Annotated in this window: 40 protein-coding genes and 1 other RNA gene (1 of these 41 running past the window's edge); 9 read left to right on the top strand and 32 right to left on the bottom strand. The window is 41.0% G+C overall.

What is annotated here, in order from left to right; all coding sequences use genetic code 11:
* Positions 1–91: 91 nt before the first annotated feature.
* The 12 genes from BY457_RS16630 to recF all read right to left on the bottom strand — a co-directional run bounded on the left by BY457_RS16630 (position 92) and on the right by recF (position 14,305).
* Entirely contained in the window at positions 92–1,150 is a 1,059-nt protein-coding gene (locus BY457_RS16630; RefSeq protein ID WP_106154457.1) for a hypothetical protein, read from the bottom strand.
* Positions 1,147–2,313, bottom strand: coding sequence for a hypothetical protein (locus BY457_RS16635; protein WP_146130998.1), 1,167 nt, complete (start codon positions 2,311–2,313; stop codon positions 1,147–1,149). The genes BY457_RS16630 and BY457_RS16635 overlap by 4 nt, the downstream gene beginning before the upstream one ends.
* 34 nt (positions 2,314–2,347) lie before the next feature.
* Positions 2,348–3,235: a hypothetical protein gene (locus BY457_RS16640; RefSeq protein ID WP_146130999.1), complete on the bottom strand. Its 888-nt coding sequence runs from the start codon at positions 3,233–3,235 to the stop codon at positions 2,348–2,350.
* Positions 3,236–3,330: 95 nt separating this feature from the next.
* Complete coding sequence (locus BY457_RS16645; protein ID WP_106154460.1) at positions 3,331–4,500, bottom strand: hypothetical protein; 1,170 nt, start codon at positions 4,498–4,500, stop codon at positions 3,331–3,333.
* A gap of 2 nt (positions 4,501–4,502) precedes the next feature.
* On the bottom strand, positions 4,503–5,666 hold the full coding sequence (locus BY457_RS16650) for a hypothetical protein (protein WP_106154461.1): 1,164 nt from the start codon (positions 5,664–5,666) through the stop codon (positions 4,503–4,505).
* Positions 5,667–5,682: 16 nt separating this feature from the next.
* Positions 5,683–6,618 carry a hypothetical protein gene (locus tag BY457_RS16655; protein WP_146131000.1) on the bottom strand — a complete coding sequence of 312 codons (936 nt, stop codon included), beginning with the start codon at positions 6,616–6,618 and terminating at the stop codon, positions 5,683–5,685.
* Complete coding sequence (gene ltrA, locus BY457_RS16660) at positions 6,570–8,039, bottom strand: group II intron reverse transcriptase/maturase (RefSeq protein WP_258176776.1); 1,470 nt, start codon at positions 8,037–8,039, stop codon at positions 6,570–6,572. The genes BY457_RS16655 and ltrA overlap by 49 nt, the downstream gene beginning before the upstream one ends.
* A gap of 555 nt (positions 8,040–8,594) precedes the next feature.
* Positions 8,595–9,290 (bottom strand): hypothetical protein, encoded by a 696-nt coding sequence (locus BY457_RS16670; RefSeq protein ID WP_106154465.1) that lies wholly within the window; start codon positions 9,288–9,290, stop codon positions 8,595–8,597.
* 184 nt (positions 9,291–9,474) lie between these two features.
* Positions 9,475–10,374 (bottom strand): hypothetical protein, encoded by a 900-nt coding sequence (locus BY457_RS16675; RefSeq protein ID WP_106154466.1) that lies wholly within the window; start codon positions 10,372–10,374, stop codon positions 9,475–9,477.
* A gap of 6 nt (positions 10,375–10,380) precedes the next feature.
* Complete coding sequence (locus BY457_RS16680) at positions 10,381–11,613, bottom strand: hypothetical protein (protein ID WP_146131001.1); 1,233 nt, start codon at positions 11,611–11,613, stop codon at positions 10,381–10,383.
* Between the two features lie 1,269 nt (positions 11,614–12,882).
* Positions 12,883–13,197, bottom strand: a complete 315-nt coding sequence (locus BY457_RS16690) for a DUF721 domain-containing protein (protein WP_106154469.1) — start codon at positions 13,195–13,197, stop codon at positions 12,883–12,885.
* 7 nt (positions 13,198–13,204) lie between these two features.
* Positions 13,205–14,305, bottom strand: a complete 1,101-nt coding sequence (recF, locus tag BY457_RS16695) for a DNA replication/repair protein RecF (protein ID WP_106154470.1) — start codon at positions 14,303–14,305, stop codon at positions 13,205–13,207.
* Between the two features lie 191 nt (positions 14,306–14,496).
* Here recF and BY457_RS16700 point away from each other — a divergent pair, with 191 nt between their 5' ends.
* The 3 genes from BY457_RS16700 (at position 14,497) to corA (ending at position 16,849) form a co-directional block, all read left to right on the top strand.
* Positions 14,497–15,174 carry a tetratricopeptide repeat protein gene (locus BY457_RS16700; protein ID WP_106154471.1) on the top strand — a complete coding sequence of 226 codons (678 nt, stop codon included), beginning with the start codon at positions 14,497–14,499 and terminating at the stop codon, positions 15,172–15,174.
* Between the two features lie 109 nt (positions 15,175–15,283).
* Complete coding sequence (ribH, locus tag BY457_RS16705; protein ID WP_106154513.1) at positions 15,284–15,781, top strand: 6,7-dimethyl-8-ribityllumazine synthase; 498 nt, start codon at positions 15,284–15,286, stop codon at positions 15,779–15,781.
* A 9-nt stretch (positions 15,782–15,790) separates the two neighbouring features.
* Positions 15,791–16,849 (top strand): magnesium/cobalt transporter CorA, encoded by a 1,059-nt coding sequence (gene corA / locus BY457_RS16710; RefSeq protein WP_106154472.1) that lies wholly within the window; start codon positions 15,791–15,793, stop codon positions 16,847–16,849.
* 151 nt (positions 16,850–17,000) lie between these two features.
* On the opposite strand, the gene BY457_RS16715 is transcribed toward corA, so the two are convergent.
* From BY457_RS16715 to nikR, 6 genes are all read right to left on the bottom strand, one after another.
* The gene (locus tag BY457_RS16715) at positions 17,001–18,464 is read right to left on the bottom strand and encodes a sensor histidine kinase (protein ID WP_106154473.1); all 1,464 of its coding nucleotides are present in this window, start codon (positions 18,462–18,464) and stop codon (positions 17,001–17,003) included.
* A gap of 80 nt (positions 18,465–18,544) precedes the next feature.
* Positions 18,545–19,636: a TrmO family methyltransferase domain-containing protein gene (locus BY457_RS16720; protein WP_258176777.1), complete on the bottom strand. Its 1,092-nt coding sequence runs from the start codon at positions 19,634–19,636 to the stop codon at positions 18,545–18,547.
* A 76-nt stretch (positions 19,637–19,712) separates the two neighbouring features.
* Entirely contained in the window at positions 19,713–20,471 is a 759-nt protein-coding gene (locus BY457_RS16725) for an ABC transporter ATP-binding protein (RefSeq protein ID WP_106154474.1), read from the bottom strand.
* 4 nt (positions 20,472–20,475) lie between these two features.
* On the bottom strand, positions 20,476–21,552 hold the full coding sequence (locus BY457_RS16730; protein WP_258176778.1) for a FecCD family ABC transporter permease: 1,077 nt from the start codon (positions 21,550–21,552) through the stop codon (positions 20,476–20,478).
* Positions 21,530–22,615, bottom strand: coding sequence for an ABC transporter substrate-binding protein (locus tag BY457_RS16735; protein ID WP_106154475.1), 1,086 nt, complete (start codon positions 22,613–22,615; stop codon positions 21,530–21,532). Before BY457_RS16735 ends, BY457_RS16730 begins: the two co-directional genes overlap by 23 nt.
* 33 nt (positions 22,616–22,648) lie before the next feature.
* Positions 22,649–23,050 carry a nickel-responsive transcriptional regulator NikR gene (nikR, locus tag BY457_RS16740; protein ID WP_106154476.1) on the bottom strand — a complete coding sequence of 134 codons (402 nt, stop codon included), beginning with the start codon at positions 23,048–23,050 and terminating at the stop codon, positions 22,649–22,651.
* Positions 23,051–23,338: 288 nt separating this feature from the next.
* On the opposite strand from nikR, the gene BY457_RS16745 reads away from it, so the two are divergent.
* The 4 genes from BY457_RS16745 to BY457_RS16760 all read left to right on the top strand — a co-directional run bounded on the left by BY457_RS16745 (position 23,339) and on the right by BY457_RS16760 (position 28,978).
* Positions 23,339–24,403, top strand: coding sequence for a hypothetical protein (locus BY457_RS16745; protein WP_106154477.1), 1,065 nt, complete (start codon positions 23,339–23,341; stop codon positions 24,401–24,403).
* A 7-nt stretch (positions 24,404–24,410) separates the two neighbouring features.
* Positions 24,411–26,195 (top strand): aminopeptidase P family protein, encoded by a 1,785-nt coding sequence (locus BY457_RS16750; protein ID WP_106154478.1) that lies wholly within the window; start codon positions 24,411–24,413, stop codon positions 26,193–26,195.
* A gap of 102 nt (positions 26,196–26,297) precedes the next feature.
* Positions 26,298–27,719, top strand: a complete 1,422-nt coding sequence (locus tag BY457_RS16755; RefSeq protein ID WP_106154479.1) for a thioredoxin-like domain-containing protein — start codon at positions 26,298–26,300, stop codon at positions 27,717–27,719.
* Positions 27,720–27,964: 245 nt separating this feature from the next.
* Entirely contained in the window at positions 27,965–28,978 is a 1,014-nt protein-coding gene (locus tag BY457_RS16760) for a DUF4465 domain-containing protein (protein WP_106154480.1), read from the top strand.
* A 6-nt stretch (positions 28,979–28,984) separates the two neighbouring features.
* On the opposite strand, the gene BY457_RS16765 is transcribed toward BY457_RS16760, so the two are convergent.
* From BY457_RS16765 to BY457_RS16795, 7 genes are all read right to left on the bottom strand, one after another.
* On the bottom strand, positions 28,985–31,162 hold the full coding sequence (locus tag BY457_RS16765) for a trypsin-like peptidase domain-containing protein (protein WP_106154481.1): 2,178 nt from the start codon (positions 31,160–31,162) through the stop codon (positions 28,985–28,987).
* A 676-nt stretch (positions 31,163–31,838) separates the two neighbouring features.
* Positions 31,839–32,915, bottom strand: a complete 1,077-nt coding sequence (buk, locus tag BY457_RS16770; protein ID WP_106154482.1) for a butyrate kinase — start codon at positions 32,913–32,915, stop codon at positions 31,839–31,841.
* Between the two features lie 206 nt (positions 32,916–33,121).
* On the bottom strand, positions 33,122–34,021 hold the full coding sequence (locus BY457_RS16775) for a bifunctional enoyl-CoA hydratase/phosphate acetyltransferase (RefSeq protein WP_106154483.1): 900 nt from the start codon (positions 34,019–34,021) through the stop codon (positions 33,122–33,124).
* Between the two features lie 67 nt (positions 34,022–34,088).
* Complete coding sequence (locus BY457_RS16780; protein ID WP_106154484.1) at positions 34,089–35,306, bottom strand: acetate/propionate family kinase; 1,218 nt, start codon at positions 35,304–35,306, stop codon at positions 34,089–34,091.
* A 195-nt stretch (positions 35,307–35,501) separates the two neighbouring features.
* Positions 35,502–36,497 (bottom strand): 3-hydroxyacyl-CoA dehydrogenase family protein, encoded by a 996-nt coding sequence (locus BY457_RS16785; RefSeq protein WP_106154485.1) that lies wholly within the window; start codon positions 36,495–36,497, stop codon positions 35,502–35,504.
* 95 nt (positions 36,498–36,592) lie between these two features.
* On the bottom strand, positions 36,593–37,594 hold the full coding sequence (gene pta / locus BY457_RS16790; RefSeq protein WP_106154486.1) for a phosphate acetyltransferase: 1,002 nt from the start codon (positions 37,592–37,594) through the stop codon (positions 36,593–36,595).
* Between the two features lie 138 nt (positions 37,595–37,732).
* Positions 37,733–38,833, bottom strand: a complete 1,101-nt coding sequence (locus BY457_RS16795; RefSeq protein ID WP_106154487.1) for an ISAs1 family transposase — start codon at positions 38,831–38,833, stop codon at positions 37,733–37,735.
* A 264-nt stretch (positions 38,834–39,097) separates the two neighbouring features.
* Here BY457_RS16795 and BY457_RS16800 point away from each other — a divergent pair, with 264 nt between their 5' ends.
* Positions 39,098–40,372 (top strand): replication-associated recombination protein A, encoded by a 1,275-nt coding sequence (locus tag BY457_RS16800; RefSeq protein ID WP_106154488.1) that lies wholly within the window; start codon positions 39,098–39,100, stop codon positions 40,370–40,372.
* 400 nt (positions 40,373–40,772) lie between these two features.
* A complete protein-coding gene (kdsA, locus tag BY457_RS16805) occupies positions 40,773–41,594 on the top strand; it encodes a 3-deoxy-8-phosphooctulonate synthase (protein ID WP_106154489.1) in 822 nt (273 codons plus the stop codon).
* A 398-nt stretch (positions 41,595–41,992) separates the two neighbouring features.
* Here kdsA and BY457_RS16810 read toward each other — a convergent pair whose 3' ends face one another.
* The 7 genes from BY457_RS16810 to BY457_RS16840 form a co-directional block, all read right to left on the bottom strand.
* A complete protein-coding gene (locus BY457_RS16810) occupies positions 41,993–42,799 on the bottom strand; it encodes a M48 family metallopeptidase (protein WP_106154490.1) in 807 nt (268 codons plus the stop codon).
* A 447-nt stretch (positions 42,800–43,246) separates the two neighbouring features.
* Entirely contained in the window at positions 43,247–44,557 is a 1,311-nt protein-coding gene (locus BY457_RS16815) for a YihY/virulence factor BrkB family protein (protein WP_106154491.1), read from the bottom strand.
* 58 nt (positions 44,558–44,615) lie between these two features.
* An RNA gene (rnpB, locus tag BY457_RS16820) (RNase P RNA component class A) lies at positions 44,616–44,982 on the bottom strand.
* A gap of 19 nt (positions 44,983–45,001) precedes the next feature.
* The gene (locus BY457_RS16825) at positions 45,002–45,631 is read right to left on the bottom strand and encodes an SPOR domain-containing protein (protein ID WP_106154492.1); all 630 of its coding nucleotides are present in this window, start codon (positions 45,629–45,631) and stop codon (positions 45,002–45,004) included.
* A gap of 38 nt (positions 45,632–45,669) precedes the next feature.
* The gene (locus BY457_RS16830; protein WP_106154493.1) at positions 45,670–47,751 is read right to left on the bottom strand and encodes an OmpA family protein; all 2,082 of its coding nucleotides are present in this window, start codon (positions 47,749–47,751) and stop codon (positions 45,670–45,672) included.
* Between the two features lie 30 nt (positions 47,752–47,781).
* Positions 47,782–48,711 (bottom strand): PorP/SprF family type IX secretion system membrane protein, encoded by a 930-nt coding sequence (locus BY457_RS16835; protein ID WP_106154494.1) that lies wholly within the window; start codon positions 48,709–48,711, stop codon positions 47,782–47,784.
* Positions 48,712–48,770: 59 nt separating this feature from the next.
* On the bottom strand, positions 48,771–57,671 hold the 3' portion of the coding sequence (locus BY457_RS16840; RefSeq protein WP_106154495.1) for a T9SS type B sorting domain-containing protein. Its footprint extends 1,254 nt past the window's final position; only the last 8,901 of its 10,155 coding nucleotides appear in the window; its start codon lies off the right edge, out of view — the gene reads right to left on this strand; the stop codon is at positions 48,771–48,773.

Raw genomic sequence — 57,671 nt, forward strand, 5'->3', positions numbered from 1 at the left:
GTTGCTTAAATGTTGTTAATGTCATCCTCATTTTTTGCCATCAAAGTAACGGCTGGAGACCGGAGGATGCAATATGTAGGAGGCCGATGGCTTACGTTGTAATCACATTCACCTCCTTTAATTCTTCAATTTCCTGACTCTTTGCTTTCAAATCTTTTTGTTGCTGAATAATGTAAAGGGTCAACTCCTCTATTTTTTGCAATAGGAGCTTGTTCATCTCTGCCAGATTTACACCTGAGGCTTCCATTTCTGGGGCACTTGGGATATTCGGAAGGTGCTTGTATTGTTTAATGAATTCTTCAACCTGATTTAAGTCTTTTAAAGGGTAGTTATCCTCAAAAACGAAATCGGCGGTTTGGGCTTCGACTTTTATTTCTTTTGCACGGATGGTGCCATTTACATCAAGCTCGTGTGAGGGATTCTCTGTTTTAATCCCTACTCTTCCTCCAGGAGTTACCGTAAAACTACTTGTCCAGGCACCGGCATTATTACCAGATGATCCTATAATAAATTTGTCTGTATTGCTTAATCCATCTCCTATGCGAACACGTAACTGGGTAACATCTTTGGAAACAGCATAGCGATACATTTCGGTTGGATCCGTATTACTGTCAGTTCCTCCAAAAATCAGTTTATTACCGGATCCATATTTACCATCAATATCTGATTCTCCAACAGACAAATCTGCTGTTTCCGTATAAGATGTTATTAAAAAACCATCGTTCCGGGAAGGTTCAGCTTTTGTGGGGATCCATTCTCCCGTCTCGTACTCAACCTTCACAAAAGGAGTCCACATATAATCACATTCACGATGAAACTCAGAATCCCACCAAAGGTGAAACCTGTTTTCTTCAGTTTGTTTGTAGAGGAAACGACCACCGATGTTATTATATACTATCTTCATATTGGGGCTACCTATCCCATAATTCTTTCCAATTATTATTATCCAACCTCTGTTATTGGCATGAGTCCCTTGTACATTTGCACTTATCTCATATTTGCCTTTAGCAAATTCACCTATGTAAAACTGCCCGTCATTACAATCTTCTGCATCCAATACATAACTTCTTATTATCGGGGTTACCTCGGTCTGGCTATAGCTTAAAACACTCACCGCCACAAATAAGTATATAAGAAGAGCCTTTTTCATCTTGTCTGATTTTTTAATTGATTAATTATTTCATTCATTTCATCCAATTCTCTTCTTAAATCGCCAATCTGATTGAGTTGCTTCGTTAAATCGCACACCTGTTTGTCTTTCTCTATCAGATACAAAGTCAGCTCCTCAATCTTTTGTAGCAACAACTTATTCATCTCTGCCAGATTCACACCTGATACTTCCATTTCTGCTGCACTGGGAATATCCGGAAGATGCTTGTTTTGTTTGATGAATTCTTCAACCTGATTTAAATTGCGTAAAAGATAATCCTCTTCAAAAACAAAATCTGCAGTATTCCCATTAGAAGCAAGGGTAATATTGTTTGCAGCCAGGGTACCATTTAGGTGCATATCCTCTGTCGATAGTAGTTCGACCTTTACTTCCTCGGCAATCAATGAACCATCAACTTTAACGGTTCCAGAGTTAGGGTCACTCTTAATGGCCAAAACAACACGATCATTGGCACGAGAACCTCCCCCAGCTTCCTTATCAGTATTCCTCAACCGAAACTCTATGGCACTACTAGCTTCATCATTATCATAAACATGGTGAAGTTTGGTATCCTGAACGAAGATTTGATACATTTCATGATCGGAGGCATGTCTTTTGATCTCAAAAGGTCGATTATCCTCAGGCTCCGGGCTATGTTTACTAAATGTATTATTGACCGTCAACCGACCTGTAACATCAACGCCTCCTGCCTTTATTCTGTCAGTCCACAAAGAACCCTTTACCTCAAGTTCTGCATTGGGAGAAGTGGTACCTATTCCCATTCTACCATTTGATAATATTCGGCCATTCGGGAAAGACACATATCCACCATCAGGAACCAGATGAACAGCACCACCATTACTGCTTGAATAAAATACGATTGTCCGCTTACCTGAGGCGTAATCTTCAATAGAGAAATTCTTATGATTTACCTTTGACACGAGAGAAAGGCCTGTATTTGCGCCACTTCCCGCTTGCTTAAAAAACCATTCCCTTTCGGTGTCAAATCTCAGCAATACTTTTCCATCTTGTCGAGAGTGAAGCCTCAATGGATTGTAAAAAGTCCATGAGCCAGAAATAGATTCATCAATTGTAACATCAGCGGTTTGACTTTTCAAATAAGCAGGAAGCACAATAAGGAAACAGAGAATTATCCTTCTCAAGCATAAAACGTTTAAATTCATAGCAGTAGGGCTTTTATTCTTTATTCAGTTTACGTTCGATTTCGCAAAGTCGTTTTTCTTTTTCTTTTAGCGCTTGATTTTGTTGAATCACATACAAAGTCAACTCTTCAATCTTCTGTAGCAATAATTTATTCATCACAGCCAAATCCACATCGGATGCTTCCATTTCATTGGCACTTGGGATATCAGGGAGGTGTTTGTTTTGTTTGATGAATTCTTCGACCTGTTTTAAAGTCCTTAATGAATAGTTTTCTTCAAAAACGAAGTCGGCTGGTTGGGCTACCACTTTAATTTCTGTTGCCCGGATAGTACCGTTGACGTCAAGTAAGTAGTCAGGAGATGCGGTACCAATACCAACGTAACCATTATTAGCAATCCTCACTCGTTCTTCAACCCGGCTCCCATAGTTTGTAAAAAACGAAAAAAAACCTCCTCCCCCCCAATGCGCAAATTTAAAATTATGAGTATTTAAAAGTCCAACTTGTCCAATGGGGGCACCATCTTCCTTTCTTCTAAACCTTAAAAGATGCTCTCCATCTGTATTCCCTATATCGATATCTCCTCCCACGACATGTAGCATTGCTTCTGGCTTATGAATACCTACTCCTAATTTTGAACGAAAATACCCAACTCCATAACCAGATAACGAGAAATTACTATACCACTCTCCATCCTTATAATATCGATATCCAATTTCGAATTCTGAAGTATATTCATCTCCCATTCGCAACCTTAACTTTGCTCTATCGACTAATTCATCGGCCCGAAACAAAGAAACACCATCAGAATTAGTAGTTCCATCAGATTTGGTAATATTTAATTGTTTTACGGTATGAGTATCCTGCCCCCACACCTCAACAACAAAGAATACCATTAGAATTAAAATCACTCCTTTTTTCATTGTAACTTAAATTAATTAGGGTTGAACTATTTCTTGGCTCATTTTCTTCTTTTTAAAGTTTCTCAACAAAATACTTGTGAGAATTTTGGCACATTTTATTTCCGCATTAACAATTGCTCAATATTGAACAACCTCTCCTCTAATACCTCCATTTTTTTTGTTTGTTTTTTATCCTTTTCTTTAAGTTCCAAAACCTCTTTTTCCTTATCAATGGCATACAAGGTCAATTCTTCTATCTTCTGCAAAAGCAACTTATTCATCTCAGCGAGATTTACACCTGATGCTTCCATTTCTAAGGCACTGGGTATATCCGGGAGGTGTTTATTCTCTTTGATGAAAGTTTCAACCTTACTTAGATCTTTTAAGGAATAGTTTTCATCGAATACGAAATCGGCGGTTTGGGCAACAACTTTTATTTCCGTTGCCCGGATTGTCCCGTTAACGTCAAGTTTATAATCGGGAGTGGAAGTTCCAATACCAACTCTCTCATTATCCGTAACTCTTACCACTTCATTCCCTACGTTCGTAATTAATCGAATGGAACCATACTTCGTTTTTAATCCAATATAATCATCACCGGGAGCATTTGAAGAAAACCCAACCAAACCATTTCTCCATGAATCATCTGAAGGTCTGAAAATTATGCTGTATTCCTTATTTGTCGTATTGCCAAATGTAAGATTTCCATCGATCGTGAGTTTGTCTGTAGTTTCTGTGGTTCCAATACCAACATTTCCATTGTCATTTATCAGCATTTGAGTTTCTCCATTGTCATCAATAAACCAATGATTGGAAAACCCTGGCCGTCCTGATTGATAAATTAACCCATGTTTATTTACTTTTCCACCATAGGTGTGACCATAATAATCAAACAAAATTTTTGAGGTTGCCTTAGGATATTCATTAAAGGTATGATCAAACAATATTCCATAACCAGATTGCCCGGTATTCGTTAATCTAATATTTCCTAAAGTATGCAATCTTTCTGTTGGTGTTGAAATGCCAATTCCAACTGACCCATTTTTTGTAATATGAAAACGCTGTTTCCCTCCTGTAAAAAGAGACACCCCAAAATATCCTGAACCGTACAACGTATTGTAATTATTTTCCCCAGGTAACCTGTGAAAACCCACTCCATAATGATACAAGCTTTCCCCTTCAAAAGGAAAATTATGGTTTGGATAAATAACAATCTCACTGTCTTGTCCATAAGATGAGTTCCCCGAAAATAAAAGGAGTATTAGAGAAAAAACATATTTTATCATATTTACTGCATTTTTGAATTCTCAATTTTATCTAATCGCTTGCTTGTTTCTTTCAAAAGAGACATCACATCTTCCATCTTAAACTCAAGATATTCCCGCTTCTTTACTTCTGTGTTGTTTTGAATTTTTAATTCCTGCAGGTCTTTTTCTTTCTCAATCACATACAAAGTCAACTCCTCAATCTTCTGTAGCAATAGCTTGTTCATCTCTGCCAAATTTACGCCTGATGCTTCCATTTCTGCTGCACTCGGAATATCCGGTAAATGCTTGTGTTGTTTGATGAATTTTTCAACCTGATTTAGATCTCTTAAAGAATAGTTGTCTTCAAAAACGAAATCCGCGGTTTGGGCGACGACTTTTATTTCGTTGGCCCGAATGGTGCCAGCTACATCAAGTTTCATAGATGGATCAGCTCCTTTTCCAATACCAACATTACCCCGATAATCAATACAAAACCTTTTCAGGTCTCCCTGGCTAATTCTAAACTCAGGGACATTTGCCCAGATACTAGTCGAAACACTTTCCACAGACCACACTTTTCTATAATAATTTCCATCCTCCTTGCTGTGATGTGTCCCAAGTTCTATTCTGGCACTTCTGTTTTTGGCAGCCTCATTATATGAATATGCTGCTTTGATCACAGCTTCAACGTCACCACCGGAGTAGGTATTGGAGACTAGCAGATTTGGATTTGACCGACCACTTATTTTTAATTGATTTCTTAAGAAAATATCACCCATGACATCAAGCCGGGCATCAGGAGTTGAAGTCCCAATTCCAACATTGCCCAAATAGTTTAAAGAGATACCTTTTTTCCAACTACCAGAAAAGTATTCCATATTCATTGTTATCCCGTTAGCCCAGGTGTTTGACGACTGCCCACCAACTCGATAACCATGAGATCCTTCCCCACGTCCAAAATAAATCCAACTTCCCCGTTTAAATGCATTGGCATTATATGGGACAGATAGATCAATAATATTAACAGAATTAATATTTCCTGAAGTGCTTCTGAATTTAATTTTAGAATTATTCCCTCTTATATCAAGCAGCTCTGTTCCTGGGTTTATTCCAATCCCGACATTCCCCTCAGAAGGAAAGGAATTCTGTCCACAGCAAAGATTTACATTCAATACAAGAAGGGCTAATAGTAAAAAGTTCTTCATTTCTATGCTATTTAAATCAGTGGCCAGAATTTGACAATAAATTTTCTACTCTCTCTAAACGCTTTATCAAATTTTCATTAATATCTTGAAGTTGATCTAACTCTATATTCTGACGTTTCACCTCTGCGCCCATTTCTTTTACAAACTCATTCTTTTTTTCTAAATGTGAGTCCTGCTCAATCACATACAAAGTCAGTTCCTCAATCTTCTGCAACAATAATTTGTTCATCTCAGCCAGATTTACTCCTGCTGCATCCATTTCTGCTGCACTTGGAATATCAGGTAGGTGTTTGTGCTCTTTAATGAATGCTTCAACCTGATTTAGATCTTTTAAGGGATAATTATCATCAAACACAAAGTCAGCAGTATGCCCAATAGTATTCAACGTAATATTATTTGCCGCAAGTGTTCCTTTTAATTGCATATTTGAAGCAGATAGGAGGGCTACTTTTATTTCCTCCGTGCTAATTGTTCCATCAACACTCAAGTTACCCTTTATATTTTGGTCGCCTTTACTATGCAAAACCTGTGTCCAAAGGCCTTCTCCATCTTTTCCTCTGCTCCTGAAATAAAGCCTTGGAGTGGTAGGAGAATTTCTTATTACAATTTGACCTCCATATTTATAATCAGCTCTATTAGAAGTGTGCCCTAAGTTTATTCCCCAAAACCATTGATTAGCATCTGGAGCATTAGCTATATTATATCCCTCAAAAAAACCAGATTGCCATTCTTTATTCCAATCATTAGTAGTATTAGGATCATTCAATAAAAGAGCATTTGCTGTCGGGTAACTCAGGCGGGTTACCCCGCCCTTGTCCCCTAAGAACCGTACTTGATAGTTTCCCATCATACGGCTCAAGCTCTCTAAAGGCGGAATAAACCACCCGACAATATAATAAAAATTCAGGCTAAAACCCTGCGCAACTTTCTCTTTCGAAGATAGCCGTCCCAAACCGGGTCGAACGGATTTGCTGCTCCTGCAATAAGTTTGTGACGCTTGATTCTGAACAGGGCAAACATTCTCAGCAAAATAGTTTTCCCATTAGAGAATTTGCCGAAGAATTGCCATTTTCTGTTACCAATAGTCATAAACAGCAGGGATACAATCTTTGTGTGACTGAGTTTGTTGTGTCTTCTTCGAGCCCAGTTCCAGATGTTACGCCACAAGAACCTGTCCATTGAGTTGAAAATTCTTTTTGAACAGGCATGCTTATGATAGTTCGCCCATCCGGTAATGAGCCAGTTGAGGTTTTTAATTAAAACGGCCGCCTTGGAGCCCCTGTGTTTTACAACTATATCTTTGAGCTTTGCCCTGACCGATTTGATGCTATCTTTGGAAGGTCGCACCAGGAGTTTGTTTTTGGCATACATTCTAATGTTTTGGCCAAGAAAGTCAAATCCTTCGGTAACGTGGGTAATTTTGGTTTTTTCCTGTGACAACTGTAACCCCCTTTTGGTGAGAAATTCCTCGATAAGAGGTTTGACCTTGTTTTCCAGTATCTCCTTAGAATCGGCCGTGACAATGAAATCATCGGCATATCGAATAAGGTGGATTTTATGCTTGTTGTTTTTGCGGCAGCCATCGGCTCTTAAATAAATACCGAAAGCATTGTCAAGCATCTTTTCAAGGCCATCGAGGGTCATGTTGGCGAGGGTGGGGGATATGATTCCCCCTTGCGGAGTACCTTGCTCGGTAGGAAATAATTGCTTATTTTCGACAAACCCGGCTTTAAGCCATTGTTGCAGAATCTTTTTGTCCATGGGGATGTTTTCGATAAGCCATTGGTGGCTGATATTGTCGAAACATCCTTTGATGTCCCCTTCAAGAATCCAAGTGGCACTGTCGGTTCGAGAGAGATGAATGAAACATCTTTCCAAAGCATCGTGGCAGCTCCGGAATAACCGGAATCCATACGAGCCTTTGTCGGCCAGTGTCTCGGAAATCGGTTCAAGGGCCAGAAGGTGTAAAGCCTGAAAAGCCCGGTCTTTCATGGTGGGAATCCCTAACGGTCGTTTCTTACCGTTCTTTTTGAGGATGTAAAGACGGCGAAGCGGCAATGCTTTGTAGCCCTTCCTGACTAAAGATTTGGCAGCCGAAAGTTTGTGACTTGGGGTTTTCCAGCGTATTTTATCTACGCCGGGCGTTCGTTTGCCTTTATTTTCAGTAACCCGTTTCACAGCCCAAAGTTTGGCATGAAACGAGTGGGTAAGAATCCATTGCAGGCTTTTGGCCTTGCCATGTTTTCCTTCCCTTATTGCCTTTGCAATACGACGTTGTAATGACTTAACCGACCGCTCTACTTTCTCCCAATCAATGGTGTTCCAGTTAGAGTAGTTGGCTTTAGGTGCACAGTCCTTAGTGTTGGGCTTCATTTGCATTCCTAAATAAAGTAAGTCTTATTACAATTTTCTTGCAATAGAGAACCAGATGAAAGTCTGCACGGTTTTCACCGGGGGCAAATGCGGAACCCCTATCCACTTCATTACAAGGTGGCCTTCGCTTCATCCATCCTCCCATACCTGCACACCATTGTGACTTCCTCACGGAAATCCTACCATTTGCAACGATGGAGATGTACAGGCTTACCACGTTCCGTCCGTTTAACGGGATGGGTTAGGTGCTGCCTATATACCGGAAGCTCGACATCCATGTGCTCATAAAAAACGTACTTGCAACCTGGCTTCTTACCTTTTGGTCAGAGTGTGTCAGCAACTTTCACTCTTTCGCGCATGACGATACGTCAACGGCAGTTCAATTAATTTCACCATACCATCCAAACCAGCGCCCTTGAAAATGTTGCTAATTCTTGGGTAGCTTTGTCCCGGCAGCTTCACACCCCAGTGTTGCCACTGACGCATGTGCCGGTAGGTTACTCATGATGGAACATGAGGTTAAATCATTCTTGATAATCAAAGAGCGTTTAACAGTTATTCGGACAGCCTCGTGTCGCACTTTATATTGCCAGCTACGTCTAGTTTGGTAGTGGGAATTTTTCCAATCCCAACATCACCACTATTCAAAATCGACATTTTACTACTACCATCTATTTGAAAACCTATACGAGAATTGGTTGCCCCGCCAATGAAATTGAAGTATGAGTTGCCATCCCCACTTGTATGAACTATGGTTTTAACCTGATCATTCAAAGAATAATAAATTGAACCTCTGACTTCAAGTTGTCCATTGGGATTTGTAATTCCAATCCCTACGTTTCCATTAGATGTCAGCACAAGATTATTTCGCCAGTCCCAACCTCCTGAAATATTATATCTTGTCTGGAGATACATTCGTCCTGCTGCATTATAATTGGCAGAATTATCCGGCGTTACCAAAATTCGTCCTTGTTGCCATGAACTTGAACCGTCCGTAGTGGCAGGCACAACGAAACCTAATGCAGCTCCTTGACCAATGGTTCGACTCGTACCGGTTCCTTCAATTATTAAGTTGGCATCTTTATTAATTAATGAAGATTCAGCTATTCCTGCTGACTTTATGTGCAGAGTAGCTTGGGGTTTTGTAGTACCAATACCAACATCTCCAGTCGACTTAATTTTATTCGTATCCTGGCCCCATATCGTCACTCCAATCAGGGCCAGTACAATTAAGAATGTTAGTTTTTTCATTCTTGTATTTTTTAATAAATGATTTTATCATATTGTTTTTACTTCTCAATATCTACCCATCAATCCACCGAAGGGAAGGAATTACATATTGCAGTACTTAACTCTTTTTCAAACTCATTTAACTTTATATTTGGTCAATTTCGAAATTCAATATGCTTGGCCCCTGTACGGGGCTAACTGTGAGCTATTCGTGCAAAAGCAAAGCTTCTATTTTATCTAAGCGCTCTTCTAGCGCCATCCGTGCTTCAGACTCCCTGCTACGTGCTTCTTCCAAACTAATAACTTGTGACTTTAAACTTGATACTTTTCCCTTTTGTCTCTTAGCTTCCTCTTTCTGCTCAATCACATACAACGTCAACTCCTCTATCTTCTGCAACAACAACTTATTCATCTCTGCGAGATTCACACCTGATACTTCCATTTCTGCTGCACTGGGAATATCAGGAAGGTGTTTTTTTTCTTTTATAAAGGCTTCAACCTGATTTAAGTCTCTTAAAGGATAGTTTTCTTCAAAAACGAAATCGGCTGGTTGAGCTACAACTTTAATTTCTGTTGCCCGGATAGTACCGTTGACGTCAAGTTTCGAAACTGGGCTACTGGTTCCTATTCCCACCCTTGACAATTTTGATTGAACAACTAGAATATCTTCAAGCTCAGAAGCATCTGAAAAATCTCCCACATTATTTACATCAAAAGATTTTTCACAATATATACTCAAATGAAAGGTGTTTTTGTAGCTTTTATTTGGAGATAAATTTGTCCATTTAGCAAATAAATATGCCTTAGAATTTGTATTATCAGGCAAATAACCATAAAACCGTAATCGATTGGAAATAGAGCTTTCTCCTCTATATAAAACCTTTGGTAAACTCCCCCAATCGGATACAATATGATAAATTCCTCCATCTTCAGCCCATCCTCCATCTATCTGACATTCAATTCTTACAGCCGACCCAATCGCATATAAACCAAGAGGAATAACCTGATCTCCTGTGGTAGGAACATTAAGATGCTCCTCATGATGTTGGCAAAACAAATTGCTCACACTAAACAAAATAATTAATAAAAAAAGAGGTTTTTTCATTGACTTTTAATTTGATGATTTCGCCAAAACGGATTCCATTAACAATTCAAGTTTCTCCAATCTCTTCTCCTGAACAAACCTTTCATATTCCAAAACTTCAACTCTCTTCTCCTTTTCAATTAAATACAACGTCAACTCTTCAATTTTCTGTAAAAGCAACTTATTCATCTCTGCCAGATCCACACCTGATGCTTCCATATCTGCTGCACTGGGAATATCTGGAAGGTGCTTATTTTCTTTTATGAAGGTTTCGACCTGATTTAAGTCCCTTAAAGGATAGTTTTCTTCAAAAACAAAGTCAGCAGTTTGGGCTACAACTTTAATTTCTGTTGCCCGGATGGTACCAATGACGTCAAGTTTATAATCAGGAGAGGAAGTTCCAATACCAATCTGTCCATTTCTTTTTATTACCATATAATCATCATCTAACGTAGAACCTCTTTTCCCTCTAAACCTCAACGCATCATTTAATCCATCATATTGAATTGCGAACTGAGCGTTTTCACTATTATCCATTTCTGAATTTGTTTCCCAGAATTCAATTCTAGCAGAATTTTCCTGTTGCGCAATGGTTGAAAATATTAATCTTTGAGCCTGACCTTCCAGCTGAAGATTACCTTTTGGATTACTTGTTCCTATTCCGATATTTCCGTTGTTACTAATATATAACCTATCAACCGAGTTAGTTTGAAATCTTATAGGGTCAGCATCGCTGCTATTTCCCAGTATAAGACCGTCTTCATATTTTAAAAACCCGATTGAATAATCTGTGGGATGTTGATTGTTTCGAAATAACCCTATACCTCCATCAATTGATAGCGCCATGTCTGGTTTGATTGTACCGATACCTATTCTCCCCAATCCATTAACAGTAAATAGATTCTTTCCATTATCCCCTCTATTTATTAATAATTGTGTCGATGAATTTAATGTACCCCAACTAGTGGAATTGAATAAAATATCAAAAAACCTATCCTGGTATGTTCTTCCAAATTTTATTGCAAAAGAACCATCCGCGGTTGTTGCTGATGCACTATTCCTTAAATCAAGAACATTTAAATTTGATCCCCATTGTTTTTTATCTACAGTTAATTTTCCATTTGGGCTGTTTGTTCCAATCCCCACATTTCCATTCCAATAATAAATAGGACTTATTCCATCATCAGGCACTCTTGATTGTGCATTAACAGTAAATACCAAACTTATAATAATCAAGCTAGCAAAGATTTGTTTCTTCATTTTTGTTTTCATTTAATATAACCTGGTTGATTCCCTGAACCAGCCCAACCTAATTTTTCCCGAAAACGCCCTATTCTAATTCTCTGAATTTCTCTTGCCTTAAGAACAAAAGCATTCTCTTTCAGACCAAAAATTATTAATTTTCCAACATATACCCTTCGGGTCTTCAAACCAGCAGAATTTGTGGAATTATATCCGCCAATAAAATAATACCCTCTTTATCCCATCCTGGATAAGAACCTATTAATTGATATCGGCCAAATTCATTTTCAGAATACAAATAACTGTCAGAAGTTCCATTTAGCTTATACCTGAAAGCCTGGTACTCGGAGCTTTGAGCAAAAGCCGCAGAACAAATAAATATTGTAAAGATCAATGAGGAATACTTAATCATAATCAAAACAGAATTATAAGAAAGATTAACTTTAAAACTTTAGGAAGTATTTAAAAAGTACAATTGATTTTTTTGCCTTTAACAAGAAAAACCAATGCAGAAAAAAGAATACGAACTTGATAAGGATATATCTCAGATGAGACAATCGTAGCAGAAGGGGTAGTCTTAAGGTTTTTCATAATTAGGGGTAAAAGGGTTAAAAAAAAGTTATCTTATACAAAGAAAAGAAATTTTAAATAAAACCAAAAACAGACAGGAACAAATTGTTACACTTTTTAACTTGAAGTACTATAAAATCCCTTTTAAAAAAGTATGCTAAATGCTAATAGACTCCTTCTCACAGAAAAAAACAAAACAATTTACTCACTTTTTCCTACTTAATTACCATCCCAATCAATCCATATAATGTCATAATTAAAAAAGCCGGCCCCCTTTCAGAACCAGCCCTTGAAAGGTGTAGGCAATAATGATTATTAGTTCAATTCAGTCTGGAGCAATTTGAGTATTTTCTGGTGAACTCAATTGAGAACCATCACCAGATTTAAAACAAAACGTTTCAAATACTCAAAAATTGAATTGTCATGAAAACAACCCACACCTTCGGAATTCAGTTTGCCGTTAGCAAGAACAAAGCAAAAAATCGATTACTTCCTGTTTATACACGTATCAAGGTAAATGATCCCTGTGTAAAAATTTAATTAATACAAACGATTAACCAGGTAGACTGGAATCCAGTTAAAGAAACAGAAAAAAGACGCGAACTGAGACCAGAAAATTCAACAGCTACTCTGCCACAGGTCTGAAAGCCCCGGACTGACGCATACAAGTCAACGTCATCATTCTAATTAGTCACAACAGCCAACAAAAAAAAACAATCACCTGAGAACCAACTCCTTTACCACAGAGTTGCCAATTTTATCGTTCATATTTTGAATAATGGTATCGCGATGAAGCAGCAATTCATTTCGGATAACACTACTGTGAAGTGTCACATAAACCACTCCGTTGCGAAACCACACATTTTTGGTCACCCTTGCAGCAGAGGGCCCCACAGCTTCATTCCATGCACCTGGAATGCGTGAATTATAGATCCCCTTTGAAATGGAAGGTTCTTTCCCAATAATTTCACGTAAAATATCCTGAAGTGGTTGAACAGAATTCTTTCGCAGATCTCGGTTTTTATAGCTCATAGTACTTTCAAATTTGCACGTTTCCGTTGGTAACTTCAAAAAAGCGATTCTCTTTTCCTGTTTTCTCCACTATTTCCGTCAATCGTTGTTTTTGCGTATCGGTGATAAAAATTTGCCGGAATCGCTCCTGAGAAACCAGCTGAATCAAATTATTACCACGTTCCTGGTCCAGTTTGTCGAAAACATCGTCGAGCAATAGAATAGGTCCAAACCCATTGTGTCTGGACAGAAACTCGTATTGCGCAAGTTTAAGAGCAATGAGGAAGGATTTTTTCTGGCCCTGTGACCCCTCTTTTTTAACGGGCTGCCCGCTAAGAAGAAAGTTAAGGTCATCCTTATGAATTCCTTTCGTAGTATAACCGAGTATCATGTCCCGCCATCTGTTTTCCCGAAGTTTTTCAAACACATCATCAGACTGATGGTGCGATTTATACTCAATATCCACCTCTTCATTTCCACCGCTGATCTGCTGGTAAAACTCTCTGAACACCGGCACAAGCTGCTCTATAAATCCGGTTCTTTGCTCAAAAATCTGTTGTCCCAGATGAGTGATCTGCTCATCCCACACGTCAAACTGAGCATTTAAAGCTCCGGTCAGCTGGTCACTTTTCTTAAGCAACGTATTTCGCTGCATCAGCGCCCTGTTGTACCTGATGACTTTATCAAGGTAAGGTTTATCATACTGAGAAACAACGCTGTCAATGTATTTCCGACGTTGCTCACTACCCTCAAGAATCAACCGTTCATCTGATGGGGAGATCATTACCAAAGGAAGAAGTCCGATATGTTCCGAAAGTCTGGAATACTCTTTTTTATTGCGCTTAAACTGCTTCTTCTGATTTTTCTTCAGAGCCACATAGATCTGCTCTTCCGAATCATTCCGGTCAAAAGCACCCTGAATAACGAAAAAATCTTCATCATGACAGATGTTCTGACTATCGATGGAGTTGAAATAACTCTTGCAAAAGGAGAGATAATAAACAGCATCCAACAAATTGGTTTTGCCCGCCCCATTGGGCCCTACAAAACAATTGATTCCATCGCAAAACTCCAGTTCAGTCTGCAAAACATTCTTATAATTAAGTATATTCAGATGCTTAAGATACACAATAACTATGATTTAAAAGTATTTACCGGAAACTCCGGGCTTTAGGAAAAGCAAACGTTGCATATTAATCAACAAAAATAAGCAAAGAAAAATGAGAGAAAGCCTGGTCGGACCATTTTTTTTGCTGTTCTCTGTTTTGAATAATAGTGAAAAGAATTACATTTGCCTACGGAAAAAAATTAAAATCAGATATGGCAAAAAACCAACAACACGAAGACAGCTTTGAAAATGTAGAATCGGCATTGACTAAAACCGAACAATTCATTGAAGATAATCAAAAGCTGATAAGTTTTGCAGCCATTGCATTAATTGTTATTGTAGGTGGCTACTGGGCTTTTAAGAAATTATATATGGAGCCTTTACAAAAAGAGGCCCAGGAAACTGTTTTTCAGGCTCAGCAATACTTTCAAACCGATAGTTTCAACCTGGCTCTTAATGGCGACGGTATGAATCCGGGATTTTTGGAGATCATTGATCAGTACGGAGCCACAGACGTTGGCGAACTCTCGGAGTATTATGCAGGAGCATGTTACCTGAATCTTGGCGAATACGAAAATGCCATTGATTACCTGAAAGGTTTCTCTACAGATGAACCAATTCTGATGGCAACTACTCAGGGAGCTATCGGCGATGCCTATCTCGAATTGGGTAATAGTGATGAAGCCATCAAATGGTACAACAAAGCCTCAAAGATGGAAAATGAAATCATTGCCCCTACTTATCTTTTCAAACTGGGACTTTTATACGAAGAATCAGGAGATAAAGAGAAAGCCATTGAGGTGTACACAAAAATCAAGAACGATTACAAGAACAGCGCTGAAGCACGTCAGATTGACAAATACATCACCAGAGCCAAAATAAACGGGTAATTTGTTTTTCTTTAGCACAAACAAATTTCTCTAAAAATGATTATATTAAAGGTTGTCTGTTTTATCAGGACAACCTTTTTTAGTTGTAAAAAACATAAAACTCAAAACCATGGCAACAAATCTTAAGAATCTTTCCGATTACGACCCCACGCAAGTACCTTCCGCCGAAAAAATGAAGTTCGGAATTGTCGTTTCAGAGTGGAATCCTGTAATTACAGCAGCGTTGATGCAGGGAGCCCGTGACACACTGATCAAAGAGGGAGCAAAACCTGAGAATATAATTGTGGCCCATGTTCCGGGTAGTTTCGAGTTAACTCATGGAGCCCGTCAGTTTATAAAGAAAACAGATGTGGATGCAGTCATTTGCCTGGGTTGTGTAGTCAAAGGAGACACGCCTCATTTTGACTTCGTATGCCAGGGGGTAACACAAGGTATCACTCATCTGAATGTAAAATACGGAAAACCTGTTATATTTGGGGTTCTGACCACCGATAATCAGCAACAGGCCATTGACCGGGCAGGAGGAAAACATGGAAACAAAGGAGATGAAGCTGCAATAACTGCCATAAAAATGGTATCTTTAAACATCGAGTTGAAAGAAAAATAACCATATCTAATGTCCAGATTTCGTCTTCAAAGAAAAACAATTGAACCGGGAATCCAGTTTGTGGGACAGCAATTCCTGGACTCTCCCGCCATTCAGTTATTTCGGTTTTCGGAACAAAGCTTTGCTGAGTTTAGTTCCGAAGCCGATTTTGATGTAATAAAGACCAATATTACTGACACTGAAAACGAAGTTCACTGGATAAACATCCATGGCATTCACGATATGCCCCTGGTCCACAGAATTGCTGAATGGTTTGGTATTGACCGCCTGATTATCCAGGATATTGTGGACACCAACCAACGTCCTAAAGTTGAGGTTCACCCCGAACACCTTTTTGTTTCCGTTAAATCATTATTACCTGCCAATCAGCACAGCATCGATACCGAGCAGATAAGTTTCATTCTCAAGGGAAATGTAATTCTCTCTTTTCAGGAAAAGAAAGGAGATCATTTTGAACACATCAGAACACGTATTCGGGAAGGAAAAGGAAGAGTGCGCAAAAGCAAAGCCGATTATCTGCTGTATCTTTTGCTGGATGCCATCACAGGCAACTGCTATACAACCCTGACCAATATGGAGATGCAACTTGATATGCTTCCGGAAAAAATCATGGAGGAACCCAAACCGGAATACATTGCAACTTTGGAAGCCATAAAAAGAAACCTCTTTGCACTTAGAAAAGCAGTTGTGCCCATTAAAGAAGCCATCCTTTTTACAGAAAAAGGGCAAACCATTCAGATTAAATCTCAAACACTCCCCTATTTCTCTGATTTAAAAGACCAGTTGATGCAGCTCATCGATGAAGCAGATATTAATCTGACGCGCGCTGAGGGTTCCACCAACTTATTTTTCTCTTATCAGGGACACCGGATGAATGAGGTTATGAAAGTATTGACCATCGTGGCTACCATCTTTATTCCCATCACTTTCATTGCCGGTATTTATGGAATGAATTTCGAACAATTCCCAGAACTCAGCTGGAAATACGGATATCCCGCTTTCTGGGGAGTTGTTTTAGTTGCCGCCAGCGGCATGTTATTTTATTTCCGACGTAAAAAATGGCTGTAAACGGGGCGGAATATAGATATTAAAAGTGCTGAATTTGTCGAGAAAGCACCACCAGTCATTCTTTTAAAATCCAAAAAGACCGGGATTTCCTCGAATAAAAAAAATGGTTTTGAGAATAGCGAGGTAAACAGTGCTTTAAAAAAACATATAATCAGGATAATACATCAAAACTAATGGTGAAACGGGATCCCTTACCCGGCTCACTGAAAACCGATATTTTCCCGTTATTCAGGTCCACCATTTGTTTCGACAACATTAACCCCAGACCGGTACCTGCTTCTTCGCTGGTCCCTGATGTTGATAAATTGGCAGAAAGCGAAAATATTTCTTTTTGTTTAACCTCCTGAATTCCAATACCTGTATCTTCCACATGCAATAAGGCTTTCGAGCCTTCAAGTTCCGCCCAGCAACTGACCCGGCCACCGTTTCTGGTAAATTTGATGCCGTTATGTACCAGATTGCGTACAATAAACTCCAGCATATCCTTGTCGGCTCTAATAAACAAAGCCTCGGAAACGTCACAACTCAGCCTGATTCTTTTCTTATCAGCCACCATACTTAATTGATTATAGCATTTCTCCACCAGTTGTTTCAAATTTAACTTTACTGGAACTGCTTTAAGTTGTCCCAGCTGCGACCGTGACCAGGTAAGCAAATCATCTAGCAGTTTATAAGTTTGTTCAGACATATTGCTGATTTGCCGGGCCATCATTTTTATTTCAGGAATCGACTGCTCTTCAATGCCATCATTCAGCAACGAAGCAAACCCAATGATGGCCTGAAAAGGACTCCTCAAATCATGAGCAATAATACTAAATATCTTATCTTTCGTTTCATTCAATTCCCTCAGGTGAGCTTCGCTCTCTTTCAGGCGGTTTTCCATTTTCACTTTGGCGCTCACATCCGTAACCAGCAAACAATACTGTACACCTCCAAGTCCGAAAAGTTTAAATTCCAGTATTTTCCCTTTGTACAAATCTTCCCATTCAAAAACATCTTCCCCGTGTTGTTCTGTATGATGCTCTCTTAGAAGCGTGGGGACATCAATATTTCCCAAGACTCCCGAAAGATATTGCCCTATAAATGAGATGCGGTTGAATATACTCGAAGACTTCAGATTGGCCTGATCAATTAAGAAATCAACCACTTCCCCTTCCTGCTTTAGTGCCTGGAGCATAAAAATGCCCACAGGTGAATTCTCAAACAGCTTCTCAAACAAATGCTCTTTGGCTTCCAGTTGCGCTTTAAGCTTCTTCCTTTCTGAAGTATTATATTTTACGGCTATATATCCGGTTATTTTGGCATTGTCATCCGAAAAAATAGGAGAAATGGAGGCTCTCTCTGTAATTATTTCACCTGATTTACTTCTGTTCACCAAATCCCCGCTCCAATTATTTCCATTTGCAAGAGTCTGCCACAACTCGTCATAAAATTTCTTAGGATGAAACCCACTCTTCAAGACGGACGGCTTTTTCCCCAGCACCTCTTCCCTTGTATATCCGTACACCTTTTCAAAAGTCTTATTGGCAAACACAATAGTCCCGTCAGGTTCAGTTATCAGAATAATTCCTTCCGAATTATCCAGGGCCTTCACAAGTTGTTGTTCTTTTATCATTAAGTTTAAATTTAGGCGTGATTCTTACCTATACGGCAAACCCGGTGTAAGGATAGCAACAAATAACCTGTTTTTGACGACTAGCAGCAATGAATACCGTAACCGTCGAGAAAAGGATGATGGATACCCCTGCAGGCCTGACAAATAAATTCACCGTCCCTGCCTATGCCACGTGATTTCATGACAACTTCACGGCATTCAGCACATTCAACACTCTCTTCGATTGGAGCATAAGCAGGAACCTCCACCGTTACCTTCTGAATGTCAAACATTTCATCAAAGGGAATATCTAACATTCCAAAAGAAGCCCGGCGGGAAACAGCTCCAAATTTGCGCTTTAACTCTTTCTGGTGGTTTCTTTCCACCACAATTTTTTCAAACAACGGATTAAAGTCAGGAAAGTAATTGTCAATAACTTGTCTGATATCATTTTTTGCCCTTACTCTGAACCCACGCCCATTTCGGTCAACAAGGCTAAGAGCATTTTTACCATAATCCTGAAAAATTAAGGCATTATTCCCGAAAGTGCAACCACTGACATACTGAACGCCATCAGAAAAGCAGTTATTGGTCTCCACAAAAGCCAAAAGATCTTCCATGCCATCTGATGTTTGACGCATCAAATCCATAACATGCATGGTAGCCATAACCCCCATTGACAATCCGGGACAAAAATGACCATGAAGCTCTCCTGCCTGATTCAGTAAGGCTCGGCTCTCCCCGCGTGAGATGTGCTTTTCAATATTTATTCGCGGGCGTGATGGCATTGCATCATCTCTGATATTAATATTTCTTTGGAAAGAAAAATCACTTGGTTTGATGTCAAATACAGGCGAATCACTCAAAGCATCAAGGCCGGTTACCACCAGTTTGTTCCCCTTCCGCTCAAGCAAACGAACGGTAGTAACCCCAATTCCATTAGGTCGGTTGGGGCTACGGGAAGCAAACACACCGCGGGTCTCCCCATTGAAAACAGGAGTTATCATCTTATATCCCTCAGATTGATGAAATCCAAAAAGAATATCGATATATTTCTGTTCGTCAATTTTGTACAGACCATCAAGGTAATCCTCCTCAATAATAATTTCAGAAACAATATTCTCCGCGTTCTTAATAAATCGTTTCTCTGTCAGTTCGTTTTTTACACGACCGATTGGTTCAAAAGTCATCATATGTTCGGAATAAATTATTTTATCAATAGAAACAGTAAATCGAACAATGTCTCAACTCAGTTCATCACCCCCCCATTTACCTCAACAACGGAAGAATATAACTTTGACCATCCACATCTACTTTTTGCACTTCCACATCGTAAAGGGCCCGGAGATTCTGTTCCGAAATCACCCGCTCATCTCCCATTGCAATGATACTTCCATCTCTCAGTAGCAGGAATTGATTGGCATAGCGCAATGCAAGATTCAAATCATGAATAGCTACGATAACCGTAATGCCTTTTGTGGAGACCTCCTTCAGCATCTTCATCACTTCAATCTGGTGACTTAAGTCCAGACTGGAGGTAGGTTCATCCAGTATAAGCACATCCGGCTCCTGCACAAGGGCCCGGGCTATGTGTACCCGCTGCAATTCGCCACCGCTGAGTTCCCCCGTAAGTCTGAGTGTCAGGTGTTCCAATGAGAAATCGCGTATGATATTCACCGTTTTCTTAAAATCTGATTTTCCGGGAGCCCATTTAATATGAGGTTTTCGGCCCAGCAAAATGGTATCAAAAACTGTGGCATTGGCCGAGCTGCCTCCCGATTGCGGAACATAACCTATGTGTTGGGCCAAAAAACGCCTGGGATAATCCTGCACGGAACGGCCGTTTACTTGAACCGTTCCAGTGTCAGGAATCAGCAATCTGTTCAGAAGCCTGATCATTGTACTCTTTCCACTTCCATTGGGCCCTATAACGGCATAAAATCCACCACCCTCAAAAACACAATCAACATCATGAAGTACTTTTTCAGTGGAATAACCAAAGGACACCTTTTTTACTTCTATAACCATAGTTTTATCTGCTTTTCCTGACTTTACGAATGATTAGAAACAAAAAGAAAGGAGCTCCGACAAAGGAAGTCACTATACCAACTGGTATTACCACAGGAGCAATGATTGTCCTGGAAATAATATCCGCAAGCAACAAAAAGACTCCCCCAAGAATTACAGAACTTATCAGCACTACCCTGTCGTTGTGTCCCACCAACCAACGAGTGACATGTGGCACAACAAGCCCAACAAATGCGATTATCCCGAAGAATGCGGTTGCTACTGCAGCACACAACGAAGCCACCACAACTGCCCAAAGGCGCAACCGATCGACATTTACACCCAAACTTCTGGCAACTTCATCTCCGGCATTTAAAGCATTGAAGCTAAACGCATTGAATACAAAAAATAAAATAGCGGGAAGAAGAACGATAAACTGAATCGTAACTTTATCCCAGGTAGCTTTGGCCATATCTCCAAACATCCAACTGATTACAGATGCCAGTTCCACATCGGTTGAAATGTATTGAAGCAAAGAGGTGCCCGACTGAAAAAGTGAGGTGAGAATAATTCCGGCCATTACCAGTATTTCAGGAGTTGCTCCGCGCCACCGGGCAAAACCGGTAATAAGCAAAGCACAGATAAGCCCGAAAAGAAAGGCAGACAAAGTTATGATCCATGGCATACGGGCCAGACTACCCACTCCGGTTGCAAAACCAGCACCTGCGGCTCCCAACACAACAATGGCAAAAGCAGCTCCAAATGCCGATGCAGCACTCAACCCTAACGTAAAAGGGGAACCAAGTGGATTTCGTATTACCGTTTGAATAACAGCACCGGATACCGACAATGCCGCTCCGGTGGCTATAGCCGCCAGAATTCGGGGAAAACGTATCTGAAAAATCACCTGACGCGAAACCTCACTACCGCTTCCTGTCAAAACTTCAACCACATCAGAAAACGAAAGCAGAGAACTGCCCATGGAAAGCCCCCAAAATATCAACACCAATAAAACCAATAATGATGATAACATAAAGGTCAGCCTTCGCACATATTGTTTTCTTATCAGCTCCTCTGTCTCAGAACCGTTTCCATCCTTCATACATCTCATTCATTTGTTCATAAACATCCTTGCCCAGCATAAACCGATATACCTGCCGGGCTTTATCTTCAAAACTGATATGCTCAAAGGCATCCGGAAACACCACTTTTCCAGCAAACCAGCCATTGATTAAAACCGTTTCAAAATTGGTCGCATAAAAATTGTGTGGCATCAAAGTGTAAACCCGGTTTTGCTCAAATGCTACAATGGTTCTTCGCAGCGGACTACCGGCCTCAATCGTAGGTAATATCTGCTCATAACCAGCGGCATCCAGAAACAGAAAATCAGGATTCCAGGATATAATCTGCTCTACATCCACATAAGTACCCACAGGCTGAACCGGTTCTGTCTCCGAAATATTTCGGGCCACATTGGTGATGCCTGTCAGCTCAAAAGGAGTAAACCACGACTGCGTAGAAGCAATGCCTTGTGCCCCCCTGTAGGAAACCCCTCCAATATAACCTGTCACCTTATCCCCGGCATTCTCCCTTAGTTGATTAAGCATATTGATTTCATCCTCAATAAAGTTCCTCAGAGAATCCGCACGTTCCCTTTTTCCTGTTACTTTTGCAATCAGATTCAGAGACCGGTAAAAAGTTTCACGCGCATTTCGAAGATTTCCGCTGTTTAATCCCACCACCGGAATTCCGGTTTTTCCCTGCAATTCATCAGCCTCACTAACAGACGAAAAAGCCATAAAAATCACATCCGGATTATTCAGGGCTATCAGCTCACTGTCTCCACCCATATAAGGACCAATAACAGGCTTATCTGTCAATTCAGGACGTGCAAAAGCATAAGGCCGGCCTGGTCTGAATTCAATATCCTCAACACCTGAAACCATATCAGCCAAATCCATATAAACCAACAGCCTCAACGCTCCTGGCCCAACACCAATAATACGGTTCACTTTTTCCGGAACCCGAACGGTGCGACCATACATATCTGTAACTTCAATGCTGTTTTCGGAGTCTTGGTTACTCTTAAAGTTGCAGCCCAAAAAAAACAACAACAGCAACAAAACAACAAATTTCAACACTCTTATTACCCCGTTTGATTGCATAAAAATTGTTTCATTAAAACCATTAAAAACCAGTTACCCTGCTGATGTCATTGCCAGTTTCCCCCTGTTAATCCCCTTCAAAGCTCTGATTTTGTCTGCCAGTTCGGTTAGCTTTTTTGATTCTCCCCTTACAGCAATTATCTCGAATGATTCATCAGTTGATAAATAGAAATGCTGTGAAGACAATATAACATCGCGATATTCGAGTTGAATATTCCCGAGTTTTGCTGACAAATCATTCTTGTGAGGATTGTAAACCAGAGTGATGGAGCCGGCCACCACATTATTGCATTGCCATTTTTTCTCAAAAAGATAGTTTTTTATCAGGCGCCTGATACCCTGTGAACGATTGGACAAAACATTGTCTTTGACAAATGCATCCAGTTCATCAAGTAAATCCTGCTCCAGAGAAACTCCAAAACGAACTACGGACATGGTGTTATGTTTTTTACAATTAGTGTTACTACAAATGTAAGAAATTCTTTATCCCTGAGGACAGATGGAAAATCTTCGTAACATATAATATCCAACAAGCATTTGATTATGAAGCCTGAGCCCAACAAAATACACGGAATCCGGATAAACAAAAGATTGTCATTTCCCCTTTACTTCCATTTTCACTAAATTAGCAGCTTTATAGAATGAATTAGGTATTTTAAACTATAGCCTTAAAAAAACATAATCATTAAAACATTTTGTACCTACCATCGTAAATATAAAACCATGCAAAATCTGGCACTCATAACCATTGTCCTGGCAACCATGCTGGGAAGCACCACACTGATCGCACAGGAGCAGGAAGAGGACAATCTTCACTCTTATACCAGAAATGAAGAGCACATCCATCTGGCTGACGACTACAAAGGTGTTGAGATTCACAATCAACATGGAGAAATAGAGATTACCGCCTGGTTAAAAGATACCATTCTCATTAAAATCGAAACCATTGTGATGGCCGAATACCGGGATATGGCCAACGAAGTATTTGACCGTCTGAACATTAATCAAACCACCCTTGAAGGGATGGCTTTCATGCGTACTGCTTTTGATGAAGAGTTTCATTCTTCTTTTCCCTTTCGAATCAATTACGAAGTTTTCATGCCCGCAGATAAAAAGATAATAATTGACAATCGGTTCGGCAATGTCACCATTACAGACATTACCGCCAAAATGGACATTAAACTCGAATATGGAAACCTTACGCAAAGCGGATTACAGGAAGCAGATACCATCATAGCAAACCTGTCGTTTGGTGAAGCGCAGTTCAATAAAATCAACCATGCAGAGGCTGAAATATACAATTCGGGGGTAAAGATTGAAAGCGTTCATTCAGCGGTTATTTCGGGTAAATATTGTCAGATCGATATTGGAGATGCCGGCAGTCTGGATTTTTCAAATCATACAGCACGCATTAACGTTAACCGGGTCGAAAACCTAAACATCAACGGTCAGTTTTGCTTTGTATCCGTAAATGAATTAACCAATCAGGGAAAAGTGGAAATATCTGATGGTTTGTTGATTACCACTTTATCAGAACAAACCAGTGCGTTTTCCGTTTTTAATAAAAATGCCCCGGCAAACATCACCATATCACCAAAACTTTCCTATACCCTTCATGGAGAGGTTACTGACGGTAACTTCAGACATGACAATCAACACCTGTTTAAAACCATAAGTGAGCCCAATAAGATTTCTTTTTCAGGAGAATCTGTTTCGGAAAATAAAGAAATGGCAACCCTCATTCTCTTCAACAGGAATGCAGGAATCAATATAAAAACAAAGAAATAAACAGAATATGTCAGACTATTCAGATCGAATTCAGAACCTGCGTACAAAAATGGCCGCTAACGGCATCGATGTATGCATTGTACCGGGAAGTGACGCACACATCAGTGAGTATCTGGCCGACCACTGGAAAGTAAGAGATTATCTGTGTGGATTTACCGGATCGGCCGGAACCCTTGTTGTGGGAGCTGACTGTGCCTGCTTGTGGACAGACTCCAGATACTACCTGCAGGCAGATGTAGAACTGGCGGATACCGGCGTTAAGCTGGTTAAAGAAGGGCTTCCTGATGTACCCGATTACATTGACTGGATCTCAGCAAATCTTTCACCCGGCAGTAAAGTTGCTATCAATGCCACCTGTTTTCCTGTGGAAAAGGTTAGATCTATGGAGCAGGCGTTGCGAAAGAAACAGATTCATCTGGAAACAAAATACACGCTTGCAGAGGATGTGTGGGAAACACGTCCTGCCATTCCTGACACCCCGGTGCGGGAGCATGCAGATAAATACAATGGTCGAACCAGAAAAGAAAAAATTGAGCTGGTACGTCAGCAACTGAAAGAAAAGGGAGGAACCCACTATGTAACAGGAGCTCTCGACGAGATTGCATGGCTCATGAATCTGCGGGGCGACGACATCTCCTACAACCCTGTTTTTCATGCTTTCCTGATTATATCACAGGATTATGTTTCCCTTTTTATAAATCCCAACAAACTGACCTCGGCAATTGGGAAAAAACTATCCAATGAAAACATTCGAATCAACCTTTATCAGCATATCTACAACCACCTGGGTGATCTGCCTGATCATGCCGTAGTCTGCATGGATTCAAACCGTAATAACTGGGCTCTTTTCGAAGCTATTCCAAAGTCGATTCCACGAATTGAAGGGACAGGCATTATCACACAACTTAAGGCCATAAAAACAGGAACTGAAATCGAGAACATCCGTCAAACCATGGCCCAGGATGGGGTGGCAATGGTAAAATTCCTCAAATGGCTGGAAGAGGAGGTTCCCGGAGGCAGGGTTACTGAACTATCTGCATCAGAGCAACTCACCCGCTTCCGTGCAGAGAACCCGGAGTTTCAGGGAAAATCATTCAGTACTATTTCCGGTTATGAAGCACATGGTGCCATCGTGCATTATCATGTTTCTCCGGAATTTGACGCCAAACTGGAGTCCAAAGGCGTTTATCTGGTCGATTCGGGCGGTCAGTACCCCACGGGGACCACAGACATTACACGTACCATTGCTCTGGGCCCTATTCATGAACAGGTAAAAACCGACTACACACTTGTTCTTAAAGGACACATTGCTTTGGCAAAAGCTGTTTTCCCAAAAGGCACCCGCGGTGTTCACCTGGATGCCCTGGCGCGCCGTCCATTATGGGAAGCAAGACTGAATTACGGTCACGGAACAGGTCATGGAATCGGTTTCTTTCTCAATGTTCATGAAGGCCCGCAAAGCATACGGTCGCAGGACAATGGAATTGAAATCGAACCCGGAATGATATCCTCAAATGAGCCGGGGGTTTACAGAGCCATGGAATACGGTATCAGAATAGAAAATCTGATTCTTACCAAAGAAGCCGGAGAATCAGATTTCGGCACATTTTTTGAGTTTGAAACACTAACCCTCTGCCCCATTGATTTATCTCTCGTTTCTACTGAGATCCTTAGCACAGGAGAAAAAGAGTGGTTAAACAATTATCACCAAAGAGTGTTTGAAAAACTGTCCCCTCTTTTGAATAAAGAAGAGCAGGCCTGGTTGAAACAAAAAACAACCCCGATTGATTAATTCCGGGGTTTACAAATATTTTCTGCGGCATGGGTGGTTCATCCATGCCGTGTTGTTATGAGTTTAAATTCAGAATTACAACAAAACTAAAAATCATCAGCTATGAAGAACCTTACCGTTCTTATCTTTCTTTTTATTTCCGTCATCGGGATAGCACAACAACCCGCAAACAATGGTCATAAGATTGAAGTAAACATTCCTGCTTTTAGTGATACCACGCTCATTCTGGGTTACTATTATAATCAGAGTATCCATGTGCAGGACACCAGTTATTTCGACAACAAAGGGACCGCTCTCTTCGAAGGAGAAGAAGCTTTGCCTCAGGGACTTTATGTTATTTATCTTCCCAATCAGAAATATTTTGATTTGATGATTGATGCTGACCAGCACTTTTCGCTGACCGCCGATACAGCTGATATGGTAAAATCGCTTGACATCAGAGGGGCTGACGTTACCAACAAATTCAACGACTATCAGCGTTTCATTATGGCCCGGCAGGAAGAAGCAAACAATCTGCAACAGAAACTTCAAACTGCAGCCCCGGATTCGGAAGAAGCTACGCAAATAAAAGATCAGTTAACCGCTGTAAACGAGAAAGTACAAAACAAATGGGAAGAACTTCAGCAGGAAAACCAAGGTTCCATGCTGGGGGTTTTCATAAAAGGCATGCAGGAAATCGAGGTTCTCCGGTTTGACATCGATGACTCTGTGCAAAAAAAGGATTCTGTTCAGCGCGTTAAGCGGTTTTATTATTACAAAAATCATTATTTCGACAATATGCCGCTGGATGATGAACGATTACTCAGAACTCCCTTTTTTGCAAAAAAGGTTGAGCAATACTTCTCTTCAGTTATTCCGCAGGTACCCGACACCTTGCTTAATGAGAGTATTAAGGTAATTGAACAGGCACGGCCCGCTCCTAAAATGTTCAATTTTCTGGTATCTTACCTCTTTAACTATGCCAATGAAAGTGAATATATGGGCATGGACAAGATGATGGTGGGACTTGCAGAAAAATACTATCTCTCAGGCGAAGCAACCTGGGCCGATGAAGAGTTCCTCAGTAAGCTGGAGACAAGAGTAAAGGAACTCAAACCCACTCTGATAGGCAATTTATCACATGACCTGAAAATGCAAGCCTACACCGGTGAGTATCATCGACTGCACGAGATTGTAGCTCCTGCCACCATTCTGGTTTTCTGGGAAACAGACTGCGGACACTGTAAAAAGGCAATTCCCCAACTCCATGACCTATATCAGGACCAACTCCGTGATCTGGGCGTTAAAGTCTTTGCTGTTTATACGCAGGGGGACCAGCCTGAATGGACAGAATTTATTGAAGAACACGAGTTGTATGATTTTATTAATGTCTGGGATCCCAACAGGCAATCAGGATTCAGGGAAAATTACGATATTCGCAGTACCCCCACCGTTTTTGTGTTGGGAGAGGATAAGAAAATCATTGGAAAACGGATTTCCATTGAAGATCTTCCGGGATTTATTGAGCGGTATTTAAATCAGTAGATCGTTAGATTATTAGAGGTTAGAAAAATCATATAACGGTGACATTCTAAATTTTATTAAAAATCTGTTTTGAACTTAAAGATTTTTAGATGGGTTGGCAGGGGTTGATTTCCGGCTTTGCCGGAAATCAACCCCTGTCAACCCCCAATATCCAGCAAAGACCTGTCATTGCGAGGGCTATGCCCGAAGCAATCTCAAAAACACAAACGTGACAACAAACATAAACCAAACAGAAAAACCACCAAATGTATAAGCTGATTAACTCATTCATAATTACGGCAGTCATTTTGGCATTCTCACTGGCTTTTATCGCTTGCGAAGAGGAAACAAAGGTGATTCCCTCCCCGGAAATATATTTAGCCAACCAGGGGGCTGAAATTGAAAAAAGCGTGGGAGATTCCATTATTCTGGAGCCCAAAATCACCTACGATATAGATGCGAGTTATCAGTGGAAGAAAAACAACCAGTTGTTAGAAAATAATACGCGTGTATTAAAGGATATTGCAACCCAACTGGGCAGACTGGAGTATTTTTTCAGTGTGGAGACACCTTACGGCACTGATTCGGTATCGATTCCGGTTGATGTAATTGTTTTGGCATCCTTTACAGAACTGTTTCCCGAAAATTTAAAAAACGACAGTTCCTGGATCGGAGCAATTGGAGAGTCGGAATTTGCTTACAAGGATTTATTATTTTCGTCACAATTAAATGCAGACAGTACCTGGCACGGATTTGGCATCAGCAATATTCAAAGCACCAAACAAACAGAAGAGGATATTCCCGAACACAGTGTTTACAGCAGTAGTTCTTCGGAGAATGTATTTGCCTTGGCAAAGCACCTCAATGGTCCCGGTCAGGCAATTCCTGTGATTAAGTTTAATGATGACAACAATCATCGCCTGAAATCCATTGAAATCAACAATACCACCCTCGGTGTATTCATGTTAAAATATGGCAACGAAAATTTCCCCAGAATGGGATTTCCGGTAAGTACCGATCCAGACTGGTTTAAAGTAACCATAACAGGAATCAGTGCCTCAGGAGAAGTTACAGGCAGTAAGGATTTTTACCTGGCCGATTACCGATCTGATAATCCGAAGCGTGACTACATTGTGGAGCAATGGACCACCGTTGATCTTTCGGAAATTGGAGAAGTGAACCAATTACAGTTCTTTCTTTCATCCAACAAAACAAATGATTCAGGAGAAATGATTACGCCTCAGGAGTTTTGTATCGATAATCTGAAGATATTGTACTAAAAAAGATCATTTCACCATCAGCTTCCTGACCAGCTTTTTTCCATTCTTTTGAAATTGAACCAGGTAAGCCCCTTTAGAAAGTTTTTCTCCGACACCCCGAATTTCCCCGCGATTGCCGTAAATCAGCACATTGCGTTCAAGAACAGGTTGTCCTTTCAGGTTAAAGATGGTCACAATGCCTGCGCCGTCTTCAGGATAGAAAATAACGAGATCCTGCTCCACCGGATTGGGCACTACCTCAAAACCGTCTGAAGGCAGATCAATTGTAGCGGAATCTGAATAAATAACTTCGTCCGCCAATACATCAATCCATGCCATAGCAGGAGAATCTCCTGATAGAATATTGTAGTGGTTCCAGCCTGCCGAGGTTTCGAGCAGAACAGTGTTAACTCCGCTCACTGAATTGGCCTGATAAACCGCCCATTTATCCACGGTTGGTGTATAGTCCAGGTCATATCCTGCAAAAAAAGGCCCTGAAACCATCACAGGCTCATCAAAAAGCACCAGAAACTCTTTATTCACAATGCTATTAATAGAAACAGTCTGCTCTGCCACCACAAATTCAGGTTCATCTATTCCTGACCAAATTTTCACTGTTAGATTTCCATCTCCCAGTTGCCCATTCAGCCCAGGCATCAGAAATACACCGTAAATCCGGGCTGAAGCAACCTCTCCAAATTGTTCTGCAACAGCGATAACTCCTTCACTGTTGTTCCCAGTCCAGGAACCTGTTCCGCCACTTACATTCTTCAAAACCGGATTCATTTCAGGGGTAAAATGAGTCAATCTCAAAACAGCTCCTTTACCTGGATCAAAAGCCTCCAGTTGCGTTCGACCATCGCCTGAAGGATTCAACCACTTATCCACACGGGCAGTGTCTTCCGCATAGTGATTCCAGATTCGGTTCAGGCGGGCAAAGTAATCATTTATCGGGTTTTCGCAACTCGCAGCCCCACCGGACAACAGTCCAATTAGTTTCCCATGTTCCAGAAACAATCCAGCCCCTGATGAACCGGCTTCTGTGGTTCCCTCATCCCATTCATCTATCTTCCAATGGGCATCTGAAAGGAACGAATTACCTAATACGGATGATGCATTAAAAGTCACAGGAGTTGGAATCTCATTGTCAGCTGCAACCTTTTTCACATCTCCCATGGGATGGTGAACAGTATGTGTTCCGGTTGCCGGCGATTCATTCAAGTCCCACCCCGCATAAACCGGACGATAAGATGCCGGAGGTGTTTCAGTCATTTCGATTAAAGCAAAATCAAGTCTGTCAGCATAGGCGCGCAACAGAGATCCTGACAGGCTTTGCATTTGACTTCCCTGAATTTGTTCCTGGCAGGCAGGAACTTCATAATTCATAATAAAAACAATATCTTCAGACTCAACTGAATTTCCAAGACAGTGACCAGCTGTAAGCACATAGGGCGTTCCATCGTTGTTGCTGTTGTTCATCAGCGTACCGGTACAATACTCGGTTCCACCCACAATTACCTGTCCGGTAGAGCGCCCGTTTTCGACAATTACCGCATCCTCAAAACAGGTGAAATCTGTATGGCAACTGCCACTGGCACCAAAATCTCCTGCACTTTTCAAAATTTTGAAAATATTCAAAAAATCATGATTAACCGCTCCGATTTCAATGGAACTTCCGTTCTCCCGTGCAAAATCTCGTCCCCGCCATTCAATCACAACTTCATCTCCCGGAACCGGTGCTGTTGCCAAACCACCCCATTTTTTATTGGTTTTATCTGTAAAAGCCCCTAAAATATACCCCCCGGAGGCATCATAAATAAAAAGAGAATCTCCTTCGGCCATTCTGAATTTATCAAATACAAGATTTAGTGAGTAGGCACCGGGTGAACTGATCCTCAATTGCCAAATCAAACGGCCATCGTCCAAAACACCCACTACTCCTGAGTTATCTGGTGTCAACTGAACAAAATGCGGATAAGCAAAGGTAAATGACTCCCCTTTCCGTGGGGATTCCAAATCAAGTCTGATATCCTCATAAGCCGGTGGTGTCAGTCGTATTTTCTCTTCTTCGGAACCTTGCATAACGGCCCGGGCACTTTTCAATTGTCCCTGGTTCTTAAACAAAGGTTTTCCTCCATGCCCCACCTGAGCAAATGCAGATATTTGGAATATCAGAAATGTAATAAACAGAGTCTGCCTCAGCATTTGTTTTACTTTATGAACTACAAAAATATTCTCCAATAATACGAAAAAAATGCAACAGAGTTCACTGCAAGTGATTTTTCTTTTAGTACTTGCAGGAAAATGCCAATTGCTGCGTTGAGCCTATCTTCAATACAGTCATTTACGAAAAATAAAGTTATCCTCTCGCATACACATATCGAAGTTCTTTTATTGGAATAGTCCGTTAAAAAAAAGCTTAAACGCAGAGATACAAAGACGCAAAGGCTTTATTACGAGCAAGTTCCCGCCCACCGACATAGATTTGCAATGAAGTGTCTATCAGCTATTTGTAAAAGTTTAACAGGGTATTGTTTATTGGTATAGCTCTATTTTCCCTAATTTACTTTCTACATAAAACAATATAGCAGGCCATTAAGAAACAGGCTGAAAGCCTGAATGCAATAGCCCAGGGCAACGTCCTGGGGTTGTAGTTTCCCACCCCACCCGGCGGTTTATTGGTCGCGACGGGACCAATAAACCACCGGTAGAGAGGTATTACAATTTCCCTGGGGCGTTGCCCCAGGCTATTGCTTAAAGACCTTCGGCCTTAAAAAACGCAACAACATTATGTATTCCTTTAAAAGAGAGAAGTCTCGCTTTTGGGAGGACTTTATTATTCAAAATAAATCACGCTAAAATCAAAATAAGGAAAACAACTTCAATAAATTTTGGCGTCCCGCTCTCCCCGCAATACTTCCAGAGCATTCATTGCAAGAGCTGACATCTCATCTTCTCCCGGATAGATTTTAATATTTCCTATCCAGTCGATGTATTTCCGGATGAAGCCTACAACAAAGTCATTCTGAGCCATCCCCCCTGTGATCAGAACAGCATCCACCTGCCCCTGAAGGACACTCACACAACCACCCACAGCTTTTGCCACCTGGTATGCCATGGCATGAATGACCAATTCGGCATTTTTTTCACCCTCCTGAGCCCGTCGGCTGGCTTCATGTGCCTGATTGGTGCCCAGGTGAGCCATCAATCCTCCATTTCCGGTAACTTTTTTGCGCATTTCATCATGCGAAAACTTTCCGCTAAAGCACATATCCACCAAAGCTCCGGAAGGCAGCGTTCCTGCTCTTTCGGGAGAAAAAGGCCCGTATCCGTCCAATGCATTGTTTACATCGACAATTTGACCTTTTAAATGAGCTCCTACGGATATCCCACCACCCAAATGGGCAACAATGAGGTTCAAATCTTCATAATTTTTCTCTACCGAACGTGCATAATTTCTGGCAACAGCCTTTTGATTAAGAGCGTGAAAAACAGAAGTTCTGGGCAATTCAGGTAACCCGGTAATCCGTGCCACCTCATGGAGCTCATCCACCACCACCGGATCGGCAATAAATGCTCTGGCTCCGTGAATACTTTTGGCAATATCATCTGCAATCAAACCGCCAAGATTACTGGCATGCTGCTGTTTGCCACTTCTGTTTTTCAGGTCGTTTTTCATTGTTTCATTAACCTCATAGACACCCGAAGGGATTGGACGCAAGAGACCTCCGCGCCCCACAACAGCATTGATTTCATTTACCTCAATTCCTGCCGTTTCCAATTCGTCCAGAACGGCTTTTTTTCGGAATTCATACTGACTGGGGATGTCTTTGAATGGGGCTAACTCTTCAGAAGAGTGACGCAATGTCTTCAGAAGTACAGATTTAATGTTTTCATAAACTGCAATCTTTGTAGATGTAGAACCCGGATTAACGACGAGTATCTTAAATTTTTCCATGCTTAGATATTGGTTACAGGAATTCGAAAATAGTGTATGTCCATAAAGTCCCGTTTACTGCGTTATACCATTCACAGAAACTACTCATTTACTCAGGTAAACTACGCATTTCCGTGAATGGTAAGCCTTGTAAACGGAACTTTCTGAACATACACAGTACTTGTAATTTTTTTCCCGACTTTATAGACGGGTACTAAATAGAGTTTTTATTTTGCCAAAGCAGCGAGCAGAATGCTGTTAAACTTGCTTTCTTCAGAATCGCTTCGCGATGTAAGAACGATGGGTGCAGAAGCTCCCAGAATCACCGATGCCACTTTTGCCTGAGCAAAAAACACCAGACTTTTATACAACACATTTCCCACTTCAATATCCGGCATCAGCAGCAAATCGGTATCTCCTGCAACTTCGCTCTTAATATTTTTATGGTGGGCACTTTCAAAACTAACCGCATTATCAAAAGCCAACGGACCATCAATCAGACAATTTTTGATCTGATCACGCTGGTTCATCTTACTCAGCAATGCTGCGTCAGTAGTAGCCTGCATACTTTCATTCACCATCTCAATAGCACCCAGAACAGCCACCTTGGGCTTTTCAATTCCCAAATCGTTGAGATACTTTACAGAATTTTCAATAATGGCAATTTTATCTTTCAACGAAGGTGCAATATTCATTGCCACATCAGTTACCGCAATAAGTTTATGATAGGTGGGAACCTCGAAAAAGGCGAGATGCGACAATAAGCTCCCGGATCTTAATCCCCACTCTTTATTCAAAACTCCTTTTAACAGTACGGGCGTTGGCACCTTCCCTTTCATCAGAATATCTGCCTCCCCCCTATTCACCTTACGTACGGCAATTTCCACACACTTTTCAGGACTGGCTTCATCAATAAACTCCACTCCTTCAAAGTCGTACTCCTTTTCATTGATAATGTGAAATGTCTCTTCACGATCCCCTACCAATATAGGAAGAATCAACCCTGCATGATAAGCCTCATGAAGTGCATTTAGAGAAAAACTATCCTGCGACACGGCAAGAACAAGCTTTTTGGGAGAGGCAGCGCGAGCCACCAATTCCCGTAAGTCAGAGAGATGTTTAAACATAGACCCGGATTAAATTGTGCAAAAAAAACAGAAGCCTGCATAAATCAGACCTCTGTTTTTATCATGATTATTTATTGGAAAGCTCTTCCACAATAGTTTTTGTGTCCTGAGCAATAACAAGCTCTTCATTGGTGGGAACAACCATCACTCTCACTTTGCTTTCGGAGGTGCTGATGTCCTGCTCCTTCCCCCTCAAACCTTTATTTTTGGACTCATTAATTTCAACGCCCATAAATTCAAGGCCTTTACATACTCCGGAACGCGTTATATCTCCATTTTCACCGATTCCTCCGGTAAAAATCAAAATATCCACACCACCCATTGCTGCAACATATGATCCAATGTACTTTTTGATGCGGTAGTCGTACATTTCCATTGCGAGACGTGCATTTTCATCCCCTTTTTCGGAAGCCTCCTCTACCTCTCTCATGTCAGAAGAAATACCGGTAATTCCCAGCATCCCGCTGTGTTTATTGAACAATGTTGAAGCTGAACGGGTACCAATGGTTTCCTTGTCCATGATGTAAGTGACCGCACCCACATCCAAATCACCGCACCGCGTACCCATCATCAAGCCCTCAATAGGCGTAAAACCCATCGAGGTATCCACAGACTTTCCATTTTGAATAGCGGCTATGGATGCGCCATTCCCCAGGTGGCAGGAAATAATTCGTTGGGTATTGTAGTCCACTCCTAAAATTTCACAGGCCCGGGCACTCACATATCGGTGACTGGTTCCGTGAAAACCGTACCGTCTGATTCCGTACTTTTTATAGAGTGCTTGCGGCAATGCATACATATATGCATGCTTAGGCATAGTCTGGTGAAAGGCAGTATCAAAAACACCAACCTGAGGCACATCAGGTAATAAAGATGAAATCGCGCCAATACCCTTGAGGTTTGGTGGATTATGCAGCGGAGCCAGCTCAATGCAATCTTCCATTTTATGAATAACCTCGTCGGTAATAAATACACTGGAATTAAACATCTCTCCCCCGTGTACCACACGATGCCCCACTGCATCAATTTCATTCAGGTCGCTGATGCATCCGTGTCTTTCGCTGTTCAGCACTCCGAGTATATAATCTATTCCGGTCTGATGATCCAGAATTTCTCCTTCGAGCAAAACTTTTTCACCGGTATCTTTTTCGTGTTTCAGGAAAGAGCCCTTGAGACCTACCTTTTCCACTCCCCCTTTTGCCATAACTTCCCAGGAGGAATCGTTCATATTAAACAACTGATATTTGATGGAAGAGCTTCCACAGTTGAGAACCAGTATCTTCATTGGTATAACTTTTTATTTGAACGTTTTCCGTTTTCAGCGGAAACGAATTTTCTGTTAATTATCTTATCAGGATTGTTGCTAAAACAACTTATGCAATCCCAAATCAAACCATTAAGCCTTTTTCAACGAAAAGGAAAAATACTCACTTGGAATAACGTTAGAGCATAAGATCTGATGACATTCGCATACAGGAACTTAAACCTGTTCTCTTGAGGCAATGGTAGCCGTGCTTGTTTCATCAACCTTATTTCCATCCGCATCGTATCGGAAAAATCCGTATCCGGTTTGTACACCAAGACGTTTTGCCCGAACCAGTCGCTTAATAAGTGGAGATGGCTTGTATTTGGGACCACCAAATTCTTCATACAGGTTTTCCATCCACTTTTCAACTTTATTGAGGCCGACAATATCTGCCATCTGGAATGGTCCGAAACGCATTCCCATACCAATAATCATGGTCTTATCAATATTTTCAGCGGTAGCAACCCCTTCCATCAATGCCTCACAAGCCTCATTGAGCAAAGTTACAAAGAGTCGTATGCTCACCAGACCCGCAGATTCTTCCACCGGAATGACTTCCCGATTAATCAGTTTTACGAAAGTGCAAACCTTGTTGTAAACTTCATCTGTGGTGTAAAGGCCCTTTACTACCTCGATAATACGTGCTTCCGGGGAGGTGACAAAGAAGTGCAGGCTCACACAGCGATCGGGAAACTCCAGTTCGCTGGCCAGCTCTGTAATGATAATAGTGGTGGCATTGGTGGCAATAATGGCATCTCTGTCAACCACCTGCTCAATCTTATGAAACACATCTTTCCGGGCATCAATGCTTCGAAGCCCGGTTTTTTCATCAGCCCGAACAGCCTCAATAACGAAATCGCAACCTGCCAGATCGTGGAAATCCAGAGAACCTTTGATACGTCCCATTATGGCACGTTTTTCTCCGGAAGTCAAGCCCCATGTTTCAATACGATTATCCAGTTCTTTGCTTATGTGGTCAAGAGAGCTCTGGATCTTCTCCTCGCTCAGTTCAATAAATACCACCTCAATTCCATGCCATGCAGCAATCCGGACAATATTTTGTCCCTCTTTACCACAACCCACGACACCAATCTTGGAAAAAAGAGTTTTAACGCGTCTTTTAGCGCTTAATGCATACCTTTCAATAGGTTCTACAACAATTTCTGCCATTTCTTTTTTAAATTTTACACGGCCTGATCAACCTGAATACCAGAGGTTAATAAACCAAACGAAAAAAGCCGGATTCCGGCTTTTACAAAATTATATTATTCAGCAATAGCCTGATTGGCTGTAATTGCTGCAAGACTCACAATATCACTAACCGAACACCCGCGCGAAAGATCATTAATGGGGGCAGCCATTCCCTGCAGAACCGGACCAATTGCTTCGGCATGAGCCAAACGTTGAACGAGCTTATAGGCAATATTTCCGGTTTCCAGTGACGGAAAAATAAAGACATTGGCATGACCGGCAATTTCACTGTCGGGTGCTTTTTTCTTGGCAATCTCAGGTATGATGGCCGCATCCACCTGTAACTCTCCGTCAATTTTTAATGTTGGATCTTTTTCTCTGGCAATTTCGGTGGCTTTCACAACCTTATCCACCATTTCATGTTTTGCGCTTCCTTTGGTAGAGAAACTCAACATGGCCACACGAGGTTCAATCCCCAACAAACTACGGGTGGTTTGTCCTGTTGACACTGCAATCTCGGCCAACTCTTCTGTAGTCGGATAAGGATGAACCGCCCCATCAGCAAAAACGATAATACCATCCTCACCAAACTCTTTATCTTTGAGCACCATAATAAATGCTCCGGAAACAACACTGATTCCAGGCTTGGTTTTTACAATCTGAAAAGCAGGACGCAATACATCTCCGGTGGCATTGTCTGCTCCGGCAACCTCGCCGTCAGCATCACCATTTTTTATCATCAAAACCGACAGATATAACGGGTTTTCAACCAGCTCTGAAGCCTGCTCCCTGGTAAGTCCTTTTTTCTTTCTCAAATCATAAAGAAGATCGGTATATTCCTCTTTCTTATCGTGATTTTTGGGATCAACAATGGTAGCTTTGGAAATATTTTTCAAAACGTGCCTGCGGGTCTCTTCTGCAATAGCTTCCGGATTACCGATAAGAATCACATCTGCAAACCCTTCTTCAAGTATAACATCAGCAGCCTTCAGGGTTCTTTCCTCCAAGCCTTCGGGCAAAACGATTCGTTTTTTATTTTTAGCAGCACGCTCTTTTATTTGATCAACAAAATCCATAGTTATTTAGTATTTTTTATTTATGCAAAATTAGTGGATTTGCACCGATTTCACCTGCTTTTTATCATTATTTAAGATGTTTCACAACAAACTGCAAACAACCTGATGCGAAACAACCATCCGAACAGGGCAAACGCATTAAAAATTGAGTAGTTTCAACAGATAGTCATTGTCCCATCCGGCTTTTAGTCGTTTGCCCTTAACACTTCGTTTAGTCGTTTTTTCATTTTTTACGATGTTTAGAGCCATTCGCAATATGACAGAATAGTTTTCTGCGGCATTTCTATCTCTTTTTCTGCTCTTATCTTCCCCGAATGAAACATCAAGTTGCCAATGAAGTTGGTTCTCAATGCTCCAGTGAGATCGTATCGCAGCGCCAATCTCTTCAGGGGTTAGTTTACAACTCGTGATATAGTACCTTGTCTCTTGCTGGGTTTCCTTTGAAGCCTTTAGAAACCGAGTGCTATCTATTTTAACTAATCTGCTAACGTTTTGCCATTTCCCCGTATTGGACAATAAGCTTAAGTCATCTGTTATTGTGCAAACACGTGTCTCTACTCTTCCATGACCAGCATCTACGGCCTCATGAACAGCCATTTTATCTCTTGGCGAGAAGCGGAATGTATCGACAATTTCAGTATGGAGTTCTTTCTGATTGTCTTTAACAGCCAAGATGTAATCTGCCCCCTTTCCGATAATTTTTTGGGCTATTTTTGTCTGGCACCCCATAGCGTCAATGGTAACAATGCATCCTTCGATATCAAGGACTTTAAGAAGTTCTGGTATCGCTGTGATTTCATTCGACTTTTGATTTGTCTTGACTTGCCCAAGAGCCAGTCCGTTTGCAGCAGCAAAAGCCCCTACCATGTGAATCGCCGACTTATTCCCTTGTTTACGCGAGCCTCTTACAGCTTTACCATCAATTGCAATCACTCCTGTGTTTTTATTACAAATCTCTTTTACCCAGCTAATAAAATTAGCTTCAAAAACATCTGGACTCAAAACGGCAAAAAATCGATTGAAAGTATCAGGTGAGGGAATACCGTTCTTCAACGACAATGTTTGTTTGAGAAAATCTTCCTTAGAGCGTCCAAACTGGCAGATGTCTTCCCATGTATCAGCTCCGCAAATAACAGCGGCCAGAGTGATGTAAACAATATCTTCGGCCAAGTGCAGTTTTTTCCTGTCCATTCTATGTTCTGGTAATGATCTTGCAAAGTTGAGTAATTTATTTTCCATTTAAAATATATCTGTCTGGTTATTAGACAAATATACTGTAATTTTATCCAGAAAAACAAGGATAAAAGTCTGATTCACAGGTATTTATATCTATTTTTAGAAAATAATTTTAATGCGTTTGCCCTGACCATCCGAACTATCCTATTGGAAGTTACACTTTTTTTGATTATAAAACAACTACCTCAAAAAGGGTAAACCTCCTTACCGAAAAAACCAATATATCCACCATTGTTTGTTAACTTTGCAAAAAAAGATACAGAGTCTATGAGCGGTTATCCTCCCCTGGCAGAAAGAATGCGGCCACAAAATCTGGAACATTACATTGGACAAAAGCACCTGGTAGGCGAAGGCGCAGTCCTTTACCAGATGGTTTCGTCCGGACGCATATCCAGCATTATTCTGTGGGGACCTCCGGGAGTGGGAAAAACTACCCTGGCACGAATCATTGCCAATCAACTGGAACGCCCGTTTTATACACTATCTGCCGTCAACTCGGGTGTCAAAGATGTACGGGAAGCCATTGAAAAAGCAAGGAAAGCGAGGTTTTTCAACTCTGCCTCTCCCATTCTTTTCATTGATGAGATTCACCGATTCAGCAAATCACAACAAGACAGCCTTTTAGGTGCTGTAGAAGAAGGAGTTGTTACGCTAGTTGGTGCTACCACCGAAAATCCCTCTTTCGAGGTTATTTCTCCTCTTTTGTCCCGATGTCAGGTTTATGTGCTGAAGCCACTGGAGAACGAGGACCTGATGGTGCTTTTCCACCGGATATTTTCGGAAGATGTAGTTCTGAAACATCGCCCGGTAAAACTTAAAGAAGAAGAGGCTTTATTCCGGTTTGCCGGAGGTGATGCACGGAAATTCCTGAATATCATAGAGCTCATCACCAACGCTTTTAATGAAGACGAAGAAATTGTTATCACCAATGAAAATATAACCAGGCAACTTCAGCAAAACCCTGCCCAATACGATAAAAACGGGGAGATGCATTACGACATTATCTCGGCTTTTATCAAGTCAATTCGCGGAAGCGACCCCGATGCTGCAGTCTATTGGCTTGCCAGAATGGTTGAAGGAGGTGAAGACCCCAAATTCATAGCCCGCCGACTCATCATTTCTGCATCAGAAGATGTTGGGTTGGCCAATCCCAATGCATTATTGCTGGCTACCAACGCTTTTGAAGCCATAAAAATGGTGGGATGGCCCGAAGCAAGAATTATTCTCAGTGAGGTAACCATTTACCTGGCTACCAGCCCCAAAAGCAACTCTGCCTATATGGCCATCAATCAGGCTCAGGAGGTGGTTCGAAACACAGGCAACCTGCCGGTCCCGCTGCATCTGAGAAATGCCCCCACCAAGCTCATGAAAAAGATGGATTACGGAAAACAATATAAGTATCCGCACAGTTATGAAAACAATTTCATTGCCCAGGATTATTTACCTGATCAATTAAAAAACACCAACCTGTTTACCCCGCAAAACAATCCTCAGGAAAGCAAAATAGAAGAAAGAATGAATAAGTTGTGGGGGAAAAAATAGCTCGTAGCTGGTAGATTCCACATGATCACAATGACAATGATTAAAGTCTTTTAGCCAAGACCCGTTCATTGCAAGTGGATGCCTCAATTATATTTTGAGGCATAATGGGAATATGACAGATCTGGAAGGGGCCAATTTGAATCGAAGATCGACGATAGTCAATAACCTTGGGTGGGTAACCCGGGGCTGGCATAACAAATGAACCAGGTCCCTGGAAAGGGCCGATTATTTATCATCTGATTTTTTTGCTTATTGCATAAATCTATCATTGGTAACGTAGTGAAACAATCTCAATTTATTAACCGGACACCAATGATTCATAAATCAGACTAAACGTATTAACGATTTTAGTTGGATGTAGTATCTTTACGAGCTAAATAAGACCGATAAAAGAAACATCATGAACATAAAAGAGATTCCCGGAATTAAACATACCGATAGCGGACAGTTTTTCTTACTGGCTGGCCCATGTGCCATAGAAAGTGAAGATATGGCCCTCAAAATTGCAGAAAAAGCAGTAAAAATTACGGATAACCTCAAAATCCCTTACGTTTTTAAAGGATCTTACAGGAAAGCCAATCGTTCACGGATAGACTCCTTCACAGGCATTGGCGATGAAAAAGCACTGAAAATACTCAGAAAAGTTTCCGAAACATTTGATATTCCTACCATTACAGATTTCCATTCAGCTGCTGAAGCTCAAATGGCTGCTGAATATGTGGATATTCTTCAGGTTCCTGCTTTTTTATGTCGTCAGACCGACATTCTGGTGGCAGCAGCCAAAACCGGCAAGGTAGTCAGCATAAAAAAAGGACAGTTTCTGGCTCCTGAAGCAATGATATTTGCCATTGATAAGGTCAGGGACAGTGGTAACAATAAGGTAATGGTAACAGACCGGGGAACAACCTTCGGATACCAGGATCTCATCGTGGACTACCGGGGAATTCCCACCATGAAAAAAATGGATGTTCCGGTAGTTCTGGATATAACGCATTCCCTGCAGCAACCCAATCAGTCAACCGGCGTCACCGGAGGAAAGCCTGAGTTAATAGAGACAATAGCCAAAGCTGGAATTGCCGTTGGGGCTGATGGTCTTTTTCTGGAAACACACTTCGACCCTGCCAATGCAAAAAGCGACGGAGCCAATATGCTGCATTTAGACCATCTGAGTGCATTACTTGAAAAACTGACGGCTATAAGATCGGTGGTTAAAGGATTTTGAATTGAGTGATCGATAAAAAAAAACTCAATGTGCATAATACATTAGGTGCGGCGGATTCCAATCCGCCGTTTTGTATTCAATGGCGGATTGGCGCTCAGCTTTGCTGCTTTGCTTGCCAAAGAATCCGCCACACCTGGAATCGCATGTATGCATTTGGAAATCCACGTGGTAATCAGGCAAAAGAACAGGCATCCGTCTCTACTGCCTACTAACTAGTTTCTGTCCATAAAGCACCACTTACATCGTTACGCTTGCCGCCAAAATACTCATTTACGATTAGTAAACTCCGTTTTTGGCGGATTCACAAGCCTGGCAATCGGCACTTTCTGACCAGAAACAGCTCTAAAAACAGAATTTGCTTAATTTATGGACAGCCACTAACTATTCTCCTCTACGAACTAATTTTTCTTGTAATATTTCTTTGCTTCCGGCAGGAACTCCCTCAGTTTACGAATCCGGGTCTCATCCGAGGGGTGAGTACTCAGAAACTCAGGCGGTTTTTGTCCTCCCTGGGCCGCCATTCTTTGCCAAAAATCAACAGCCTCCTCAGGATTGTAACCGGCCATGGCCATAAAAATAAGCCCTAATTGATCGGCCTCCGACTCATGAAGCCTGGAATAAGGCAATGAAAATGCAACCTGACTTCCTACACCGTAGGCTGCCATAAAAATACTCTTGGTCTGTTCAGGTTTTTCATCAATTGCAATGGAGAGAACAGTTCCCCCCAGTTGAACTCCCATTTGCTGACTCATGCGTTCATTTCCGTGACGTGCCACAGCATGAGCAATTTCGTGCCCCATGACCACCGCCAGACCGGTTTCGGTTTTGGTGATTGGCAAAATGCCGGAATAAACCACAACCTTACCGCCCGGCATACACCAGGCATTAGGTGTTTCATCCTCCACGAGATTAAATTCCCAGGCAAAATCTTCAATTCTGTCTTTCAAACCATGATTAGAAAAATATTCTTCTACAGCTGCTGCAATTCTGCCTCCTACCCGCTTAACCAATTCTGTTTGTGCTTTATCATCAGAAACCTTATTGGTCTGTAAAAATTCCTCATATTGAGTCAAACTCATTGCCAGCATTTCTGATTCGGGGAGTGCATTAAGTTGCTTTCTACCGGTAATTGGCACTGTAGAACAAGAATACCCCCAAAAAGTAAACAAAACAGCAAATACGGCTATTTTAAATGATTTTTTCATCCGTTTAAAATTTTGTAATCATTTGATAAAGAACTAATTAAAAATTTGAGAACGAATGGAACCGCTTCGCTCTCGCATAATATCCTTTTAAACATATTCTCTTGTGATATTTATATTAAAAAAATATCATGCTCGTTTCATTAGGATAAAATTTAATTATTAAGGTCTAATGTAACTTGCAGGAAACAACTAACATATAATAGTCTTATGGTCCGGTTGCCATGCTCATTTCATCCGTATAAAATTTATTTTTCAAAGTCGGATGGAACTCGCATGCAAGAACTTATACATATTCTTTTGAGGCAATCATTGCCATGCTCGTTTCATCATGACTGATCTGCTTTATAGTCAAAACAATTTAGTTCCGCCGGCTGCTAATCTGCCATTTATAACAAATATTAGGCTTTCTAATTTAAAACACAAGAGGAAAAACACCTTAAATCTAAATTAGTTCAGATCTTTAAGAAGTAGATTCTGAGGAGATTGTTTTAGCATCTGATCGAAAGTATCTACTTTCTCCTTGATAATGCCAACCGATTCTGAACGACCAATAATAGTTTCCGAATAACCAGTGTTCTCCAATCGCTGAAGAACGCCAACAAGATCCATCTTATTTATGTCATAAGCTGGTAAAAGAACTGTATCGTCCTTGCTGTCTCCTTCTACTTCAACCAAAATACCGGCTTCAAAAAGCTTATATACAAGATCTTTAACGAGTCGGACCGGCAAACGCAAATACTCGGCTAGATGACTGACAGAATGCAATTTTTCACCTCTGTCAAAAGCCTTAACGACTGTTTGAACAATTAAAAGGGAAACCAACTTATGGGTATAGTTGCTCATATTCCTGGTATCTACCTCAAATTCAAAACTTTTTTCATTCTGAAAGGCAAAAGATAGTTCGGCACCAAAAAGAACAATCATCCAACTGGTCTGCATCCAGACAAGAAACAGTGGAAGCGCAGCGAAGCTACCATAAATGGCATTGTATTTTGAAACCCCTACCTGAAAATAGATGTATCCATACTGAACCCCCAAAAATAAAGAACCAGCTATAATTCCACCGAAAATAGCAGATCCTGCTGTTACCTTTGTATTAGGCATAATCATAAACAAAAGAGAGAAAACCAGCCAGATCATAAGATAAGGGGCTACCCAGAGCAAAAAGTTACTGGCGTAACTTACCATCTCGATATCACGAAGACTATTGGCAACAAAAACCACTAACCCGCTGGAAGTACCTAATAGCAGAATAGCAATCATCATCAAGGACACATAATCACTGAATTTACGGATAAATGGCCGTGATTTTTTTACATCCCAGATGTCGTTGAAAGATTCCTCAATGCCGTTCATCAACCGCATGACAGCAAAAAGAACAACTACCAAACTGATTCCGGCAATCATACCGCCTTTGGTATTATCAAGGTATTCGAGCGCAAAATCCTGAATCCATTTCACCACCTCTTCATGCCCCACCAATCTCTTTTGCAATTCTTCTTCAAGGGCTTCCCTGAATCCAAACCCTTTAGCAATACCAAAGGCCATGGCAGCTATTGGAACAACCGAAAGTAAGGAGAAAAAAGTAAGCGCAGATGCTTTTATCTGGCATTGATCGATAATAAAGCGTCGAACTGCGAGTGAGAATATCCGCAACCCCCTGATTAACCAAAATTGACGTTTTGAGGTGTCATCGCGCTGAATACGCCAGATATCCTCAAAAAGAAAGACTTTTATTTTATTGATGAGTCCGGCCATGATCAGAAGAAATAGAAGTTAGAGAATAGAAATTAGAGGTTAGAGCCTAAATAAATGAAAAAACAGCAAGCCTGTAAGCCGGATTCTGTATCCCCGAAGGGATCCTGTCATTGATCTAAGACAGCAGTCACCTGCAGTCTTTAGCAACCTACCCTTCGCGGCATCCACAAAGGGAACCGGAGCGAGCAACCCCGTACCGAAGGTACCGCGATATACATGGTCTTGCAACCCGAGGGGTGTACGGCTTCCAATGTTGCCATCGAAACCGGTAGGCTCTTACCCCACCTTTTCACCCTTACCCTGAGGCGGTTATTTTCTGTTACACCTGCATGACCTTACGACCATCTTCCCGTTAAGAAGCTCGGAGCTCTGTGTTGTCCGGACTTTCCTCCTGCCCGGAGACAGGCGACAGGCCGGCTTGCTGTGTTTGCAAAGGTATGAATATTATTCTATTTGATAAGGTCTGTACTTTTCAACAGGAACCAAATGTGCCTGCGGGTAGCCCTGAGCTTTTATGCGCTCTAATTCGGTTACGGCCTCTTCACCCACATATTCTCCAACTGTATATCGGTATATCCGGTCCTTGGGATAAAATTCCATCACATCATCAACCCCTTCAAATTCGGAAACATAGACAGGGTATCGATAAGCGGCCAATTGCACGGTATAAACAGTATTCGCATCGGTCTTGACAGATGTACCTCCTTCATTGCCATAAAGATTGTAGTTTCTTATATCCACCACAAAACATTCGGAATAACCGGCAGCTTTAACTTTAGAAATATGTGTACGTGCTTCAGCTGCGGAAGAAAAAGCACCAACCGTGTATCTGACATACCCGTCGGCACACTCATATTCTTTGGCACGTTCAATGTTCTTAAAATAAGAAGGATCCTGAGGTGCCTTCTTTAGTGCCAGAATTTGTACAGCAAAATAGGGTGCTGATATCTCCTCTACCGGAACAATCTTCTTGGTTGTCCTAAGCTTGGCTAATTTATCAGCTCCTGCTTCAAACATCAGCGATTGCATTAAAATAATCGCACCTACAAGAGAATATCTTAGTATTTTCATCATCGCTATCAATTCTATTAATTCAGTTCAGGGTTACGCTATTATTCTAACATTTTCCATACAACAACCTCTATCCTTCTATTGGCAAGGTGCTCACTTTCGTCGCACAATTTACCGCGTTTACATTTATTTATCAAATAACGTTCTCCGTAACCGCGAGGAATCAAATTCCGGTCATCAATGCCTTTCTCCATCATTATTTGCTCGGCTTTTTCAGCCACTTTTTGTGAAGTAAGAAGATTGTTGTATTTATTTCCACGTGCTTCGGTATGCGCATTGAGTTTTACGACAGCGCGGGGATTGTTTTTCAAATAAACCGCCAACTGGTCTAATACTTTCTGCCCTTCAGGGGTGATATTTTCTCCGCGGTAAGGGATTACCATTGTCCCGATATCATCCAGTTCAGCATCATCAAAAATTGGTGTCAGTTCTATGCCGTTCCGTGCAATATCTTCCAACTCCATAATATCAACAAGCATATTACGGCTGTTGTATTCATCACCTTTGGAGACAGTAATATCAAATGATTGGTTTTCCTTCCGGTATTCATCAGGTATGATCAAATGAATTTTCCCGTTGCGATCGGTGGCCCCACGAACAACCACTGCATCAGAAGCATTATCTCTGACAACAACAAGGGCATCCGGAATTTCGGTACCATTAAAAGTACTGTTTACAGAAGTACTGAAGGCATCGGGAAAAGCGGACAAATCGACTTCAGGCTCCGGTTGAGGTTCAGGAATCACCTCCACAACAGGTTCCGGTTCCGGCTCGGGTTCTGGTGTCGTTTCAGCCTGATCGACAATTAATTCGGCTTCATCGTAAATAATTCCACCCATGGGAACAATCTCTTCCTCTGCCTCTTCAGTTTCGTCTTCCTCTCCTCTTGGTTCCACATAAAAAATCGCATCTGTAGCTCCACTACCCAGTCGGTTGGATGAAAGAAATCCCTGCTGCGGATCATTCGGGTCAATTACATAACCGAAATCATCTTTATTGGAGTTAAACGGCTTCATCAGGTTGATCGGGTTAACCCAGGTAGTACCGCCCTGATGTTCAGTCTCAAAAATATCCAGCCCTCCAAAACCGAGGTGTCCGTTACTGGCAAAATACATTTTGTAATCTTTACTCACGAAAGGAAAACGCTCATCACCAAAAGTGTTTATGGTAGCTCCCAGGTTTCGTACCTGACCAAAACGGCCGTTACCGCGGCGTTCAGCAATGTATAAGTCAGTTCCGCCATGACCTCCGCTCATATTGGAAGCAAAAATCAAATACTTATCATCAGGTGTAACAGCAGGGTAAGCACAATCATACTTATCACTGTTAATGCTCAACTCCTCTTCATTACCCCATTCACCATTCTCGAAAGTAACTCTGAAAATTTTTATCCGACTGTCTCCTCCCCTAACCCGGACACTCTTAGTATAGTACATGGTTTCTTCATCGGAGGTAAAAGCAATGGCACCAACATGATAGTCAAAAACCAGGTTTTCTGAAAACAAACCGGCTTCCTGAATTTCACCATCTTCAATAGGCGAATAATAAAGGTTCAAAAAGGCTCTTCCATACCGATCCAGTTCATCAGCATCACCTGACGATGATGAATAAACAACACCATCTTTGTAATATTGAATTCCAAAAGATTGCCCATAAGTGGCCAAATCAGACGGGTTTACATAGTAATCGGTACGCAATGCCTCATTCTCAATGGCAAACTCACATGATCGAATCAACTCCTGAATCTGAGCCGAATTGCCAATTCCCTGATCCAAACAACGATTGTAAAGTTCAATAGCTCCCTGATAGAAACCAAAACGGTGGGTGGTTTTTGCATAGGTAAACAAATCCTGTCCTTTAAGTTGCGGTTCAAGCTCCATAAAAAGGTTAAAAGCATCATCGATGTTATTGAGCTCAAAATAGCAATTGGCAATGCGGATTTGGGTCTGTACACTCAAATCTTCACCGGCATCACGTGCCTCTTCAAACAACTCAAGGGCTTTAAACCATTCACCATCTTCATAAAAACTGTTACCACGCCTTACCTCCCGGCTTTGACCCTGGACTATTGCAGAAGTCAGGATAAAAAGTAGCAGTAGTGAAAAAACTTTATTTAGTTTCATATGACAAAGATTTCAGTAGAGAAGCACTCATTAAAAATATCTGATGGAACGCATTCCGGGTCTCTTGCTAAATGAAAAATCGAACTGAAGACTTATTTCGTGCGTTCCGTAATTGTTAAACTGATTTAGTTTGCTGATTGGGTAATCGAATGAATAACGTACAGTAAACTGATCATTAATAATGTATTCTCCTAAAAATACAACATCTGAAATGGTACGATAGGATAATCCCAGCCAAAAACGATCCATAAACATCACATTGGCAGAAACGTCAAACTGTATGGGGGCACCATACACCTGTTTCATCAAAAGAGTTGGCTTTATCCTGACATCCTCTAATTCAAAAACATAACCACCATATAAATAGGTATGCATGTTTTTAGGATCCAACTGATTCTTGAATTTATTAGCTTCGTAATCAAATTGATTACTAAAAAATTTAGGAATAGAGAATCCGACAAAATAAGTATCTGAAAAGAAATACGCACCAAACCCAAAGTTCAAGGCAAATTTACTCTCTTTACTATAAAAAACAGGATCGCCATATTCCTCAACCACAGCCTTTGTCCCATCATATACCAACGAACTCACCCCGGCCTGCAATCCAAAAGAGATAAACCGGTCACGCCTGTCAAGCTGAAGCTTATAAGAAACAGCTCCAAAAGCATCAAATGTATTGCTGAAACCAATATTGTCATTTACCAATACAAGTCCTACACCTAAGTTAGTATCCTCAATAGGACCATGTACATTCAAAGCCTGGTTCATGGGTGCACCTTCGAACCCCAGCCACTGATTCCGGTGAATAAGCAAACCACTGATAATATCACGGGTACCATTATATGCAGGGTTCAAAAGCCCCTGGTTGGCAATATAATGGTTGAATTGGTATTGATCCTGTGCCCGAACGGTCAACACCGTTAACACAAGAAAAGCCAATATAAATATTTTCTTTATCATAAGAGTCGGGTTTTGTTAAGGGATGCTCTCCTCTTACAAAAGAGCATCCCAAAATCAAATTATCGTCTTAATTCTATAAATCCGTTGTATTCTTTTTTCTTTCCATCAACATATACACTATAGATATAAAAATAAACTCCATTCGGTAATTCTTCACCTATAGAAACCATATTTGAAACATTTGAGGTCCCATCCCATTCTCCACTATACTTTTTGTCTTTAGACTCAAAAACAAGATTACCCCATCTATTGAATACTGTCAATATTGATCTGTTTACAGCCTCTGTACCACTAATCACAAAATAATCATTAGCTCCATCATCATTAGGCGAAAAAGCGTTAGGGATAAGAACTTCATCATCATTAGGTAATTTTTCATCACTAATAATAACAGTAACAATCCCGGTATCTGCCTTTTCATAAACAGGTTTATTATCAGAATCCAAAAACATACATTGCTCTATTGCAATGGAATATTTTACAAAATCTTTTCCTTTAAAACCAGGCAAATGATTCAAATAAATAAGGTCACGACCAACTCCACCATAAGATTCGATCAAACGTGTTTCAACATCCATATATCCATTCTCATAAGTAAATGAATCAACTACTGGATGTTCAATCTCATAAACAAACTGATCTAACGTTAACCTTGGATCCAAATAAGCATTATCTGTAAGACTAATAGTATCACTTATATTTGACCCATCAATACGCAAGAATAAATCACGAACATTAACTTCTTCAAATTCAGAAACCTTTACTTCCTGATCAGGATCAACAGCCTGACAACCTGGGTTATATGCAATAATCCGATAATTACCAGCATTTTCAACATCCCATGAAGGATATTCAGGGCCACCATTATAAGTTTTATGCTCTAGTACAGACATAAATTCATCCGAACCAGCTAATTGTTTATATTCCAATCTATAGCTATAATACTTTTCAGCATTATCTAATTGTATTGTGAGTGGTTGACCTTCATAACACTGACCACCACCGTTTTGCACAGAAAAAGATTGATTAGAAGGTCTTTCCCAGACAGATGTTACAGCAGGAGCCCCATCATTCATCATAACAGCCGGTTGTCCCTCTTTACTAGCTTCCACATAATAACTTATTTCCCAATCATAATATATTTCATCTATGTAATCAGGTGCAAAACTAAAACCCATACCATTTCCCGTTCTATCCGATCCGACAACTAACACTGGCTCAGTCTCTCCAATAGAACGCCATAACCTATATGTAACGCCACTATCGGAGCCGGTTAGTTGAACTGTAACGGCAGTTGGGTCATCTTCACAGAAATTTCGGGGAACAATAACATCATAATCTGAAATTCCCTCTTCTAGAACGGTACTACTTCCCATAAATGTCATTTCACATCCCCAACCATCGAAAAGAGCATACACTTCATATACTCCTGGAAGAACAACAGGATCAAAATTCACAGCCTCTCCATCCGTTCCTGGTACAGCATCAATAACATCAGTAGAACCCTCAAGATAAAGCCTATATGTTACATTAGTCTGTGAATTCTCTAATCCTATGACAACACCACCATCAGATGGATTGATCATTATTTCTTCAGGTGTCACCTCATAAACATTAGGTTCTGGCCGTTGAAAAACAGAAACAAATTCTATAACCTCCATTGGCACTTCACAACCAGAATCAATATCTTTAGCAACTAGTCCATAGGAAACAGGAGTATCCTCTCCTACCTTCGGTTCAAAGTACCAATCCTCAGGAGAATCACTACTAAACACAGCACCGTATCGGTTACCCTCTTCATCAATAAGACGATAAACATAATTACCTTCTGTATCAACATTATTTATACTCAAGATAACCCGATCATCATTATGACAATAGAAAAACTCATCTTGCGCAAAGGAAGGCATGGTTATATCATCTGCAAACTCCAAATCTATCCTACTAGAATAATCAATATCACAACCCTCAACAGCAACATAATAAGAACCAGCATCAGTGACAGTCCAAATCAAAGAATCTCCGTTCTCGGATAGTTCAGCATCAGCCTGTGACAAATATGAAACATACTCAGAAGACACAATTGAATAACTCCAACCTAGTGTTTGATCATCTTCACTGATATCATATTTTATATATGCTGTTTCTCCTGGACAAACAAGCCGTGTGTAATCCGGGACAGTAACAACAGGAATGGCTCCCTCAACGACTGTAATAGTTACGCCTTCACTCATACATCCACCATCCCAGGAAGCTGAAACAGTGTATTCTCCAGTCTCTAAAATATAGAGAGGGTTAACCAATTCACCACCTTCTACTTCTGATTCAGACACCAACTCACCTGTCGAATCATAAAGATGATAAGTAGCATCCTCCTGGACTGAATTAAACTCTACCTCTTTGTAGGATTCCCCACACATTGAAATACTTTCAGTAACATCAGGCACTTCAGGTTCTTCATCTGAATAAGATACTTCAACACTGTCTTTCATACTGGAAGTACAACCCTTATCGCTGATGGCCATTACTGAATAAGTTGTGCCAATATTGTCAACAGAATCAAAATACAAGGGCTCTCCATCACCTGTTCCAACCTTTTCTTTCTCCAAATGAACTCCAAATTCTGTATGCTTCTGAAGTCGGTAGATAATACCTTCCTGAGAATTTTCAATTCCTAGAACAGCACCTTCCTCATCCCCACAATACACACCTGAACCAACCATGTTGTAGGCAATGGGAAGCGGATTGACAATCAATTCGACCCTGTTAGCCATCTCAATATCACATGCCCCATCTATTGCAGAAAATGCATAAACATAATATTCTCCTTCATCAGACTCAAGATCAAAAGTAATATCACCGCCATCACCACCTCTGGTTTGCTTAATTTCATCGGCTACATCCAAGCCCTGCTCCAGGCACAAGGCATATTCAACCCCTACCTCTGAATCAAGTAGTCGAAATTCAATTCCGGCTTCACCATTACAAATGTCTCCTGATGTTGGATCCAGTACTTGCAGTTTAATGGCTCCTGCAATATTCACAAAAATTTCATCGGACAACCTACTTTCACAACCGGTTATCTGGTTAGTAGCAATCACCACAAATGTGGTATTACTGGCTATAATTGGATCAAATTCAATAGGATCACCTCCCGAATGAAGAGGACCACCACTATGATATTCTATTAGATTTCCACCTTCTTCAATATATAACTGATATTCTACATTTTCTTGTGGATAGTCAATAATAATAATAGCAGGTTCACTGCAATCGCCTTCCCCACCTTCTGATCTGACATCTACATCATCAGGTAACGGTTGTTCTATAACCTCAACTGAATTATCTAATTGAACAGAACATCCTGTTTCAATAATATTGGCATGGAAAACATATACTCCCTCATCCAAAACATTAAAAGCTAACTCTCCTCCATTACCAGTTTGAACTTCAGTACCAACCTCTGACGTAGTGGTATTTTCCCAATAATATTGAACTCCACTTTGAGAACTTACAATACCAATAGTGGCAATTCCGTAAGTTCCACATTTTTCTCCAAACAAATCAACATCAAGAGTTTGGTCAGGCAATGCATCCTCTACAACTTCAACAACATCAGTTTCAGAGCTACAACCAATACCTCCGCCAGCAGTAACGCGAACAAAGTATTCTCCAGGAACGGTTATATCCTCGTAGGTAATACCTGTTCCGCTATTGTCACCTGTATAAGTGCTGACAACACCTTCAGGACCAACTAATTCGTAGGTATAGTTTTCAATCTGTACAACGTCCTGATAAATATCAACACCTTCAGATCCTTCACAGAAGTGGAAATTATTCGTATTTACATCAGTAAGGATGCCTTCATCAGGAGCAGCAACCATATCAACAGTAACATCGTTGTTCATAGCATATAAACAACCACCTGCACTGGTTACAGATACTCTGTAAATTCCTTCTTCTGTATAATTTCCGAATGAAAGAGGATTGCCATCACCTGTAAACGTCCCAAGTGACATACCATCTCGGAAAAGTTCGTATTCTATTCCGGTTTCTGACCCGGATAAGATTAATTCCACTCCATCAGCATCCCCCTCACAATATTGTCCGTTGTTTTCTCCATTCAGATCAAAAATAACAACTTCATCTCCTTCTATTATAAAAGAACCCAATATATCTGTGGTACATCCAAACTCATTCTGAGCAACAATAGTATATTCACCAACATAGGAATAGGTATCATCAAATATAAACTCACTAACAACACCACTTCCACTCTTCACCTCAAGAACCTGGGTACCATTCAATATCAGGTAGTAGTCAACCGATTGCCAACCATCATATAAGCCAATGGTATAACCTGTTCCGGCATTACAATTTGTTTCAGTAAGACCTCCGGCAGCAGAATTTCCATCTACCGACATGGTAAACTGATTGGGAACAGGGTTTTCGGTAATATCAAATGGGTCACTCAACTGGTCACCATCAGGCGTAAGAGCTGCCCAGAAAGCTTTTACTCTAAAAGTTGTGGGGGTACTGGTTCCTCCATTATCGTCCAACACATTACTCCAGGAAACACTATTGGTTCCGTCATATACAATCTGATTATATCCACTGACGGCAGTACCATCATCATAAACCATTTCATAAGTAACATCCTGTTGAGGATTTGTAACATTTACGGTAGCTCCGGCAGCTCCGGCACAATACTCTTCGTCTGTAACAGATACAACGGGTTGTTCAACACTGTCAAAAACAGTCATCGTTACAGTTGAACTGTTAGTACATTGGATCGCACCATGATCTTCAGTAACAAAAACTGTTACCTCGTCCCCATCCTGAAGAGTTGCATCCTGATAAACATAATCTACGCCCGGTCCCTGAACTGTAGTCCCATTTACCTGGAACTCGTACGAAGTATAACCATCAACAGCAGTAAATGTAACCTCTGTTCCTTCAATAAAGAAAGCAGGATTGACATCAAGGGTGGCATCAGGCAACTCATAAACAGTAACATTCATAGAGGCAACAGGACTGGCACAACCATTACCGTTATCGTCAATGGCAACTACCTCATACAGACCATCGTTAATCCCGTTATCACCGGTGAACTGATAGGTTGCTGTAGAGACTCCATTTATTAACGTACCTTCATGATACCACACATATTCATAGTCGTCTGTATTGCTTCCACTTACGACTCCACCGTTTCCAAAAGCAGTTAAAGTGACCTGCGCACCATCACAAACCTCAGTAACAGAAGAAGCATCAAATGCGACTCCAGGTGCAGCGTCAACTGTCAGATAAACATTATCCTGAACACTCACACAACCATTGGCATCGGTAACGGTAACTGTATAAGTACCTTCATTGGCTGCAGAAACTGAACCAATAGAAAATATGGTTTCATCCTGTCCACTCAAAACCGTGGTGGCTCCACTTCCATCGTCAAATTCCCACACCACATTGTAAGGGGCAGTACCATTGGTAATGGTTGCAGTAATTTCATGATTTTGGGTTCCTTCACACACCGAGTAATCGGCCGGCAAGGAAACCACTGGCAATTCATTGACCACCACTTCGGTGGTGGCAGTTGCCTGGCAACCATTAACATTGGTCACGCGCAAAGTATATATTCCTGCATCTGAAGAGGCAATGTTCGTCAGATCATGATCCATGCTTGTCGCAATGGGTGCATCGGTAGTAAGGTCAGCACCTGGCGCAAACCACTCATAACTATCGAGACCTGCATCACCACCTTGAAGAGAAATTGTTTCACCAACACACTCAGGACCGGAATTGGCAGCCGTAGCATTAGGTAACGTATGAACAACAACAGTCTCATGAGCTGACTCACCGGAACATCCAACTCCGGAACTGGCTACAATATAAAATTCGTCACCATCGGTAAAACTATCAGATGGATAAGTAAAGGCTTCAGATGAATAGCCATCAGGAGACACCTTTATATGATCGGTTCCATCAAATATGTAAAAATCATAATTGGAATATCCGGCGGGATCAGCCACTACCGAAAGATCTTCACCAAAACAAACCTCATTATCTTCTCCGGCAGGATAATCAATGGCTACCGTAGGATTAGCAATCACTGTCATGGTAATGGGATCAGAATCATCTGAACATCCCAGCGCATTAAATGCAGTGACATAAATCTGGTCACCATCTTCCAATGTACTGGTGGTCCACTCGTTACCAGCGTCATATACCATCGTGGTTGTTCCTGCACTGGAATCAAAATGGTAAAACTCATAATTGTCACCACCTCCGGCTTCAAAAGTCACTGATGTACTTTCACAAATGGTAGTAGCTCCTGCAACGGGTGCTGTTACAGCAATAGTAGCAGTTACTTCAACAACCGTGACATCAATAGTCTGAGTTCCAACACAATTTCCATCATTAACAGAAACAGTATAAGCTCCACCATCCGTTAATGCCATCGGATCTACAACCACCTGAGCTCCAGTTTGTGTAGTTCCGTCAGGCAGTTCCCATGTGTAAGTGTATGCTCCTGTACCGCCACTACCTTGAGCGTCCAATGTCATTGAACTACCAAGACAAACATCAATGGCCGTTTCAGGATTGGTATTGTAAAGTATTTCTACCGAAGGGTTCTCATTTACTGTCAGAGTCATGTCATCGACTGCACTGATACATCCGTTGTTATCTTCAACCGTTGCACTGTAAGTAGCACCATTATTGGCTAGTTCGACATCGGTACCAGTTAATGTCAATTGATCAGAGGTACCACTCTGAATTTCTGTACCACCTCCGTCATACCAAATATAATTAACATAATTACCGCTTCCTCCGGACGGTGTGGCTGTTAATGTTACATCTTGTCCGTCACAAGTGGAAGCATCAGGTAAATTAACAATTGGAAGATCGTTTACAACAACTGTTGTTGAAGAAGTTACCGAATTACAACCATTGGCATCAGTGACAACTACATCATAATCACCGGCATTGGCTGTGGTAGCATTGGCAATAGATGGATTTTGTGCTGTACTGCTAAATCCATCAGGACCACTCCATGAATAAGTATAGAGAGCTGTTCCTCCGGATACAGTAACAGACAAATCTAGTGTACTTCCGGCACAAATGGGGCCATTATTTGAAATATTATCAATGACAGGATTTTCATTTATAACTACACTCACGGAACTGGTAGCAGAACCACAACCATTCGCATCTGTAACAACAACATCATAATCACCGTTATTAAGAAGCGTTACATTACTTATTGTTGGATTTTGATCAGTACTGGTAAATCCGTCAGGACCACTCCATGAATAAGTATAAGGTCCTGAACCTCCAATAGCGGTAACACTTAAGTTGAGAGTACCACCTTCGCATACAGGACTGTTACTGGAAATATCATCAATGGTGGGATTTTCATTTATAACAACTGTCGTTGTACCTGTTACGAAACAACCATTGCTATCTGTGATAGTGACATCATAAATCCCGGCATTCGCAACAGCAACATTTGTTACTGTCGGATTTTGATCTGTACTGGTAAATCCATCAGGACCACTCCATGAATAGCTATAGGGAGCTATGCCTCCTGAAACGGTTACACTCAGGTTTATATCAGCCCCCTCACAAACAGGACCATCATTACTGATATTATCAATTACAGGATCACTAACAACAACTGTAGTAGTCCCGGTTACCGAATTACAACCATTGGCATCAGTGACAACTACATCATAATCACCTGCATTGGCTGTGGTAGCATTGGCAATAGATGGATTTTGTGCTGTACTGATAAAACCATCAGGACCACTCCACGAATAAGTATAAGGAGCTGTTCCTCCGGATACAGTAACAGACAAATCTAATGTACTTCCTGCGCAAACAGGGCCATTATTTGAAATATTATCAATTACAGGATTTTCATTTATAACTACACTCACGGAACTGGTAGCAGAACCACAACCATTCGCATCTGTAACAACAACATCATAATCACCATTATTAAGAAGCGTTACATTACTTATTGTTGGATTCTGATCAGTGCTGGTAAATCCGTCAGGACCACTCCAGGAATAAGTATAAGGCCCTGAACCTCCAATCGCGGTAACACTTAAGTTGAGAGTACCACCTTCGCATACAGGACTGTTACTGGAAATATCATCAATGGTGGGATTTTCATTTATAACAACTGTCGTTGTACCTGTTACGAAACAACCATTGCTATCTGTGATAGTGACATTATAAATCCCGGCATTCGCAACAGCAACATTGGTTACTGTCGGATTTTGATCAGTACTGGTAAATCCATCAGGACCACTCCATGAATAGCTATAGGGAGCTATGCCTCCTGAAACGGCTACACTCAGGTTTATATCAGCCCCCTCACAAACAGGACCATCATTACTGATATTATCAATTACAGGATCACTAACCACAACTGTGGTAGTCCCGGTCACCGAATTACAACCATTGGCATCAGTGACAACTACATCATAATCACCTGCATTGGCTGTGGTAGCATTGGCAATAGATGGATTTTGTGCTGTACTGCTAAAACCATCAGGACCACTCCACGAATAAGTATAAGGAGCTGTCCCTCCAGATACAGTAACAGACAAATCTAATGTACCTCCTGCGCAAACAGGGCCATTATTTGAAATATTATCAATGACAGGATTTTCATTTATAACTACACTCACGGAACTTGTAGCAGAACCACAACCATTCGCATCGGTGACGACAACATCATAATCACCGCTATTGAGAAGCGTTACATTACTTATTGTTGGATTCTGATTAGTACTGGTAAATCCGTCAGGACCACTCCAGGAATAAGTATAAGGCCCTGAACCTCCAATAGCGGTAACACTTAAGTTGAGGGTACCACCTTCGCAGACAGGACTGTTACTGGAAATATCATCAATGGTGGGATTTTCATTTATTACAACAGTAGTAGTTTCTGT

It is taken from the genome of Marinilabilia salmonicolor (genome assembly GCF_003003035.1).
In the GTDB taxonomy this organism is placed as follows: Bacteria; Bacteroidota; Bacteroidia; order Bacteroidales; family Marinilabiliaceae; genus Marinilabilia; species Marinilabilia salmonicolor_A.

Excerpts from the sequence above, each read along its gene's own strand:
- BY457_RS16630 (WP_106154457.1), bottom strand. The coding sequence starts at position 1,150 with ATGAAAAAGGCTCTTCTTATATACTTATTTGTGGCGGTGAGTGTTTTA.
- BY457_RS16640 (WP_146130999.1), bottom strand. The coding sequence starts at position 3,235 with ATGAAAAAAGGAGTGATTTTAATTCTAATGGTATTCTTTGTTGTTGAG.
- BY457_RS16645 (WP_106154460.1), bottom strand. The coding sequence starts at position 4,500 with ATGATAAAATATGTTTTTTCTCTAATACTCCTTTTATTTTCGGGGAAC.
- BY457_RS16650 (WP_106154461.1), bottom strand. The coding sequence starts at position 5,666 with ATGAAGAACTTTTTACTATTAGCCCTTCTTGTATTGAATGTAAATCTT.
- ltrA (WP_258176776.1), bottom strand. The coding sequence starts at position 8,039 with ATGAAGCCCAACACTAAGGACTGTGCACCTAAAGCCAACTACTCTAAC.
- BY457_RS16670 (WP_106154465.1), bottom strand. The coding sequence starts at position 9,290 with ATGAAAAAACTAACATTCTTAATTGTACTGGCCCTGATTGGAGTGACG.
- BY457_RS16675 (WP_106154466.1), bottom strand. The coding sequence starts at position 10,374 with ATGAAAAAACCTCTTTTTTTATTAATTATTTTGTTTAGTGTGAGCAAT.
- BY457_RS16680 (WP_146131001.1), bottom strand. The coding sequence starts at position 11,613 with ATGAAGAAACAAATCTTTGCTAGCTTGATTATTATAAGTTTGGTATTT.
- BY457_RS16690 (WP_106154469.1), bottom strand. The coding sequence starts at position 13,197 with ATGAGCTATAAAAACCGAGATCTGCGAAAGAATTCTGTTCAACCACTT.
- BY457_RS16700 (WP_106154471.1), top strand. The coding sequence starts at position 14,497 with ATGGCAAAAAACCAACAACACGAAGACAGCTTTGAAAATGTAGAATCG.
- ribH (WP_106154513.1), top strand. The coding sequence starts at position 15,284 with ATGGCAACAAATCTTAAGAATCTTTCCGATTACGACCCCACGCAAGTA.
- corA (WP_106154472.1), top strand. The coding sequence starts at position 15,791 with ATGTCCAGATTTCGTCTTCAAAGAAAAACAATTGAACCGGGAATCCAG.
- BY457_RS16715 (WP_106154473.1), bottom strand. The coding sequence starts at position 18,464 with ATGATAAAAGAACAACAACTTGTGAAGGCCCTGGATAATTCGGAAGGA.
- BY457_RS16720 (WP_258176777.1), bottom strand. The coding sequence starts at position 19,636 with ATGATGACTTTTGAACCAATCGGTCGTGTAAAAAACGAACTGACAGAG.
- BY457_RS16725 (WP_106154474.1), bottom strand. The coding sequence starts at position 20,471 with ATGGTTATAGAAGTAAAAAAGGTGTCCTTTGGTTATTCCACTGAAAAA.
- BY457_RS16730 (WP_258176778.1), bottom strand. The coding sequence starts at position 21,552 with ATGAAGGATGGAAACGGTTCTGAGACAGAGGAGCTGATAAGAAAACAA.
- BY457_RS16735 (WP_106154475.1), bottom strand. The coding sequence starts at position 22,615 with ATGCAATCAAACGGGGTAATAAGAGTGTTGAAATTTGTTGTTTTGTTG.
- nikR (WP_106154476.1), bottom strand. The coding sequence starts at position 23,050 with ATGTCCGTAGTTCGTTTTGGAGTTTCTCTGGAGCAGGATTTACTTGAT.
- BY457_RS16745 (WP_106154477.1), top strand. The coding sequence starts at position 23,339 with ATGCAAAATCTGGCACTCATAACCATTGTCCTGGCAACCATGCTGGGA.
- BY457_RS16750 (WP_106154478.1), top strand. The coding sequence starts at position 24,411 with ATGTCAGACTATTCAGATCGAATTCAGAACCTGCGTACAAAAATGGCC.
- BY457_RS16755 (WP_106154479.1), top strand. The coding sequence starts at position 26,298 with ATGAAGAACCTTACCGTTCTTATCTTTCTTTTTATTTCCGTCATCGGG.
- BY457_RS16760 (WP_106154480.1), top strand. The coding sequence starts at position 27,965 with ATGTATAAGCTGATTAACTCATTCATAATTACGGCAGTCATTTTGGCA.
- BY457_RS16765 (WP_106154481.1), bottom strand. The coding sequence starts at position 31,162 with ATGCTGAGGCAGACTCTGTTTATTACATTTCTGATATTCCAAATATCT.
- buk (WP_106154482.1), bottom strand. The coding sequence starts at position 32,915 with ATGGAAAAATTTAAGATACTCGTCGTTAATCCGGGTTCTACATCTACA.
- BY457_RS16775 (WP_106154483.1), bottom strand. The coding sequence starts at position 34,021 with ATGTTTAAACATCTCTCTGACTTACGGGAATTGGTGGCTCGCGCTGCC.
- BY457_RS16780 (WP_106154484.1), bottom strand. The coding sequence starts at position 35,306 with ATGAAGATACTGGTTCTCAACTGTGGAAGCTCTTCCATCAAATATCAG.
- BY457_RS16785 (WP_106154485.1), bottom strand. The coding sequence starts at position 36,497 with ATGGCAGAAATTGTTGTAGAACCTATTGAAAGGTATGCATTAAGCGCT.
- pta (WP_106154486.1), bottom strand. The coding sequence starts at position 37,594 with ATGGATTTTGTTGATCAAATAAAAGAGCGTGCTGCTAAAAATAAAAAA.
- BY457_RS16795 (WP_106154487.1), bottom strand. The coding sequence starts at position 38,833 with ATGGAAAATAAATTACTCAACTTTGCAAGATCATTACCAGAACATAGA.
- BY457_RS16800 (WP_106154488.1), top strand. The coding sequence starts at position 39,098 with ATGAGCGGTTATCCTCCCCTGGCAGAAAGAATGCGGCCACAAAATCTG.
- kdsA (WP_106154489.1), top strand. The coding sequence starts at position 40,773 with ATGAACATAAAAGAGATTCCCGGAATTAAACATACCGATAGCGGACAG.
- BY457_RS16810 (WP_106154490.1), bottom strand. The coding sequence starts at position 42,799 with ATGAAAAAATCATTTAAAATAGCCGTATTTGCTGTTTTGTTTACTTTT.
- BY457_RS16815 (WP_106154491.1), bottom strand. The coding sequence starts at position 44,557 with ATGGCCGGACTCATCAATAAAATAAAAGTCTTTCTTTTTGAGGATATC.
- BY457_RS16825 (WP_106154492.1), bottom strand. The coding sequence starts at position 45,631 with ATGATGAAAATACTAAGATATTCTCTTGTAGGTGCGATTATTTTAATG.
- BY457_RS16830 (WP_106154493.1), bottom strand. The coding sequence starts at position 47,751 with ATGAAACTAAATAAAGTTTTTTCACTACTGCTACTTTTTATCCTGACT.
- BY457_RS16835 (WP_106154494.1), bottom strand. The coding sequence starts at position 48,711 with ATGATAAAGAAAATATTTATATTGGCTTTTCTTGTGTTAACGGTGTTG.